The 57,671-nt window shown below is 38.0% G+C and carries 48 protein-coding genes, 14 tRNA genes and 1 pseudogene (1 of these 63 running past the window's edge); 39 read left to right on the forward strand and 24 right to left on the reverse strand.

The features are described from left to right. Positions 1 to 383 precede the first annotated feature (383 nt). The 4 genes from ACFSTH_RS01250 to ACFSTH_RS01265 all read left to right on the forward strand — a co-directional run bounded on the left by ACFSTH_RS01250 (position 384) and on the right by ACFSTH_RS01265 (position 5,788). Positions 384 to 1,286 carry an ABC transporter permease gene (locus ACFSTH_RS01250; protein ID WP_377775521.1) on the forward strand — a complete coding sequence of 301 codons (903 nt, stop codon included), beginning with the start codon at positions 384 to 386 and terminating at the stop codon, positions 1,284 to 1,286. A 56-nt stretch (positions 1,287 to 1,342) separates the two neighbouring features. Continuing rightward, positions 1,343 to 2,899, forward strand: a complete 1,557-nt coding sequence (locus ACFSTH_RS01255) for an extracellular solute-binding protein (RefSeq protein ID WP_377775523.1) — start codon at positions 1,343 to 1,345, stop codon at positions 2,897 to 2,899. An 88-nt stretch (positions 2,900 to 2,987) separates the two neighbouring features. Next, complete coding sequence (locus tag ACFSTH_RS01260; RefSeq protein WP_377775525.1) at positions 2,988 to 4,121, forward strand: glycoside hydrolase family 88/105 protein; 1,134 nt, start codon at positions 2,988 to 2,990, stop codon at positions 4,119 to 4,121. Beyond that, on the forward strand, positions 4,118 to 5,788 hold the full coding sequence (locus ACFSTH_RS01265; RefSeq protein WP_417629412.1) for a glycoside hydrolase family 43 protein: 1,671 nt from the start codon (positions 4,118 to 4,120) through the stop codon (positions 5,786 to 5,788). Before ACFSTH_RS01260 ends, ACFSTH_RS01265 begins: the two co-directional genes overlap by 4 nt. A 634-nt stretch (positions 5,789 to 6,422) precedes the next feature. Here ACFSTH_RS01265 and ACFSTH_RS01270 read toward each other — a convergent pair. Beyond that, positions 6,423 to 6,545: a hypothetical protein gene (locus tag ACFSTH_RS01270; protein ID WP_377775527.1), complete on the reverse strand. Its 123-nt coding sequence runs from the start codon at positions 6,543 to 6,545 to the stop codon at positions 6,423 to 6,425. A 195-nt stretch (positions 6,546 to 6,740) separates the two neighbouring features. Between ACFSTH_RS01270 and ACFSTH_RS01275 the strand changes: the two genes are divergently transcribed. Both ACFSTH_RS01275 and ACFSTH_RS01280 read left to right on the forward strand, forming a co-directional pair. Beyond that, a complete protein-coding gene (locus tag ACFSTH_RS01275) occupies positions 6,741 to 7,433 on the forward strand; it encodes a response regulator transcription factor (protein WP_377775530.1) in 693 nt (230 codons plus the stop codon). Next, positions 7,411 to 9,660, forward strand: a complete 2,250-nt coding sequence (locus ACFSTH_RS01280) for a HAMP domain-containing sensor histidine kinase (RefSeq protein WP_377775532.1) — start codon at positions 7,411 to 7,413, stop codon at positions 9,658 to 9,660. The genes ACFSTH_RS01275 and ACFSTH_RS01280 overlap by 23 nt, the downstream gene beginning before the upstream one ends. Positions 9,661 to 9,671: 11 nt before the next feature. On the opposite strand, the gene ACFSTH_RS01285 is transcribed toward ACFSTH_RS01280, so the two are convergent. From ACFSTH_RS01285 to ACFSTH_RS01295, 3 genes are all read right to left on the reverse strand, one after another. Then, complete coding sequence (locus ACFSTH_RS01285) at positions 9,672 to 10,766, reverse strand: GerAB/ArcD/ProY family transporter (protein WP_377775534.1); 1,095 nt, start codon at positions 10,764 to 10,766, stop codon at positions 9,672 to 9,674. Positions 10,767 to 11,038: 272 nt separating this feature from the next. Continuing rightward, positions 11,039 to 12,268: a Ger(x)C family spore germination protein gene (locus ACFSTH_RS01290; RefSeq protein WP_377775536.1), complete on the reverse strand. Its 1,230-nt coding sequence runs from the start codon at positions 12,266 to 12,268 to the stop codon at positions 11,039 to 11,041. Continuing rightward, on the reverse strand, positions 12,265 to 13,716 hold the full coding sequence (locus tag ACFSTH_RS01295) for a spore germination protein (RefSeq protein ID WP_377775538.1): 1,452 nt from the start codon (positions 13,714 to 13,716) through the stop codon (positions 12,265 to 12,267). The genes ACFSTH_RS01290 and ACFSTH_RS01295 overlap by 4 nt, the downstream gene beginning before the upstream one ends. Before the next feature lie 376 nt (positions 13,717 to 14,092). Here ACFSTH_RS01295 and ACFSTH_RS01300 point away from each other — a divergent pair, with 376 nt between their 5' ends. Both ACFSTH_RS01300 and ACFSTH_RS01305 read left to right on the forward strand, forming a co-directional pair. Then, positions 14,093 to 15,343 (forward strand): anaerobic sulfatase maturase, encoded by a 1,251-nt coding sequence (locus ACFSTH_RS01300; protein WP_377775540.1) that lies wholly within the window; start codon positions 14,093 to 14,095, stop codon positions 15,341 to 15,343. A gap of 146 nt (positions 15,344 to 15,489) precedes the next feature. Further along, on the forward strand, positions 15,490 to 16,524 hold the full coding sequence (locus tag ACFSTH_RS01305; protein ID WP_377775542.1) for a PTS transporter subunit IIC: 1,035 nt from the start codon (positions 15,490 to 15,492) through the stop codon (positions 16,522 to 16,524). A gap of 217 nt (positions 16,525 to 16,741) precedes the next feature. Here ACFSTH_RS01305 and ant(6) read toward each other — a convergent pair whose 3' ends face one another. After that, a complete protein-coding gene (ant(6), locus tag ACFSTH_RS01310) occupies positions 16,742 to 17,602 on the reverse strand; it encodes an aminoglycoside 6-adenylyltransferase (RefSeq protein ID WP_377775544.1) in 861 nt (286 codons plus the stop codon). A 110-nt stretch (positions 17,603 to 17,712) separates the two neighbouring features. Here ant(6) and gshAB point away from each other — a divergent pair, with 110 nt between their 5' ends. Then, positions 17,713 to 20,097: a bifunctional glutamate--cysteine ligase GshA/glutathione synthetase GshB gene (gene gshAB, locus ACFSTH_RS01315; protein ID WP_377775546.1), complete on the forward strand. Its 2,385-nt coding sequence runs from the start codon at positions 17,713 to 17,715 to the stop codon at positions 20,095 to 20,097. 47 nt (positions 20,098 to 20,144) lie between these two features. After that, positions 20,145 to 20,570, forward strand: a complete 426-nt coding sequence (locus tag ACFSTH_RS01320) for a DUF1801 domain-containing protein (protein ID WP_377775548.1) — start codon at positions 20,145 to 20,147, stop codon at positions 20,568 to 20,570. An 83-nt stretch (positions 20,571 to 20,653) separates the two neighbouring features. On the opposite strand, the gene ACFSTH_RS01325 is transcribed toward ACFSTH_RS01320, so the two are convergent. Then, positions 20,654 to 21,340, reverse strand: coding sequence for an HAD family hydrolase (locus ACFSTH_RS01325; RefSeq protein WP_377775550.1), 687 nt, complete (start codon positions 21,338 to 21,340; stop codon positions 20,654 to 20,656). 1 nt (position 21,341) lies between these two features. Then, positions 21,342 to 22,241 (reverse strand): helix-turn-helix domain-containing protein, encoded by a 900-nt coding sequence (locus ACFSTH_RS01330; RefSeq protein ID WP_377775552.1) that lies wholly within the window; start codon positions 22,239 to 22,241, stop codon positions 21,342 to 21,344. A gap of 229 nt (positions 22,242 to 22,470) precedes the next feature. Between ACFSTH_RS01330 and ACFSTH_RS01335 the strand changes: the two genes are divergently transcribed. From ACFSTH_RS01335 to ACFSTH_RS01415, 17 genes are all read left to right on the forward strand, one after another. After that, entirely contained in the window at positions 22,471 to 23,244 is a 774-nt protein-coding gene (locus ACFSTH_RS01335) for a phytanoyl-CoA dioxygenase family protein (protein WP_377775554.1), read from the forward strand. A gap of 174 nt (positions 23,245 to 23,418) precedes the next feature. Continuing rightward, positions 23,419 to 24,063 (forward strand): stalk domain-containing protein, encoded by a 645-nt coding sequence (locus ACFSTH_RS01340; RefSeq protein ID WP_377775556.1) that lies wholly within the window; start codon positions 23,419 to 23,421, stop codon positions 24,061 to 24,063. 288 nt (positions 24,064 to 24,351) lie between these two features. Further along, positions 24,352 to 24,427, forward strand: a tRNA-Val gene (locus ACFSTH_RS01345). A 32-nt stretch (positions 24,428 to 24,459) separates the two neighbouring features. Then, positions 24,460 to 24,536 (forward strand) — tRNA-Met (locus tag ACFSTH_RS01350). 45 nt (positions 24,537 to 24,581) lie between these two features. Next, a tRNA-Met gene (locus ACFSTH_RS01355) sits at positions 24,582 to 24,658 on the forward strand. 34 nt (positions 24,659 to 24,692) lie between these two features. Beyond that, positions 24,693 to 24,769, forward strand: a tRNA-Asp gene (locus ACFSTH_RS01360). 30 nt (positions 24,770 to 24,799) lie between these two features. Next, a tRNA-Phe gene (locus ACFSTH_RS01365) sits at positions 24,800 to 24,875 on the forward strand. A gap of 44 nt (positions 24,876 to 24,919) precedes the next feature. Next, positions 24,920 to 24,995 (forward strand) — tRNA-Thr (locus tag ACFSTH_RS01370). Between the two features lie 5 nt (positions 24,996 to 25,000). Further along, positions 25,001 to 25,084: transfer RNA gene (locus ACFSTH_RS01375), tRNA-Tyr, on the forward strand. Between the two features lie 8 nt (positions 25,085 to 25,092). Next, positions 25,093 to 25,166: transfer RNA gene (locus ACFSTH_RS01380), tRNA-Trp, on the forward strand. A gap of 48 nt (positions 25,167 to 25,214) precedes the next feature. Further along, positions 25,215 to 25,290, forward strand: a tRNA-His gene (locus ACFSTH_RS01385). Between the two features lie 68 nt (positions 25,291 to 25,358). Next, positions 25,359 to 25,433 (forward strand) — tRNA-Gln (locus ACFSTH_RS01390). Between the two features lie 3 nt (positions 25,434 to 25,436). Next, positions 25,437 to 25,511, forward strand: a tRNA-Gly gene (locus ACFSTH_RS01395). Between the two features lie 5 nt (positions 25,512 to 25,516). Beyond that, a tRNA-Cys gene (locus tag ACFSTH_RS01400) sits at positions 25,517 to 25,591 on the forward strand. Positions 25,592 to 25,607: 16 nt separating this feature from the next. Continuing rightward, positions 25,608 to 25,684: transfer RNA gene (locus ACFSTH_RS01405), tRNA-Arg, on the forward strand. Positions 25,685 to 25,731: 47 nt separating this feature from the next. Then, positions 25,732 to 25,813 (forward strand) — tRNA-Leu (locus ACFSTH_RS01410). A 476-nt stretch (positions 25,814 to 26,289) separates the two neighbouring features. Next, positions 26,290 to 26,652 (forward strand): hypothetical protein, encoded by a 363-nt coding sequence (locus ACFSTH_RS01415; protein WP_377775558.1) that lies wholly within the window; start codon positions 26,290 to 26,292, stop codon positions 26,650 to 26,652. A gap of 551 nt (positions 26,653 to 27,203) precedes the next feature. Here ACFSTH_RS01415 and ACFSTH_RS01420 read toward each other — a convergent pair. From ACFSTH_RS01420 to ACFSTH_RS01430, 3 genes are all read right to left on the reverse strand, one after another. Next, positions 27,204 to 27,890, reverse strand: a complete 687-nt coding sequence (locus ACFSTH_RS01420; RefSeq protein WP_377793575.1) for a fumarylacetoacetate hydrolase family protein — start codon at positions 27,888 to 27,890, stop codon at positions 27,204 to 27,206. Between the two features lie 618 nt (positions 27,891 to 28,508). Next, positions 28,509 to 29,246, reverse strand: coding sequence for an aspartate/glutamate racemase family protein (locus ACFSTH_RS01425; RefSeq protein WP_377775562.1), 738 nt, complete (start codon positions 29,244 to 29,246; stop codon positions 28,509 to 28,511). Further along, positions 29,243 to 31,672: a YheC/YheD family protein gene (locus ACFSTH_RS01430; RefSeq protein ID WP_377775564.1), complete on the reverse strand. Its 2,430-nt coding sequence runs from the start codon at positions 31,670 to 31,672 to the stop codon at positions 29,243 to 29,245. Before ACFSTH_RS01430 ends, ACFSTH_RS01425 begins: the two co-directional genes overlap by 4 nt. Positions 31,673 to 31,941: 269 nt before the next feature. Here ACFSTH_RS01430 and ACFSTH_RS01435 point away from each other — a divergent pair, with 269 nt between their 5' ends. Beyond that, positions 31,942 to 32,100 carry a VanZ family protein gene (locus ACFSTH_RS01435; protein WP_377775566.1) on the forward strand — a complete coding sequence of 53 codons (159 nt, stop codon included), beginning with the start codon at positions 31,942 to 31,944 and terminating at the stop codon, positions 32,098 to 32,100. A gap of 320 nt (positions 32,101 to 32,420) precedes the next feature. Here the strand turns inward: ACFSTH_RS01435 and ACFSTH_RS01440 are convergent, their stop codons facing one another. After that, entirely contained in the window at positions 32,421 to 33,092 is a 672-nt protein-coding gene (locus ACFSTH_RS01440; RefSeq protein WP_377775568.1) for an HAD family hydrolase, read from the reverse strand. Positions 33,093 to 33,267: 175 nt separating this feature from the next. On the opposite strand from ACFSTH_RS01440, the gene ACFSTH_RS01445 reads away from it, so the two are divergent. The 7 genes from ACFSTH_RS01445 (at position 33,268) to ACFSTH_RS01475 (ending at position 38,779) form a co-directional block, all read left to right on the forward strand. Further along, positions 33,268 to 33,465 carry a hypothetical protein gene (locus ACFSTH_RS01445; protein WP_377775570.1) on the forward strand — a complete coding sequence of 66 codons (198 nt, stop codon included), beginning with the start codon at positions 33,268 to 33,270 and terminating at the stop codon, positions 33,463 to 33,465. Continuing rightward, complete coding sequence (locus ACFSTH_RS01450) at positions 33,462 to 33,587, forward strand: hypothetical protein (protein WP_377775572.1); 126 nt, start codon at positions 33,462 to 33,464, stop codon at positions 33,585 to 33,587. The genes ACFSTH_RS01445 and ACFSTH_RS01450 overlap by 4 nt, the downstream gene beginning before the upstream one ends. A gap of 236 nt (positions 33,588 to 33,823) precedes the next feature. Beyond that, positions 33,824 to 34,360 (forward strand): RNA polymerase sigma factor, encoded by a 537-nt coding sequence (locus ACFSTH_RS01455; RefSeq protein WP_377775574.1) that lies wholly within the window; start codon positions 33,824 to 33,826, stop codon positions 34,358 to 34,360. Beyond that, positions 34,347 to 35,783, forward strand: coding sequence for a hypothetical protein (locus ACFSTH_RS01460; RefSeq protein ID WP_377775576.1), 1,437 nt, complete (start codon positions 34,347 to 34,349; stop codon positions 35,781 to 35,783). The genes ACFSTH_RS01455 and ACFSTH_RS01460 overlap by 14 nt, the downstream gene beginning before the upstream one ends. Before the next feature lie 272 nt (positions 35,784 to 36,055). Further along, the gene (locus ACFSTH_RS01465) at positions 36,056 to 36,931 is read left to right on the forward strand and encodes a M15 family metallopeptidase (RefSeq protein WP_377775578.1); all 876 of its coding nucleotides are present in this window, start codon (positions 36,056 to 36,058) and stop codon (positions 36,929 to 36,931) included. Positions 36,932 to 37,005: 74 nt separating this feature from the next. Then, positions 37,006 to 37,701 carry a response regulator transcription factor gene (locus tag ACFSTH_RS01470; RefSeq protein ID WP_377775759.1) on the forward strand — a complete coding sequence of 232 codons (696 nt, stop codon included), beginning with the start codon at positions 37,006 to 37,008 and terminating at the stop codon, positions 37,699 to 37,701. Beyond that, on the forward strand, positions 37,694 to 38,779 hold the full coding sequence (locus ACFSTH_RS01475) for a sensor histidine kinase (RefSeq protein WP_377775580.1): 1,086 nt from the start codon (positions 37,694 to 37,696) through the stop codon (positions 38,777 to 38,779). The genes ACFSTH_RS01470 and ACFSTH_RS01475 overlap by 8 nt, the downstream gene beginning before the upstream one ends. 77 nt (positions 38,780 to 38,856) lie before the next feature. On the opposite strand, the gene ACFSTH_RS01480 is transcribed toward ACFSTH_RS01475, so the two are convergent. The 3 genes from ACFSTH_RS01480 to ACFSTH_RS01490 are packed head-to-tail and all read right to left on the reverse strand — an operon-like array spanning position 38,857 to position 42,532. Continuing rightward, positions 38,857 to 39,993, reverse strand: a complete 1,137-nt coding sequence (locus ACFSTH_RS01480) for a Ger(x)C family spore germination protein (RefSeq protein ID WP_377775582.1) — start codon at positions 39,991 to 39,993, stop codon at positions 38,857 to 38,859. Next, positions 39,990 to 41,432, reverse strand: a complete 1,443-nt coding sequence (locus ACFSTH_RS01485; protein WP_377775584.1) for a spore germination protein — start codon at positions 41,430 to 41,432, stop codon at positions 39,990 to 39,992. The genes ACFSTH_RS01480 and ACFSTH_RS01485 overlap by 4 nt, the downstream gene beginning before the upstream one ends. Then, positions 41,429 to 42,532, reverse strand: coding sequence for a GerAB/ArcD/ProY family transporter (locus ACFSTH_RS01490; protein ID WP_377775586.1), 1,104 nt, complete (start codon positions 42,530 to 42,532; stop codon positions 41,429 to 41,431). Before ACFSTH_RS01490 ends, ACFSTH_RS01485 begins: the two co-directional genes overlap by 4 nt. A 111-nt stretch (positions 42,533 to 42,643) precedes the next feature. Here ACFSTH_RS01490 and ACFSTH_RS01495 point away from each other — a divergent pair, with 111 nt between their 5' ends. Then, positions 42,644 to 42,850, forward strand: coding sequence for a hypothetical protein (locus ACFSTH_RS01495; RefSeq protein WP_377775588.1), 207 nt, complete (start codon positions 42,644 to 42,646; stop codon positions 42,848 to 42,850). 130 nt (positions 42,851 to 42,980) lie between these two features. Here ACFSTH_RS01495 and ACFSTH_RS01500 read toward each other — a convergent pair whose 3' ends face one another. The 7 genes from ACFSTH_RS01500 to ACFSTH_RS01530 form a co-directional block, all read right to left on the reverse strand. Then, entirely contained in the window at positions 42,981 to 44,120 is a 1,140-nt protein-coding gene (locus ACFSTH_RS01500) for a toxic anion resistance protein (RefSeq protein WP_377775590.1), read from the reverse strand. A 24-nt stretch (positions 44,121 to 44,144) separates the two neighbouring features. After that, positions 44,145 to 45,833 carry a vWA domain-containing protein gene (locus ACFSTH_RS01505; protein WP_377775592.1) on the reverse strand — a complete coding sequence of 563 codons (1,689 nt, stop codon included), beginning with the start codon at positions 45,831 to 45,833 and terminating at the stop codon, positions 44,145 to 44,147. Between the two features lie 12 nt (positions 45,834 to 45,845). Then, complete coding sequence (locus ACFSTH_RS01510; RefSeq protein WP_377775594.1) at positions 45,846 to 46,583, reverse strand: hypothetical protein; 738 nt, start codon at positions 46,581 to 46,583, stop codon at positions 45,846 to 45,848. A gap of 379 nt (positions 46,584 to 46,962) precedes the next feature. Then, complete coding sequence (locus tag ACFSTH_RS01515) at positions 46,963 to 47,736, reverse strand: ABC transporter permease (protein ID WP_377775596.1); 774 nt, start codon at positions 47,734 to 47,736, stop codon at positions 46,963 to 46,965. After that, positions 47,726 to 48,598, reverse strand: coding sequence for an ATP-binding cassette domain-containing protein (locus ACFSTH_RS01520; RefSeq protein ID WP_377775598.1), 873 nt, complete (start codon positions 48,596 to 48,598; stop codon positions 47,726 to 47,728). The genes ACFSTH_RS01515 and ACFSTH_RS01520 overlap by 11 nt, the downstream gene beginning before the upstream one ends. 78 nt (positions 48,599 to 48,676) lie before the next feature. Continuing rightward, a complete protein-coding gene (locus ACFSTH_RS01525) occupies positions 48,677 to 50,287 on the reverse strand; it encodes a sensor histidine kinase (protein WP_377775600.1) in 1,611 nt (536 codons plus the stop codon). Positions 50,288 to 50,367: 80 nt separating this feature from the next. After that, the gene (locus ACFSTH_RS01530; protein WP_377775602.1) at positions 50,368 to 51,033 is read right to left on the reverse strand and encodes a response regulator transcription factor; all 666 of its coding nucleotides are present in this window, start codon (positions 51,031 to 51,033) and stop codon (positions 50,368 to 50,370) included. A 235-nt stretch (positions 51,034 to 51,268) separates the two neighbouring features. Here ACFSTH_RS01530 and ACFSTH_RS01535 point away from each other — a divergent pair, with 235 nt between their 5' ends. Further along, positions 51,269 to 51,829 carry a hypothetical protein gene (locus tag ACFSTH_RS01535; protein WP_377775604.1) on the forward strand — a complete coding sequence of 187 codons (561 nt, stop codon included), beginning with the start codon at positions 51,269 to 51,271 and terminating at the stop codon, positions 51,827 to 51,829. Positions 51,830 to 52,538: 709 nt separating this feature from the next. On the opposite strand, the gene ACFSTH_RS01540 is transcribed toward ACFSTH_RS01535, so the two are convergent. Next, complete coding sequence (locus ACFSTH_RS01540) at positions 52,539 to 53,855, reverse strand: stalk domain-containing protein (protein WP_377775606.1); 1,317 nt, start codon at positions 53,853 to 53,855, stop codon at positions 52,539 to 52,541. A gap of 179 nt (positions 53,856 to 54,034) precedes the next feature. Between ACFSTH_RS01540 and ACFSTH_RS01545 the strand changes: the two are divergent. Then, positions 54,035 to 54,166, forward strand: a pseudogene (locus ACFSTH_RS01545) (SDR family oxidoreductase); the annotation flags it as partial. A 17-nt stretch (positions 54,167 to 54,183) separates the two neighbouring features. Further along, positions 54,184 to 55,104 (forward strand): fumarylacetoacetate hydrolase family protein, encoded by a 921-nt coding sequence (locus ACFSTH_RS01550; RefSeq protein WP_377775608.1) that lies wholly within the window; start codon positions 54,184 to 54,186, stop codon positions 55,102 to 55,104. A 173-nt stretch (positions 55,105 to 55,277) separates the two neighbouring features. Here ACFSTH_RS01550 and brnQ read toward each other — a convergent pair whose 3' ends face one another. Both brnQ and ACFSTH_RS01560 read right to left on the reverse strand, forming a co-directional pair. Next, positions 55,278 to 56,606 carry a branched-chain amino acid transport system II carrier protein gene (gene brnQ / locus ACFSTH_RS01555; RefSeq protein ID WP_377775610.1) on the reverse strand — a complete coding sequence of 443 codons (1,329 nt, stop codon included), beginning with the start codon at positions 56,604 to 56,606 and terminating at the stop codon, positions 55,278 to 55,280. A 218-nt stretch (positions 56,607 to 56,824) separates the two neighbouring features. Continuing rightward, positions 56,825 to 57,671 carry the 3' portion of a hypothetical protein gene (locus ACFSTH_RS01560; protein WP_377775612.1) on the reverse strand. 1,970 nt of this gene lie beyond the right edge of the window, so the window shows 847 of its 2,817 coding nt (coding positions 1,971-2,817); its start codon lies beyond the right edge, outside the window; its stop codon occupies positions 56,825 to 56,827.

Here is a 57,671-nt window from a genome sequence, read left to right on the forward strand (position 1 = left end):
TTTGAATATATACCAGTAATTTACATTTACTTGCTGGTCTATTTTCCTGTTGCCTTTTTAAAGAAAATTGATCCTTGATAATTAAATTTCTAACTGTTTTTCACTTGACATATTACCGCAGGTCTCTTTCCTTTGTCTGTTCTTCTAACATAGCAAAGCAATCTCATTTCGCATATAATCACTAAACACTATCTTTGAATAGGTATGTTATTCGTAAATAAATGACTAATAATCTTTAGCTACAAAAATAATCACTAGCAATGAAAAGCGAGCAAACACAAGCTGTTTTGCTATTTAATAGGTAATGATTATATACGTTATGTTGTGCCACGTCGTATGCTAAGTGACAGATACACCCCAACTACAATAAGGAGGAAGCCTGTATGGAACAACTTAAAAGTGTGTCGCGGAATAAATTATTATATCTAATGATTCTTCCTGGATTTATTTATTTTGTTTTATTTAAATATTTCCCAATGGGCGGTTTAATTATTTCATTCCAAGAATACCAGCCCTTTTTAGGAATTGCAGATAGTCCGTGGGTTGGCTTGAAACATTTTATTCGTTTATTTAATGAACCTACTTTCGGTATGCTATTGCGAAATACGTTAGTGCTATTCGGATTGGAGCTAGTGTTCTTTTTCCCGATTCCGATTATATTGGCATTAATGTTAAATGAAGTTCGCCATCGATTATTTCGAAATACGATACAAACGATGATCTATATTCCCCATTTTATGTCATGGGTTATTATTGTATCAATTTCATATGTATTTTTAACAGTTGATGGTGGTGTTTTAAATGAGATGTTAGCATGGTCAGGCTTTGAAAAAATTAGCTTTTTAACTTCAGCAGAATGGCTACGACCATTATATGTCGCTCAAATTATTTGGAAAGAAGCAGGCTGGTCGACCATTATCTATTTGGCAGCTATTACAGTAGTTGATATGCAGTTATATGAAGCAGCAGAGATTGATGGCGCTAATCGCTTTCGGAAAATATGGCACGTCACGTTACCAGCCATTCGTCCTGTTATCATCACCTTGCTTATATTAAAAATAGGTAATACGTTAGAACTTGGTTTTGAACATATGTACTTACTACTAAACTCACTAAACCGTGAGATAGGAGAAATATTTGATACGTATATATTTACAGCAGGTTTGCAAAATGGCCAGCTTAGCTTCAGTACAACAGTTGGTATGTTTAAAGGACTGGTCGGTTTAGTTTTAGTTATGATTACAAATAAAATAGCTAAAAAACTTGGAGAGGATGGTGTTTACTAAATACTGTTAATTTTTAGTTAATTAGTTTATAATACAATAAGAGGGGGAAATGAATAATGAAAAAGAAATTAATAGGTTCGTTATTTATTATGATGTGTTTCATTGCTGTTTTGGGAGCTTGCAGTAGCAATAAGCCTGTGGAGCAGACGCCAACAAATGTAGAGAAAAATGGAGCAGGGGAAGAACAAGCTACAACAGATCCTACAGAGCTTTCTAAGGAAAAGATTAGTATAAAATGGCTGAATTTACTTCACACCGCTACTCCTCCAACGAATACACTATTAGATAAAATAGAAGAATTTACGAATGTAGATCTGGAGTTTTCTTGGATTCCAGCAGCTTCTCAAGTAGAACGGCTAAATACAGCACTCGCTTCCAACTCTCTTGCTGATTTGGTAACGATTACAATATTAGATAATGCTTCTGTCAGAAATGCGCTAAAAGCGGGAATGTTCTGGGAAGTTAGTAGTTACTTAGATGAATTTCCAAACTTGAAAGCGATTTCTGATGATTTTCGGACTTCCGCTTCAATAGAAGGAAAATTGTACGGTATTCCGTTTCAACAGCCAGTAGCAAGAAATGGCGTTATTATTCGAAAAGATTGGCTAGATAAATTAGACTTGCCTATACCTAAAACGACTGATGAATTGTTTAAAGTGGCAGAAGCTTTTACAAAGCGGGACCCAGATGGTAACAACGTGGATGATACGACTGGTTTCGTCGATAGAAGTGATTTGCATTATGGTGCATTCAAGACATTAGCTTCTTACTTCGGCGCTCCTAGTGTATGGAGTGTTAGCGAAGCGGGAGAAGTCATTCCAGAATTCGAACATCAAGGTTATATCGATGCGATGGATTACATGAAGAAACTATATGAGTCAGGTTATATTAATAAAGATTTTGCCGTGACAACTAAAAATGATCAACAACAAAGCTTTGCACAAGGGAAGTCTGGTATCTATGTCGGGATGCTACTAGATGGTAAAAACCTATCCAATTTGGCAGAAGGATTGCAAGATGATATGGAGCTAGTTTTACTTAATGATATAACATCGACGGGTAATCCAGCAGATCGAGCAATATGGTCAACGTCTAATGGAGTTGGTGGTTTAATTGCATTCCCAAAATCGGAAGTAAAAGATGAAGCAGAATTACGGAGAGTTTTAAAGTTCGTAGATGATTTGATGTCAGAAGAAATGTTTACATTGATGAGTTATGGTGTGGAAGGTGTCCATTTTGAAATGGATGAAAATAAAACAGCGACTATAACGAATACAGATTTATGGATGCAAGAAGTACAGCCGTTAAGTAGTACTAGACCAAGACAATTTGGTTATGGCATTTATGAATCAGATGTATTGCGAGCAGAAGGAGAGCGGCTAATAGCCGAAAATACGGAGTTTGCTGTACTGAATCCAATGTATTCTCTCGAATCGGCAACGCATTCATCTCAAGGTTCTGAATTGATCAAAACTGTTCATGATGCTACTTACAAATATATATTAGGTCAAATTACGATTGAAGATTTCCATCAAGCGGTTGCGAAATGGAGAAAGTCCGGCGGAGATAAAATTATAGCCGAATACGAAGCAGCATATAAAGCAATTAAATAACTCTAATAAATATAAATAGGTAATGCGCCGTAACGCTTGCTAAATTGTAGCAAGCGTTACGATAATATTATGCGGGAGGAATGATAGAATGAAGATGCAATGGGCAGAGAAAACAGCACAAACCATGATGGAGCGAACACCTTTATTACACGTGGGAAAAGCGTATAACGGCAATTGGTCTTACGATTACGGTGTTGTATTAAAAGGATTTGAGCAGTTGTGGTTAACTACAGGGGAACAGCATTACTTGCAATATATAAAGGACAATCTAGATGCTTTCGTTATGGACGATGGTACAATACGGACTTATCACCAAGCAGATTACAATATCGATCATCTAAATACGGGAAAACTGCTATTTCTTTTGTACGATGTGACCGGAGACGAAAAGTATAAACAGGCTGCAACGCAGCTACGTAAACAGTTGCATGAACATCCGCGCACTAGCGAAGGAGCATTTTGGCATAAAAAAAGATATCCCTATCAAATATGGTTGGATGGGCTTTATATGGGGGCACCATTTTATTTGCAATACTTGATAACGTTTGAACCGGAAAATAATTTGGAAGATGTCACGAAACAATTTATTATTTGTGAACGTCATTTGAAAGATGAGAAAACAGGTTTATTGTATCATGCGTGGGATGAAAAACGAGTGCAGCCATGGTGTGATCCGCAAACGGGACATTCTCCCCACTTTTGGGCACGAGCATTAGGTTGGTTTGTGATGGCGGTAGTCGATGTATTGGCTTTGCTGCCAAAGGATCATATGCACTATCCAGAATTACAACGTATTCTCGTTGACACATTAACTGTTTTGAGAAACTATCAAGATGAAAAGTCCGGCGTTTGGTATCAGATCGTTGATGCTGCTGAGCGAAAAGGCAACTACTTAGAAGCATCTGCTTCTAGTATGATTACTTATGCCATTGCTAGAGGATTGCAGCTTGGTTTGTTACCGGCTGATTGGTCGGAGACGTTAAATAAAGCATACACTGGCATAATAGAAGAGTTTATCCTTCTTACTAATAATGGCTGGGTAAACGTAAATAAAACATGTCAAGTAGCGGGATTAGGTGGTCCATCGCAAAGAGATGGGTCCTATGCCTATTATTTAAGTGAACCTATTATTACGAACGATCAAAAAGGAGTGGGTGCTTTTTTACTAGCATCTACAGCATATGAACAAGTACAAAAGGTAGGGGGAGTAGCGTCCAAGTGAAGAACACGTTAACGAATAATAGGATGAGTACGATGCCTGTGATGAATATGATGTCTGCCGATCAAGGGGATGGCACATATAGCAATCCTATACTGCACGCAGATTATTCTGATCTTGACGTTATACAAGTCGGTGATAATTTCTATATGACGGCATCTAGCTTTAGTCATGTGCCGGGGTTGCCGATTCTTCATTCGACAGATCTTGTTAATTGGCAGCTTATTCAGCATGCTATTCCTCGCTTCGACTTTGAAGAATATAACAGACCACAGCATGGAAAAGGAGTCTGGGCACCAGCTATTCGCTTTCACCAGCAGCAATATTGGATATTCTATGGTGACCCGGACAAAGGGATTTTTATGACGACAGCAACAGATCCCGCAGGAGAATGGTCGTCCCTTCATTTAGTGAAAGCTGGTCTAGGGTTAATTGATCCTTGTCCGTTTTGGGATGATGATGGGCAAGCTTATATCGTACACGCTTATGCGCATAGTCGTTGTGGTATTCAGCATCAATTAAATATATGCCGTATGTCACCGGATGGTCGAGAGTTGTTGGATGAAGGGCAAATCGTGTTTGACGGTACGTTGGATCATCCAACGCTAGAAGGACCAAAACTGTATAAACGAAATGGTTATTATTACATATTTGCTCCTGCTGGTGGTGTAGCGACCGGTTGGCAAACGGTGTTGCGTTCTACTTCTATATACGGACCATATGAAGATAAAATAGTATTGCAGCAAGGAGATACAGCGATTAATGGTCCACATCAAGGAGCTTGGGTAGAGCTGGCGAGTGGGGAATCGTGGTTTATGCATTTTCAAGATAAAGGAGTGTATGGACGAATCGTTCATTTGCAGCCGATGACTTGGAAAAACGATTGGCCTGTGATCGGAATTGATTCCAACGAGGATGGTATAGGTGAACCAGTATTACATTACCGAAAGCCTAACGTTAATCGGGAGAGCAAGATGATGGGGCTAGCAACGACGGATGAATTCGATCACTTGCAGTTAGGCTTACAATGGCAATGGCAAGCAAATCCTAGCAAAGCTTGGTTTGATTTTCAAAGAGAAAGCCATTTGCGATTATACTGTTTGACTAATGACGAAGTGACTAATACCGCCATATATACGGCACCAAATTTGTTAATGCAAAAATTTCCTGCCAGTACTTTTACAGCAAGTGTAAAAATGGATGTAACTATGTTGCAATCAGCGGACAAAGTAGGACTCATTGTGTTTGGTCAACAATACTGTTATTTGGCAGTCAGTCGTACCGAACATACAAAAGAACTAGCTATTACACTAGTCGTAGGTGATGACGTAGTAGAAACAACACATTACTCGGTAGTTGATTCTGTTAATGAAGTACTAGAGAAAACACATTATTCGGCAGTTAATTCGACTGATGAAGTACTAGGGACCAGACATTACTTGGTAGTTGATTCTACTGAAGAAATAATATTACAAGTAGCAGTGAGTGAAGGTGGGCTGTGCCGCTTTTCCTATGAATTAGTAGAGGGTGTAGTTCAACACTGCGAATACGCATTTCAAGCGAAGCCGGGACACTGGGTAGGAGCAAAAATCGGGATGTTTGCCCATGCAGAAAGTAATCATAGTAATGTTGGGTTTGTCGATGTCGATTGGTTTCGTGTAACTGTGTAACTATTTTATTATATAATTATGTAGCTATGGAACTATGCAATAAAGTAATTACGTAATTACGTAATCAAGGGTTGCCTACATCTAGTCTATTGTGTCTACATATATCTAGCATTAGCTACATGACACCTAGTGGTAAATGGTTATGAGATAACAATTGATAACATAACATAACGCAACGGGAAGAGGTTTATACGAAATATCGTATGAAAGGTCTTGGAGTGACTGCTGGAGTGGAGGCTTTATATGAAAAAACGTATAAACAGGGCATCTACAGTCGGTTGTAATGAACGGATTGTACGAAAAAACGTATAAAAGGGCAGAAATAGACGTTTTTAGCGAATGCTTTGTATGATAAAACGTACAAAAAGTCGTGCGCAGGTGGTTGGAGCGGGTCAAGTTGGCTAAGTCCGAAATGGCGTTGTAAAAAAGATATCGTTGTGTAGAATATCGTGAAAGTTGGATGGGAAAACATTATGTTTTTCCAGCCAACTTTTTATTTTAGGGACGAATTGAATAACGCCTTAAGGAAATCAAGTGTGAAAGGCTGCAAGTATAAGAGGGAGTAATATAACCTGTTAAATAGAGAACAATGAGATACTTTTGAAAAAAATCATTGCCCAGAAACATATCTTTTTTATCCATTTTCCCAAAACACATCAAGTTCATGAGAAAATAGTATGGATAGACCTTGTACTGTACCGCCAGAAAGGTAAATATTATCATCTGAATTGATTATAAAACTAATTTCTGACTGCACAAAGATTCCTCCGTTTATTTTTTATTCGTTGTATAGATTATAGAATAGTGTAGCTTACTTCGAAATGTTTTGCGAGATTGACTATAATGCATAGTACATCAAAAATTAAGAACTTCTTCATAATTTTACTAGGCAGTTATTCAAATTTATGTCTTATGATAGGAAAGTAAAGGAAGTAGAGGGGCAGGGAAAGCAGTGAGTAATTACAATGTATTAGTGGTGGATGATGAGAAGGAGATTAGGGATGCGATTGAAATCTATTTGAAAAATGAAGGGGTGAACGTATTTAAAGCGGAGGATGGGCAGGAAGCGTTAGAAATTATGGACGAGCACGCGATTCACCTTGTTATTTTAGATGTTATGATGCCTAGATTAGACGGGATAGCGACTACACATAGAATACGTGAAAAAAAGAACATACCTATTATAATATTAAGTGCCAAAAGTGAAGATAGTGATAAAATATTAGGCTTACATATGGGAGCAGATGATTATGTGACCAAACCATTTAACCCGATGGAATTAGTTGCTAGAGTAAAATCGCAGTTACGGCGCTATGTGACACTCGGTACATATGAAGGTGTTTCAAAAGTTATTGATTTGAACGGTTTAACATTGGATAGTTTGGCGAAAGAAGTAACCGTCTACAGGGAACAAGTGAGACTCACTCCAATTGAATATCGAATAGTGGAGCTGCTTATGACCAACGCTGGGCGAGTATTTTCGATTAGTGAAATTTATGAACTAGTGTGGAAAGAACCAAGTTTTAATGCGGAAAACACAGTTGCAGTCCATATTCGAAAGATTCGTGAAAAAATAGAAATCGATCCGAAAAATCCAAAATTTTTAAAGGTGGTGTGGGGCATTGGGTACAAAATGGAAAGGTAGCCTTACGATTATTGCTATAGCTTTATTACTAGCTTACGGTTTAGGTGGTTTATTCACTGTATTTACAACAGCAAGTGGCTTTACGCAAAAAAGCTACTTTCAAACGAATGATTTTCAAAACAAATTGTCACATTATGCGGATCGACTTTATCGCTATGTGTTACAGAATATTTCGGAAGAGGAAGCGATTGGGCTAATCAAAGTTACAGATAATGAAGTTGAAGAGCTACAAAGAAAATATGAGGATACAATGTATTCTTTATTAAGTGAAGAAGAACATATGAAATTACAAATTGCAGCTCAAAATATTAGTGAGGTGGATCACCAAAGGTATTTAGCGGAATTAGAAACAGCTAAAGCAATAGTTCATGAGGAAGAAACGGCAAGGAAAGAAGTTAAAAATAATAAAATAAAGAAAGTTAAAGGATTCTATGAACATAGATACAATAGTGATCGTCAAGCATTTTTGAAGCAAGAAGCGGTATTGGATTATTATTTTACTAACGTGAAAACCAATAAGGTTTATACAAACATGGATATTACGGGGAAAGAACGTAATGATTTGGAAACCTACTTTTATTCGAGTCATCGTTTGTTTTCCACAGAATATATGATGCCTCATCAAATAGATATTACTTATAATATGTCTGATTATATGGTTGAATTAGTAGAAGTCAATGGTGCTGAAGGTGAAATATTCAAAGGATGGTTTGCTGTTCCTGAAACGAATTATCCCTCTAATGAATTTTTGCGAAATTACAAACTGTATAATCAAAAGCAGCTGTTTCTATTCATTTATGTGGGACTGAGTATAGTTGCTATTGGATTAGCGATTTATTTATATAGAAAGCAGTTTAAAAAGGCAATGATAGCTTTGGGAGAGATATCTTTTTTTGGGAAAATACCGCTGGATCTCCGATTGTTACTCATGGTTATTAGTTGTGTGATCATTTTTATACTTGGCCTACTCAATATTAATTCATTTGAACAGTTTTTTTATGATAAGCGTCTTCTGATGTACATTCGGGTTTTAGTGCAGTTAACAGGCTTTGCAGCAGCAGTTATGATTTTTTTATATTTGATAGTGCGCTCGCTAATTATGTCTAATCGGACGAAAAGTGATTTCCTTGAACAATGGCAGCGAAGCATTATGTACTGGCTGATAAGTCGAGCGAAGGATCAATTGCATATGATCAAAAATGCTTTTTATAGTCGTAGTGCAGCTGTTCAATTAATGTTACTTCTGCTTATATTTTTTGCGCTTGGACTGATTTTTATTGCAATAATAGCGGGCTATGATGGTGATATGGCTGTGTTTTATTTTGTATGTTATATGGCGTTAACCGTGTTGGTAGGATTACCTATCACTATTGCAATGTTTAAGCAATTAGCTTATTTAAGTAAACTGGTGCAAGTGACGCAAGCATGGACGGATGGCAATTGGAATGAGGAACTTCCCGAAAAAGGAAGATCCGTTTTGAAAAAGCTAGCGACTTCGATTAATACGTTAAAAAGCGGTGTAAAATCGTTACAATTTGAGCAAGTGAAAAGTGAACGCTTAAAGACGGAGCTAATAACGAATGTTAGTCACGATTTGCGGACTCCACTAACTTCGATTATTACGTATACAGAATTGTTAAAAAGAGATAATTTGTCGGAGCAAGAACAAGCAGATTATGTGGAAATTATTGATCGTAAGTCAAAACGGTTGAAGGTGTTAATTGATGATTTGTTCGAAGTATCTAAAATGGCTAGTGGTAATGTTGAACTGCACCTAGAGAAAGTCGATGTTGTTCAATTATTGCAGCAGGCATTAGCGGAGCATAATGAAATTATTCAAGAAGCTGGATTGCAAATGCGGCTATCTATTAATGAAAAGCCATTGTATTCGATTGTGGATGGCAAAAAAATGTGGCGAGTGTTTGATAATTTAATAGAAAATATGGTCAAGTATAGCTTGGAAAAAACGCGAGCCTATATTTCGATAACAAGTGTTGGTGATAGTATTAGTATTGTTTTTAAAAATATATCAAAGTATGAGTTAAATGATAGCGCTGAGGAGTTATTCGAACGATTCAAACGAGGAGATGATTCTCGGCAAACAGATGGATCGGGTCTGGGACTGGCTATTGCCCAATCCATCGTTGATCTTCATGAAGGAAGCCTAGAGCTTGATGTAGATGGAGATTTATTTAAAGTAACGATAGTATTACGGCTGCATTCGTAGATTGTAATGTATTATTTTGGTAAGGGAGATTGTTGTTTGCGAAAATGAAGTAACCACAATAGAAAAAGAAACGATAATCCCAATAGTAACGCATAATACACCCATGATGTTCGTAAAAAAAGAAACATAAATGTCGTTGAGGGTGCAATTGCATCAGCTAAAGCTATTGCTATGAGCGATAACGGAAGCAATAATGGTTTAGGGCTGGTTAAGTTAAGAGTAGAAGCTAGCCCTTCAGCAGTAATGAATAGAAGTAAAGACATTTTGAAGAAAATGGTAGTGTACAGTATGATTGTAAACAATCCATCGAATCTTTCATAAAAATCGCTGATGCTAATAGTACGTACGGCAAAGTAACTAGCAAAATTAACATTTGCAATAACTGTAGGGCTTAATACAGCTATGATTAGGAAAGTTACTAGTAAAAAAATGATTCCAGTTAAAGCAGATGCTTTGATAATCGCTTTTTTCCACACTTGATTGTCTTTAACGTGTGGCAATAAAAATAGAAACAACACACTGTCTATATATGGAAAGCTAAGTAGCGGAAATGATGCTGTAACGATGGGTTTAAAGCCATATTCTAATACTGGTAATACATTTGAAAAACTTGCAATAGGTAATAAAGAGACCATCAAAAAAGTAAAAAAGACAAGTATGATGAAAAAAAGAATTTCTGCCGTTCGTCCAATAACATTTAAGGTGTAATGTAATACGTAAATAATTGGTATTAATATTAGTGCATATAATGCTGTGGACGGTGTTGCAGGCATAATAGAGGTTGTTATAAAATTTCCAAGAAAATACAGACTGATCAAAAAATTTAAATAGGGAAAAACAATAACAAAAATAGCTAATAGAATTTTACCTGCCCATTTGCCTAGTTTGCTTTGTAAGTAGTCGCCAAGTGGTTGCTTTTGTAAATATTTGCTTACTAAAAATAATAAAGGTAACGTCAAAAAGTGCAAGCACATTCCAAGGATAACGGATAGCCAAGCATCTTGCTTGGCTATCGATACTAAGGAATTAGGTAGTACCGATGTGGCTGTACCAAGATAATAAAAAGAGAACAACATCATTGCTTGTCTTCCAGTTAGTTTACTCATATCCATTCATCTCCCGTTATTGGATCGCTATTTTTAGTTTAAAATAGTTGAGAAAAGTAGTTTTGAATAGGTGATAGTAATGTTTCGATCATAACAAGGGGGCTGAACATCTTCACTCCTAACCATTTTAAGAAACAGAGTATGAACCCCAGAACAAAGAGAAGTAAACTAATTGTAAAGTCCCGCCATTTTTTTTTATGAAACAGTTGTTTCCATTGATATAGTGCAGCAATAGTTGCAATAAGAAGCAGGAATAGTATCATCGCTAGTATTTACCTTTCTTTGTCTGGTTCTTTATCGATCGGATTGATGATTTTACCAACTTTATTTAGTTTATAATCTAAATCGATTTGCACGGGTAGTTGTTTAAATACATCATCCCATTGTTCTTTCCAAATATTCCATTGTTTCGGGTGGTTTCTGTGGAAAGCTTCACCAAATCCGAATATATCGACTCCGAATTTGCGTTGTACTGTTTTAATTCCTTTCTCGATCATTGTTTGAAATGTTTCTCTAGCTGTCTGTTCCATTTGTTCATATTCATTTGGATCTTGCATATTAATCGTACATTGTACTTCATTAATCGTTCCTTCAATTAGCATTTTTAAAGTTATGCTAGGTTTATTATTTTCTACATTAGTGATTATTTTAGTGTTAGCCTCCGTTACTTCAATAGCGATAAACCCACCAGAATTTGGACATTTGCTTACTCCTACTGTACTTGTAACCTTATTTACAATATAGGTATAAGCTTTACTGTCTGATTCATTCAACCAACCTAACAATTTTTCTTCTTTAAAAACACCTAATCCCTCATATTTGTACTCTCCGTAAGCAAGAGGATTTTGAACGTTTTGCATCGTCTTGCTTTTTTCCAAATTTCCAATAATACTTACACCCGTAAGAACAGGTTCTTTACCATCTTGCATTAACGTCTGTAGTAAAGTGATGACATTAATCGCTGCTGTCGGAGCCCACGTTTTTTCCGAAACAATTAATGATTTATCAATATCCATAGCAGGCAGCACTTCTGTTGGTGTCACTATTGCCAAAATGTCTCTTGCTGTATTTTTTTTAGCAACAGCAATATAAAAATCGGGACGTACTTCATGATCGCGAAACATTAAGTCCATTGCATTTTTGATACCTTCTTTAGCCGTTTTTTCATCGAAAACAAGGAGACGTAAATGTGAAAAATAAAGCCTGCGTGATGTTTTGGTTGTTAATTTGCGAACAGCTTCAAAGACAGTTGATGCTCGCTCAGAGATGGTAACCGCTGGTGAACGGTTCGCTGTTCGATTTCTTGACATTTGGGATGGATCAACAAATTGGACAGAAACTTGATATTGATCCTCCACTTTATCAATCCCCATAGCTAGTACTACAGATATTTCACTCAATTCCATTCTGTTCCAACAGCCTGTTGTTATAGTAAGCAAGAGAATTAATAAGCAAGCAAGTGCGCCAAAACGAATAGAGAATATGCTCGTCCGATTCATCATTTAGGCTCCTTCTTCGTCTTGTTATGATAGGGTAACCGAAGTAAGGCATCGCTTTGTTGTCGCTTCAAATAAGGAGCTACTGGTGCTGTATAAGGAAAACCAAATGTTTGTAAACTGGTCAAATGGATAATAAGGATTAACATACCGATCGTTAAACCATAAAATCCGAACATGGCAGCTAAACCCATAAAACCAAAACGCACTAATCGTAGTGCCAATGATAAAGTGTAAGAAGGAATAACGAAGCTAGAAATAGCTGTAATGGCAACAACAATAACCATAACTGCCGATACCATACCTGCTTCAACAGCCGCTTGCCCGATTACTATCGTACCAACGATGGAAACTGCTTGCCCGATGGTTCGAGGCATTCGAATACCAGCTTCTCGCAATATTTCAAACGCAACTTCCATAAGTAATGCTTCTAAAAAAGCTGGAAAGGGTACTCCTTCTCGTTGAGCAGCTAAACTTAATAACAATTGCGTGGGCAACATATCTTGATGAAATGTAGTGAGTGATATGTAAATGGATGGTGCTAAAATACAAATAATCATTGCCAAATATCGTAATAAACGAATCGCATTACTATAAATGAATGGCTGGTAATTATCTTCTGCGGCATGCAAAAAATCAGTGAAAAAAGCAGGAGCTAATAACACAAACGGCGTGCCATCAATGAAAATAGCTACTTTACCATCCAAAATGCCAGCGGCGATTGTATCAGGACGATCGGAATTATAACAAGTTGGAAAAAAAGTCCATTGTTTTTTTTGTGTTAACAACTCTTCGATGTATTGTCCTTCTAAAACACGATCAATAGTAAGTTGTTGCAATTGTTCCGTTAATTGCTGAACAAGCTTTTCGTCTGCCAAATGTTGTATGTACATGAGCGATACATCTGTTTTGGTTAATTTTCCAACTTTGATTGTATTTACTCTGAGCCTAGTATCTTTTGTAATTCGTCTCACTAATGTGCGATTAATTGCAATCGATTCTGTAAATGCGTTTTGCGGGCCACGCACAGCTGATTGTGTTTGTGAATCGGTTACACTGCGATCTTCCCAACCAGGCAGAGGAATTAATATACCTTCGCTTATATCATCTATGACCAGCAGAGCTGACCCCGTAATAATGTGATCCATAGATTGCATAATTGATGATTCATAGACTACTTCGGTTACATTAAGAATTGAATGCTTGATGCTAGCGCTAGTAATCTTTGTTTCATCGGACTGCTCCAAAAGTGGCGTAATAACATATTGTTGCAAATCTTGTTTATTAATCATCCCATCCAAATAATAAAGGATAGCTTGTGATTGTTTTGGCAATTGTAATTCCCGCATACAAAAATCAGAACTGGGTCCCATAAAATATTGGATCATATCTTTGTTTTCACGTAGAGAAGTAGAGAATGAGACATCGAGAACGTGATCGTTTGAATTATTCATGGAAGTTCCTCCTTTCAAAAATATTGTTCCCAATATTCGCTAAATCATGTGAAAGAAAGAATTTTTGTTTGTTATATCTTTGATTCGTCGTTATTCTGGGAAGCTACAAGCCACTTGTTTTTAAAATGCTGTGCTAAAATAATGTCTTGATAAATAAGGAAGGCTCCAGCTTACGTTTTCGGCAATAATCGAAATAGGCTCATTGGTGAATTCCAGCAATTCTTTTACATGCAATAAACGGATGTGTTGATGTATTGAATCGGAGTCATACCCGTATGCTGATGAAAGAGTGAAATAATATAATGCGGATGAACTTTCTCACTGCCTCAGACTGTGAAGCGTAGTACGCTTTTGGAGAGGGGAAGGGTGAGGAAGGATGGCAACTAGCGTAGCAAGAAAGCAAGAACATATTAGTGTCATGTGGAAAACGGTTTCGGAAGCATGTAATTTGGCATGCGATTATTGTTACTATAGTACTTGTGGTGGTAAGCCAGGGAAACAGATCGAAAAAATTGCCGATCACGTGCTTGAAAAATTTATAAAAGAGTATATGTCGCTAACGAATGGAATCGCTTCCTTTGCATGGCAAGGAGGCGAACCGTTACTTGCCGGGTATGAATTCTTTACTAAAGTGGTGGAATTGCAACAAAAGTATGCTCCTAAAAATACAATGATCAGTAATGCGTTGCAAACGAATGGCACACTTATTACCGAGCGCTGGGCTAAATTTTTTAAACAATATCATTTTTTGATCGGTGTAAGTATTGATGGACCAGAAGCAATCCATGATAGCCGCCGCGTCGATGCAGTGCAGCAAGGTAGCTTTGAACGAGTGATGAAAGGAATCAACCATTTGCGCAAGCAGCAAGTGGAATTTAATATATTGACCGTTATCCATAAAGATAATGTGCATCGTGTAAAGGAATTGTTTGATTTTTATAAGGAACAGCAAATTGTCTATATACAATTTATTCCGTGTATGTCGTTTCAGTCGCAGCAAATAGATCAACCGGGCTCTTATGAAATTACGCCAGAAGAGTATGGCAATTTTTTATGTGAAGCATTTGATCATTGGTACAACGATGGACAGCCTGTTCATTCGGAGCGAATGTTCGATCATTTGCTGAGTGTATATGCTCATCGAGAAGGTGGGCTTTGTGTACAGAGTAAATCCTGTCCGAAAACGATTATTTTGGAACAAAATGGCGATGCTTACCCCTGTGATTTTTTTATTCACGATGATTGGAAAATCGGGAATGTCGGCGAAGATGCATTGGTAGACATATTGAACGATCCACTATATGCAACTTTTCTACAGCAAAAGCCAACATTGCCAGAAGCGTGCCAGACATGCCCGTGGTTATCACTTTGTTATGGTGGTTGCCCACGTAATCGTAACTGGGATCAGGCGAGTGGCAATAATACAACGGATTATTTTTGTACTAGCTATCAGCAATTGTTTGGTTACGCACATGAGCGATTACAAAAATTGGGAGATGGCGTTCGACAGCAGTTGTATCAACAAGGAATTCGGCACTATTATAAAGGAAAAGCACCTGGTCGTAATGATCTTTGTGCATGTGGTAGCGGTCGGAAATATAAAGTATGTTGTCTTCCTGTAGAATAATAGAGACGGAGAATAAATGAATTTATCGATTAGCATAGTAATACTGGCAAAACATCGTATAATATAACTGTCATTATGAAAATTCGTGCGTGGAGGCACTACAATATAATGATAGTTATTTTTTTTATGATGGGGGTATAAAAGAGATGCGGGCATTTCTAGACCGAAAAGGAGTTAAGCCATCAGCTAAAGCTTATTTAATTGATGCGATGAGCTATATGGCGTTGGGATTATTTTCTTCTTTAATTATCGGCTTAATTATTCGCACCGTTGGCGAGCAAATGGGTTGGTCTGTCTTTGTCGAGATAGGTCAATTGGCGATAGAATTGATGGGGCCAGCGATTGGAGTGGCAATTGCATATGGGTTAGGTGCGCCACCGCTCGTTATATTTGCAGCGATAGCTACGGGAGCAGCGGGAGCTTTGTTCGGTGGACCAGCGGGTAGTTACATAGCGGCACTTATATCCGTTGAAGTAGGCAAGTTAGTTAGTAAAGAAACGAAAGTAGATATTATAGTTACGCCGTTTACGACGATTATTAGTGGTTTTTTCATTGCGAAGTTTGTGGGACCCGGTATATCGAAAATGATGACTACCTTAGGTAGTTGGATTGTGTGGGCAACTGATCAAAAACCGATATTGATGGGCATTATTGTGGCAACTTTAATGGGATTAGCTTTGACGGCACCTATTTCTAGCGCAGCAATCGCGTTAATGCTTGATTTGAGCGGACTTGCCGCTGGTGCAGCAGCGATTGGTTGTAGTGCGCAAATGATTGGTTTTGCGGTGAGCAGTTATCGCGATAACAAGATAGGTGGTTTATTAGCCATCGGCATAGGTACATCGATGCTACAAGTTCCGAACATTATTCGCAATCCGTTAATTTTAATACCGCCGACGATAGCTGGAGCTATAATCGCACCAATCGGAGTGACTGTCTGGCAAATGACGAACAATGCGGCTGGAGCTGGTATGGGGACGAGTGGTTTTGTCGGACAAATTATGACGTTTACAACGATGGGTTTTTCCGTATCCGTCCTGATCAAAGTTTTGGTATTACATATTGTGGCACCTGCATTACTGAGCATTATCATCTCTGAATGGATGCGTCATCGTGGTTGGATTAAGCCAGGGCAAATGAAAATCTTCACTGGTGAAACGAAGTTAGCTGGATCAAAGTAAGTTGGAAATTGAAAAATGGCTTAAATTTTATTGTAATAATTGTAATGTATATGACTACTCGTATGTATTTTTGCTTTGATCGTGTATCCCCTTTGCTCAGTCGGAATAAATAATGGAAAATAATCTATTAATACCTAATTTTGCTTACTGAGCCAAAGGGATACGCTTATAAAGACATAAAACGAAGAGTATAAGCAGCGTATAGATCGAGCAGTTATTATGAAATCGAGTCAGAAAAATAAATTCGCTTGGTGTAAGCAGTAATTTTTGAATCATAATTTGGATACGGATAGTTAAAATCAGTTGCTACAACTAAAGAATATTGACGAAATAATTCATAACAAGTAAATAAGGATTGCCATACCTGTTCTATCGTACCATTCTCATAAGTCGTTAATAATAAGTTCCAATCTTCTTTCTGCATAAATTGATCTATAAACTTGTAATTTTTACCTATGCTAAATGTGAATCCTCGTTCGCAGCCGATATGCCAACCGATCATTCGTAACAAGTTAGGGCGAGCTATTTCGTGCAAATGGTCTATAGCGAATAATAATTCACCCCGAGCAAGCCCTTTGACGACATAGGTGGAAACGAACCAAAATTCATTACAACAATCATCGAATTGTCTAGCAGTGGGCGGTTTGATCCAATATTGTTGATCGGTCGCTACTATAGGCTGACGTATAAGATTATCTTTATCGAGTAACACCTCCACTAATCCGTCACTTTCGGCAAAGTATCGGTCTACTTCATCTAGTGGAATTAACGTCAAATCGAGTTTAACGCCATCGGCAAATATAATGAGATACGAGAACCAATTCCCTAGCTCTGGTAGGAACAACTCCATATCTTCAGGTTTTTGCATCATCAATCGTTCACCAAATGGATGAAGCCAATCGTCATCTTGTTGGAAGCTAACAAGATCGGTAACAAAAAAGCTAACATCATAATCTTGCCAGCCATCTTTTGTAATTTGTTTATTCGTACGTGATCCTTCCAAAGTAACTAGTCTAATCCGTTGCTCTGACTGAGCAAACTGTAGTAGCATCTGCATTATTTCTTGTTCGCTTCGCAAGATCATTCACTCCTTGTCTATACTGTAATCATAGCTCTTTTCGGATAGTGGTGGTATGATAAATGATGTAGTTATCATACTTTATTATACAAGAAAAGGAAGCCTCGAAAATGAGTTTATTGCATAAAACCAATCTTCAATTACTATTGGATTTATCTTTGAATAAAGCAGTTTTTGATGGAGAATTTGGATTGGAAAAAGAAAACGTGCGTGTCGATCGGCATGGGAGACTTGCACTTACCCCTCATCCGTCCGCTTTTGGCGAGAAATTAAACAATCCATATATACAAACTGATTTTTCGGAAAGCCAAGTGGAGATGATTACGCCGGTATTTACTTCGATCACCGAAACACATCAATTTATGGAATCCATTCATGATATTGTAACGTTAGAATTGGAAGAACAGCAAGAGTTGCTGTGGCCAAGTAGTAATCCGCCGATGTTGCCACAGGAACAAGATATTCCGATTGCACAAATGAATAACGCTGTAGCGGATGAATATCGTCATGAACTAGCTAATAAGTATGGGCGAAAACGACAGTTATTAAGCGGTATCCATTACAACTTCTCCTTTACTGATACTTTTCTAAACCAATTATATAAACTAAATCAGCAAACAGATGATGGACAGCGATTTGAGCTGAGTAGTTCTTCGGAATCATTTGCTACATTCAAAGATTTTAAAGATGCTGTTTATTTCAAAGTAGCCCGTAATTTATTGAAGTGGCGCTGGATACTAATTTATTTGACAGGGGCAAGCCCTATATTTGATAAAAGTTATATGAAGCACTGTGTGGAAAAAGGAATGTCTATCGATCATAAAAGTTATTTTTTCCCCAATATGAGCTCTTTGCGCAATAGTACGTGTGGTTATCGCAATCAAAGTAACTTTCAGGTTTCCTATCAATCTGTTCAGCAGTATGTGCAAGATTTGCAGCAGTTGATAGATGAACGAGAGCTGATGAATGCGATGGAGTTTTATTCACCAGTACGTATGAAAACAGCAGATGGAAGTGATCCGCTTCAAGCACTATTAAACGATGGGGTAGCTTATTTAGAATTACGGTTTATCGATCTTAACCCACTAGAAAAAATCGGAATTAGTGAAGAAACGATGCATTTCATTCATTTATTTTTGATCTATATGTTACTGAAACAAGATGAACCTTTTGGTGTGAGAGAACAACGATTGGCAGATTTGAATCATGATCGGATGAATTCAGAAGGGTTAGACGGATTACTACATACGACTAGCCAAGAGCAGATCACATTACGAGAAGCAGCACTAGTTTTTATGGACGAAATAACAACGATGGTTGAATTACTTGCTCCGGATAAAGAGCGGTACATTTCCATTATTGCGAACGAGCGACAGAAGATGGCACAACCAGAATTAGTAATCGCAGAATTAGTGAAGGATGGCGTTCATCGTTCAGATTATATTAGTTACCATTTGGCGAAAGCAGAAAAATATGCACAGCAAAGCATTGCTACCGGTTATCGGTTCCAAGGTTATGAAGACTTAGAGCTATCAACTCAGCTATTATTAAAAGCGGCTGTTAAACGGGGCATCCGATTCGAATTATTAGATCGCAAAGATAACTTTGTCCGTTTGATGAAGGACGAACAGGTCGAATATGTGAAGCAAGCGACGAAAACATCGTTAGATACATATAGTACGGTGCTGATGATGGAAAATAAAATAGTGACGAAAATTGTTCTTGCTGAACATGGTATTCGTGTACCGATTGGGGAAGATTATACGAGTTTAGCTACGACGAAAGAAGCGTATAACAAATATCGAGAGCAGCAAATAGTAATAAAACCGAAATTGACAAACTTTGGTTTAGGTATTACCATTTTGAATTATAATTATAGTGAAGCGGAACTAAATCGAGCTTTTGAAATTGCATTTGAGCATGATGATACTGTATTGTTAGAACCGTTTATGACAGGCAAAGAATATCGTTTTCTCGTGATGGGCGATGAAGTTGTTGGTATATTACACAGGGTTCCGGCGAACGTAGTAGGCGATGGGAAACTGACGATTACACAATTAGTACAGGAAAAAAACAAAGATCCGCTCCGAGGACAAGGCTATGTAACACCGTTAGAACAGATTAAACTGGGTGAAGCAGAAGTTACCGTACTCGCTAGTCAACAAAAAAGTATTGATTATATACCGAATGCTGGTGAAATTATTTATTTGCGAGAAAACTCCAACATTAGTACCGGCGGAGATAGTATCGATTATACAGACGATATACCGGATAGCTACAAACAGATTGCAATTCGAGCCGCTCACGCGGTAGATGCTACATTTTGTGGAGTAGACATGATGATTGACGATATTGGGGTAGTGGCAAACGATCATAATTATAGTATTATTGAAATTAATTTTAACCCTGCCATTCATATTCATTGTTATCCTTATCAAGGGAAAAATAGAAAAGCAAATGAGAAAATATTAGATCTGTTATTTGATGAAAAATAGATGTTACTATTTGGTATAATGATAGAAACTTGAAGTGGGGGATTGCGATGGCCTATGAAGCAAAAATGCAAGAAAATGATAACAGTGTCATTGAGTTTATCGAAGCGATTGAACATCCGAGAAAACGAGCGGATGCTTATAAGTTGCTAGATATATTTACAGAAACGACAGGCTACCCAGCAAAAATGTGGGGACCTAGCATTATTGGCTTCGGTTCTTATCATTATAAGTATGCTACAGGGCATGAAGGCGATGCACCACTCGCTGGATTTTCACCACGCAAAGCTAAAATTAGTTTATATTTTGACAGTGGAGAAGCAGATCGTGCAAATCTATTATCAAAATTAGGCAAACATACCGCAGCCAAAGCCTGTGTATATGTAAATAAGTTAGATGATATTGATCTTGAAGTATTACAACAAATGATCGTTCAATCGATTACTGTTTTGCGTGAAACGTATCCTGAAGTGTAAAAAAAATTATAAAACGGGGAAATCTTCGGATTTCTCCGTTTTTTTGTCGTGGTTTGATGGTCAGATTGTATTTTATATTGTTGTTAGCGACCATGAACTGTTCTATTAGATAACACAAAAGGAATAATTTCTTCTAAATCATCGATGATTGCATCAGCTTCCACGTTTGTAACAGTTGCGACATGTGGGCTTCTTTTCCAAATAGCTTGCATTCCGACTGCTTGACTGGCACGTATATCATTAATAGGGTGATCTCCAACAAATATAGCTTGCTCCGGTGATGATTTCAGTTTAGATAATGCCCGAATAAAAATTGCTGGATCTGGTTTTCGTAATCCTACCCAGTCTGAAATGAGTATTTCATCGAATAAATGTTCAATCTGCAACCCTTTTAAATTGTTAAATTGAAATTGTCCCCAACCATTGGATACAAGTGCTAACTTCATACGATGTTTTTTTAATTGCATCAGCGTACTTAATAAGTTTGGAAATCCGATACAATATTTTTGAAAGTTATCTATGTAATCATTTAATAATAGTGACCAATCTATATGTTTAATCGAAAAATCATGTATCATTTGTTGATATACTTTATCTTTCCATACATAGCCGTTATCATCTAACGTAATAAATCGCTGAATGAATAAGTCTTTTTCAATCGCATGAAAAACAGAGAATCGTTCGTACTGATCACTAAGAAATGTTAGTAATGAAGCTTCACGATCAAGCAATGTTCCATCCAAATCAAAAAGAACAGCTTTAATAGTCAAATTAATCGGTCCTCTCCTTATATTCCCTGCGATATTTTCCTGGTGGCATACCATAGTGGTTAGCAAAAACTTTAGTCAAATAGTGTACTGATTCAAAACCTGTTTGCACTGCAATTTCTTTAATAGAAAGATCGCTCTGCAATAGCAGCTGCTCTGCTTTATGTAGTCGAACAGTAGTGACATATTGTCGGAATGTTAAGTTGCTCTTTTCAGAAAAGATTCTGGACAAAGTTCGTTCGGATAGATGTAAATATTGTGCGATTTTTGAAAAGGTTAGAGGTTGAGACAGGTTGTCGTTAATAAATGTTTTCGCTTGTTGAAGTAGTCGATCAGCATCGGTGTTAACGGTAATAGCACGTTCATTTGTTTCCACAGATGGAAGAAAGCTTTTAATTAGTGTCGTCAAAAATATAGTTGCCAGCGGTTGCAAAACAGTTGTTAGACCATTTAGTTGATCTGCTTGGTGTAGTAATGTTTGCCACATTAAAGCGGTTGGGGTATGAGATGCATCTGCTATATAAATCAGATCTGTTTTACATAATTGATCGTATTGTTGTATAGCTGCTGGAGACGAACGATCTTTATTCATTTCGAAACAAACCCAAGCTAACTGCAAGTCTTTTCCATCACGTATTCTGTGCCACACATGTGGTCTCGAGCAAAATAATACTCCCGATTTTAGCGGATATTGCTTATGTTCGTCCTCATATATACCTTCCCCACTAAATACATAACACACCTCAAAAAAAGAATGTTTATGTGTCTGATTATCGTGATGATTAACTTGCGCATACCAACTGTGAACATGATAAAAATGGTCTTCGGTTTGTGATGTCGTAATCTGATTCAAATAGTGTAGGGCAGCTGCAATATGATGCAGTTGTAAGAGGATAACGGTCACCTACTTTTAGGAAATGTATACTCCCAATATAACATATCGTAGTTTGAAATAATAAAAGAAAATTGAAGTTTGGCGTAAAAGTACAAAGACTTGGCGCACAAACATAAATACGTTTTTCGGAAAACAAACTATATTTAGTAATAAGATTCACTGTTAGATCATTATAATAACGAGTTATAAAACGAGCATTATGGGATGTCATTAATGAGTATGTAAGGAGTGGGTGGGTATGATAAATCATGTAGATGCGGAATTTTACAAAGAAAATGGTTATTTGTTAGTAAAGAATGTGTTCTCGCCAGTTGAAGTGGAAGAAATGAAAGAAGCGGTGGAACGGATTATTCATAAAGCAGCCAAAAGTAAGTTTGATAGTAATTCTGCATGGGGAGGAGATTATTTGCCGCCAGAAGAATTGAAAAAACTAGTGTTAAAAGGATTTCATGATGTTCATTATCATGAGGCAGCTTTTACAAGAGCAATCGTGCATCCGAATATGGTGGAAATCTTAAGTCAATTAATCGGTCCTAACGTACAAGTGCATCATAGTAAAATGTTAGTAAAGCCACCGGAAAGAGGAGCTGCATTTCCAATGCATCAAGATTATCCTTACTTTCCACATGAACAACACTCGATGCTGGCAGCTAGCATTCATATAGATAACGCTACGTTAGAAAATGGTTGTATCCAAGTCGTACCTGGTTCTCATAAAGAAGGAACACTACCGCATGTTGGCTCTTATTACTTAGATCATCGTGAATATCCGATTAGTATGGGAACACCTTGCGAAGCGGAAGCGGGAGATGTATTATTTTTCAATTATTTGACGATTCACGGTTCAGACCGTAACGAAAGTGATCGCCCACGTCGTAACGTACTAGTTCAATATCGTGATCCAAGCGATCCACCAACGAAAAATGTCCACGTCAACTGGGGGCAGGGGCTGATGGTTTGTGGAGAAAATCCAGTTTACAAACCTTACTTACCGGATCAAATGATTAACTAGTGTTATGAGTATAAATGAATACGACAAGGTACGGTTTGAAATAACGAGCGGGTCGAAAGACTCGCTTTTTTGTATCGTTCAATATCATTGTAAAAACTGTAAATATATGATAGATTATTGACGTATGGTAGATAGATTAGAAAAATATTAGTGTGAACAGAAGGAGAGAGAAGCGTGAAGCAAAGCTACAAAGTATTAACCATTATTATTACGTGTTTATTACTGATTTCATCGACTGCATCAGCACACTCAGGAAGATTAGACGCTAATGGCGGGCATAATTGCTCCGAGAAATCAAAGCAAAAAGGGTTATGTACAGGCTATCATTATCATCGAGGAGAAAAGGCACAACCAAAAGCTACAAAACCAAGTAAGAAAAGTAATCAATCGAACAAGTCAAAGCAACAGTCAAGTAGCAGTAAGAGTAAAAAGTCCTCGCAGCAAACTGCCACAAGTAAACAAACGAAATCAGCTAAGCAAACGAAGCAAACAAAACCAATCTACCAGACTAGTAAGTTGAAATTATTTTATAATGGAAAGGTGCAGAAACTACAATCGCCAGCAGTGGACTTGAAAGGTATTACTTATTATCCGATTCGAGAAATATCTGAAATCATAGGTGCAACACTAACTGTAGACAAAAGCAATAGCAAATTAAGTGTAAACAAAGAGCAACTAACTGTTGTATTAGATGATAAGAAAAGCAATATTATTGTAGTCGATGGGAAAAAGTATGCACCAATTAGAACAATTGTAGAAAAGTTGGGAATCACAGTAAGTTACAAAAAAGAAACAGCAACAATTCATTTAAACGACTAATATATAGAGAGAAACATCGTCGTAACAGATAAGTATCGTTTCCACGGTGTTTCTATTTTTGTCTCAATAAAGTTATATATATAAAAATTCACTAAAAAATGATTGAAAATAGTTAAATATGAATTCACCTGTTGAAAAGAGTTGGAAAATGTTATAAGCTATTTATACACTGTTTTTTAGCACTTTTTATATAGAACTATTGTTTTTAGATTTTTTTTAAAAAAAGGTCGCTAATAAGTGTTGCAAATTAGTTGGAGTGTGTGTTATATTATAAGAGTTGCTTAACACGGAGGCTTAGCTCAGCTGGGAGAGCATCTGCCTTACAAGCAGAGGGTCAGCGGTTCGATCCCGTTAGCCTCCACCATAATTATTATATAATAGTATTCCTTTTAATGTCGCGGGGTGGAGCAGCACGGTAGCTCGTCGGGCTCATAACCCGAAGGCCACAGGTTCAAATCCTGTCCCCGCAACCAATAAAATATGTTTTATCTGATGGAATGTTTAGACCCTTTTAATGTCGCGGGGTGGAGCAGCACGGTAGCTCGTCGGGCTCATAATCCGAAGGTCACAGGTTCAAATCCTGTCCCCGCAACCAATAAAATCAGTATTAACTTGAGTAATACATATGTGGAGCTGTGGTGTAGAGGCCTAACATGCCTGCCTGTCACGCAGGAGACCGCGGGTTCGAATCCCGTCAGCTCCGCCATTATTTAAACAAAAAACTCAGTATAACTGAGGCTCGATAGCTCAGTCGGTAGAGCAGAGGACTGAAAATCCTCGTGTCGGCGGTTCGATTCCGTCTCGAGCCACCACTTCGGGAAAGACAGCTTGAAGGAACAGTAAGTATGGATGATATGCCGTTGTAGCTCAACTGGTAGAGCAACTGACTTGTAATCAGTAGGTTGGGGGTTCAAGTCCTCTCGACGGCACCAGATGTGGAGGATTAGCGAAGTGGCCAAACGCGGGAGACTGTAAATCTCTTCCTAACGGTTCGGTGGTTCGAATCCATCATCCTCCACCACTATCTTTAGGGGCATAGTTTAAAGGTAGAACAAAGGTCTCCAAAACCTTTGGTGTGGGTTCGATTCCTGCTGCCCCTGCCAGTATAGTAAGTGGTATGGTAACAATTAAGTATTGAAGTGTATTTTATGGCGATCGTGGCGAAGGGGTTAACGCACCGGTTTGTGGATCCGGCATTCGGGGGTTCAAGTCCCCTCGGTCGCCCCATATAAACAAATGAGCATCATCACATATAGCATTATAGAACAAGGATAATCATCCTGCATATATTATAATGGGGATTAGCCAAGCGGTAAGGCAACGGACTTTGACTCCGTCATTCTCAGGTTCGATCCCTGAATCCCCAGCCATTTGCGGAAGTGGCTCAGCGGTAGAGCATCGCCTTGCCAAGGCGAGGGTCGCGGGTTCGATCCCCGTCTTCCGCTCCATATACGGCGCCATAGCCAAGTGGTAAGGCAAAGCTCTGCAAAAGCTTTATTCCCCAGTTCAAATCTGGGTGGCGCCTCCATTAGATTACTTTATATGCGCCCTTAGCTCAGCTGGATAGAGCGTTTGACTACGAATCAAAAGGTCGGGAGTTCGAATCTCTTAGGGCGTGCCATTTTACTTTTGCAAATCTGTAAGAAAAGTTGTATAATCTAATATTATGCCGGTGTGGCGGAATGGCAGACGCGTTCGACTCAAAATCGAATGGGAAACCGTGGAGGTTCGAGTCCTCTCACCGGTACCACTTAAAATCAATGGTTCATCAGATAATTTATCTGATGGGCTTTTTTTATTTTATAGCCAAAATCCCACTCATCGTCTGTGCTGAAGACACTTTGGAACTGTACTCCAAATGAGAATACTCGCACTCCTATAGCATCAACATAGATATAACCAAGATAATCCTTACAATATGATTCCTTGCCTCTTTGACGGTCTGCTTCCTGTTGCTGCTTCATTTGTAACAGAAGGTCATAAAAGCCGTCCACAAGAGGCAGAGTTCGAAGACTTGCCTTATTCTTTGTTCGATCTTTTTCAATCGTGATAAGCTTCCCATTCAGTGAGCCAGAAGTGACGGTATATGACTTCGATATATCAGTTCCCGATGTAAGGATTAGTTATCCTTACATCGGGATTACAGTAGCTTTTATTGATACCTACTGTTGCATTTCATTTTCCATCGATGGTAACCTTGTTCTGGTTATATTAAGGAGGGGTATTTTGATATCTTTAAGGAAATTTCTAGGATTTATTTTTACTACTTCGTTAATTGGAATATTTCTTACTGTTTTTTTTGCGATAACAGAAGGCTCAAGTTTCTTAGCTATTGGAGTTCTTTTTACAGGTGCTTTTCCATTTGTACTTCTAATTGGGGTACCTGTATCTTTCTTATCTGATTATCTATCAAAAAATCTAAAAGGAATACAAAGAAATATAGTGGCATTACTTATTCATAGTATATTTGGTTTAATAGCCGGATTAGTGATTTCTAACTTATTTGAGAGTTTATTTCTTGTTGGAGTAGCAATAATAGCCGCACTTATATTCTGGTTAGTTGACGAAATTTTGAGGAAGAAAATTTAATGACCTGTTCTTCAACTATTGGGTATTTTAGATCAACAAAACAGCGACAGTCTAAGACTTTATTTTCTCGTTCAGAGCTCCTACCTGTGGAAACATGGGTGTCAGTCTAAAACTCTCTAGCAAACAGTTCATGTAAAGAAAGTTATAGAACTTTGTTAGATAACCTAATTTTTTCTTGGACCAATCTCTTGCGATGGTCTTCTCTTCAGACAGGTGATTAAGAAACGAGCTACCCTGTTCTATGGTTAAGCCATATTGCTCCTTTTTTTCAATCTCCGTAAAACCATCATCTTCTTGTTCTATTCTTTCTCTTATGTAATTTAAGAACTGTACTGAAATGTCAATACAGTCTTAAACAATTATTATAAGGGATGTAATTTAGTATGAGGCCTTGTTGTTTCAAAACTCTATTTGTGGGCATTAGCTCAATCATATCTATTTTCGTCCCATGATCAGCTCTGCTTGCTTTAATATATCGTTCTCCATAAGCAAACGTTTATTTTCCTTACGCAATCGAGCTAATTCGTTTTTTTCTTCTGAACCAAGACCATTTAGGCGTTCATTTTAATTTGCAGCGGACCGAAGCTGATTTCATCATTTTCCTCTGCGGACATTCGCATTTCCAAACGATCGCCATCCTGTACCGCTCCAACGCCGGCCGGCGTTCCAGTGTAAATGATGTCGCCCTTATCAAGGCCAAACTGCTCGCCAATATAGGCTATCAGCCGCCTAAGCGGAAAAATCATCTGTTGCGGGCTGCCGGACTGAACAACTTCTCCATTTTTGAGCAGGCTGAACCGGAGCTTTTCAAAGCTGGTCTCACTGCCGAATGACTGGAATGCGCCTAACACGGCTGAGTGTTTGAAACCTTTGGACAGCAGCCAGGGATGCCGCTTTTCTTTTAAATCCGATTGCACATCCCGGGCTGTCCAGTCAATCCCGAGAGTGACAGCGTCGATCATCCGGTCGAGCGGCTTGCCTCGCTCATAGGATGATGCTATATGTACAACCAGTTCAAGCTCATAATGCATTTCGCCGATGTTTCCTGGCAGGTGTAATGTACCGGCAGCCGGATGCAGGGCGTGGGTCGGTTTGGAAAAAATGATGGGGGTCTCTGGAATATCGTTGCCGAGTTCTTTGGCATGCTGCGCATAATTGCGCCCGACACAATAAATATTTTTAATCGTATCAAATGATGGCAAACAGATCATCTCCTTTCGGTTCTTTCGGTTCTTCATTAAGTATACTCGTTTTGCGGGATGGACAAAATAACGACTTTTTACTGCGGCCAGCTTTGTCCATTGAAAAGGTAAAATCGCCATGTTAATATGCCTGAATATTATGACGGGCTGTTGGTTTGAAATCGATTAGCTGAGCGGGATTCAATGAATCAACACATTAAGGTCAGTCGTCGATTCTGACGCACCGAAGGCTATCTTCACTCGCCAAGAACAAAAGCACTGGTACAATTGGAGATTGTCTCCGGTGGAAGTATGTATCAATTATTTTAAATTTATGAGAATAAAGAAACTTATTTAAAAGCAGTCATTAAGGCACGGTGACTAATCACGGACAATAGCAATTAATTTGGATAACATAAAAAAACTCCTATCCCCAAGCTACCATTGTTAGAACATGCTACCGCAATGTTTCTAAAAAAACAATCATTTGAGGCAGAACTGAGGAAGGAGGATTCATCAATACCAAATGCTTATTCATTAGGAGAGCATACCTTTCATATGAAATGATCAGGAATAATTCATTTGCCTAAAATTGGATTAAAATGATCAAGTTTTTGGTGTTAAAAGTACTACGCAGTCAACAGAATATTAACAACACATCTAGATATGTGAAAATTAAGTTGACAAGGAGAGTTCGACAGCTTTCCTGGCTAAAAGCAATGAAGGATCGATGAACTCAAAATCATGATCTAAGTGAGTGAGAATTAACGGGATCTCGGTGCAACCTGCTATTGCTGTATGGACACTTTTCTTCTTATACTCGTTTAACATATCTCTTAGGTCAATTATCCCGTTATAGAGTGAATTTGAATTGGTTTTGATCATATGAATAATGTGTTGTATTAGTACCTGCTCGTTCGGAGCAGGTAGTAGAAGCTGAACAGGCAGTTTACTGAAAGCTTGCTGATAAAGTCCGCTACGAAGTGTTGTTTCCGTGGCAATTAATAAAATTTTTTCTAGATCATGACGAAGCTGTATATTCTCAATAGTACATGCAACGATGCTATAGATGGGAATCGATATAGATTGCTGAAGTTCATCAAGCCAATAATGGGCTGAATGACACGGTATCATAATGTAATCAGCGCCTCCCTGTTCAAGCGTAACAGCAGTGCGAATTAACTCAGGTAGAGGACTGGGATTTTCAGGTTTGAAAGCATCTATCCTTGAAGGAATTTTAGGATTATTATAAACGAGCATACGAAGATGATCTTGTTCAGTTATTACCCGAGTTTGCTCAATAATCTTGGACATAAAATCCACTGTGGCCTTAGGACCCATCCCCCCCAGTATACCAACCACTTTATCCATTTTTTGAATGTTTTGTTGTGAACCATGCATGATTTGATTCATAGCTCAGACTCACCACCATACGGTGTGAAACCAGCAAGGTACTTGGCATATTCCCATGGTGTTGCAACGATATACGGCAATACTTCTCTTTCATCATCCGTTCGCAATTGTTTGATTTCAGTAGCATAGTTCAATTGAGGTTCCAATATTCGAATGTTTAGACTTTTATCAACAATTAAATCAATCGCCGCATCACCGAGTAATTTGTGTGTTGGCTCTAATGCATGCAGCAATCGTATTCCTGACGAAGTCATTTCGTTAATGATAGTTGCTATTTGCTCATCATTGAGTAGGTAGAGCTCCTTCAAAACCGCTTTTCCGGGCATTATCTTCTGTCTGTATTTTGAATTGGCAATAATACTTCCTTTGATTCCTATCTTGCTTTCCAAACCTGAAAACTTCCATTTACCAGTTCGATCCTTCTGAATATATATCCGAAAATCCACTTTACCAATATCAAATTCCGAAGAAATACCTTCTTGGATGATATACGTTCTTTTACTCAATAATTGATTTTTAACCAAGGTACTCAACTTATTTGTTGAGTCCACTGTCCATTCTTTCCCATATTCATTCTTCAACCTGTAACCACCATCAACTACCCATATAGTAAATATTCCAGCCCCACCGGCTAGAGTAATAGGTTTCAAATATACCCACTTGTATTGATCCAGCATTTTGAACAAAGTTGACATTCCTGAATATTTCACTGTTGCTGGCAAATACTTTTTAATTTCTGGAATTTTTGAGCAGGTGTTCCAAAGTTCCCACTTATCTGTGTTACTATACGGATTATTAAATATTTTATTTCCCAAGCGGTGCATTAAACGTTTGCTCGTGCCTGGTAATAATGGAACCCGATTGAACATGGCCGTTGGATAAGGAAAGATCCCTTCCACAAAAACATGTTTTTGTGGATCATAATATTTCCCTATTACTGTATTTGATTGAGATTTGTTTTGACTGGCTCTGAACATAAACAAGAGACCTTTTATTTTGTCATAGTTTTCCATACGCAAAAGTTGCAGATTGGGCTCTTTATAGTATTTTTCCAATACGTTAATACCAATTACTGGTCCAAGATGCAAGTGGTCTTCCATGAAATAATGATCATATGGTAAATCAGGGATTGTGAAATCATTCCAGCATGTTCTTGGAATAAACAATACATCCTCAGGAATCTCTTCATCCTTTCTCAATCGCAACTTTGCCATATGTTGTCCGAAGTGCAAGGTCAAACCGGAATGAATATTGTCCAAACGTTCAAACGTTCGTGGGTGGATTAGCACCTCGTCATGCTCCAGGTGATCGGCTAGATGGACAAAGCAACGAAACCAACTTTTAATAAAGTCGATCGTGAGACTCATTTTCATTGATGCAGATCCTTTAACCAAAATGACGCTGTTATCAGCTATTTCATTTAACAATACTTCGTGCAGCAAATCACGGTTCTCGAAATAATGAATCCTGTCAGCAGAAAAACCTGATGCAATTGCTCCTTCTTTTATCCAGCTAGTTTCAACTCCATAAGTGTATATATCGGAAATTTGTTTTTCTGTTATATACTTACCAATTTCTAAATGGGCATCTTTCGTATATTCACCTAACTCCAACATGCTTCCCAAGACAACAACTTTCTTTTTATTCTTTCCAAATCGTACCAGAACATCTATAGCAGATTTGACTGACTCAGGATTAGCATTTACAGTATCATCAATTAACAATATTTCTGATCTAAGTTTTATTATGTTGAGACGTTTGATGGGAGGTTCAAAATTCTTCAGCCCCTGTGTTATTTCTGGAATAGTAAAACCGAGTTGGTGCGCAATCGTTATTGCAAACAAGGCATTATATACATTATGAAGTCCGTAGGTTGGTATATTAAATATTACCTTTGAATTGTCCAGATTCATTGTGAATTCGATACCATCCTCTACATCTCGAATTTCAGTCGCTGTATAATCCGCTGATTTATGGATTCCGATTTTTAACACTTTCCCAAGATGCTTAGAAGTATCAATCCATTCTGAATTATTATCATCACTGTTTATAAGAACAAGACCATCTTTTTTCATATATTGCAACAGGATAGATTTACTTTCTGCAATGGAGCGAGCACTATTACCCAGATTGCCAATGTGTGCCGAACCAATATTGGTAAAAACAACGATGTCTGGCTGAATGTATCGACCATGTCGATGCCCGGCTCCTGGTCTACCCATGCCCAGTTCCAGTAATATAGCTTGATGCTTAGATTTTCGTTGCTGCAATGTAGATTTGATATGAAGCGGTAAATTTTTATTTCCGGTTGTTTGTAAAATGTTCCACCTTGTTTCTAATATAGACGCCAGCATGTTCTTCACTGTTGTTTTTCCATTGCTTCCAGTAATAACAATTTCCGGGGTATTTCTATTGATGTCTAACATCTCACATATCCCTTCAATCTATTGTATTTTGCTATTATCATATGGAAGGTAGTTGAAATGTTCCTCTGGTTTTCGCCTAAAATTATTGCCTAATTAGGAGCGGTAGCGAGTTCAAAAATTAAAAGTTGTCTGAAAGTATCAAGAAGGGGGAGGATGGCGTATGAAACTTAAGAAAATGTTGAAAGACATTAAAATCCTAGTATTGTTTACCCTATATATCTATGCGTTAGTTAAGATTATTTTCACTTTCATTAGGTTTAAGTCTAAGCTTGGAAAGCGCGCAGGCGTTATTCTCTATTGGAAGTTTTGATGTCGATGATCTCATATTAAATTCAAGTGGGGGCTTGATTGGTTTTGTTATTTTAAAAATATTTGCTAAATTAAGTCCTAAATCAAATGTAATCCAAGCAAGAGGGAAGCCCATCTGATGGGTAGGAAGCTAGCGGACATTGCGGATGTATATTTGGAAGTGATGGAAACGGGTAAAACTCGGTATACGCTAAGTTCCGAACGGTATGCTTGGTAGTGTGGGAGGGCGGCGGAACAAATAATGTTCAGCCGCCTACCCGATTTGTGCTCTAGTATTATTGTCTAAAAATCAACCGATTAGTCGAACTGAGATGGCAGTTATAATCAGCAGAACATTGAAGCTGACCAATGAACAGAATACAGCTTGGTATGGTCTATTAGTTTTTCAAACAAACAGCATATGTTTTTTCTGAGCAGACTTTGTTGACTTGTATTAAGCTTAAGCGTTCGAGCGTGAAACATGAGTGATAACATCTTCTAAAGACATCTCTTCCATCGAAGTTAACCGCAGTAGATGAGGTCCAAAAGTAAGATGCTCAGTCATAGCATTCGGCACAATGACAGTGTGTAGTCCAGCTGCATGAGCTGCCTTAGCGCCATTAGCTGAGTCTTCAAAGGCAATTGTCTCATTCGGCGAAAGATCAAGTTGTTCTAAAGCTAACAGATATAAAGCTGGATCAGGCTTAACCTTTTCTACAAAGTCAGCTGTACATACACAGGAGAAGTACTTAGCAATTTGATGCTCATTGAGGAATCTAGTAACCCATTCAAGATGAGAACTGGATGCGATACCAAGCTTCAAACCCATTTTAGTTGCTGTATCCAAATAGGAGAGAACACCTGGACGAAGTGTCCGATCTTGCATGATCCGAGCATGTTGTTCGGCAGATTGGCGCTTAATCTCTTCGACATCCAAGTTTTGATCGGTAATCTCCAGCAAATAGTGATACGGATTAAACCCCCTGTCCAAACTAGTGCCAATGCATTGCGAATAAAGATCAAACGGCAGCTCCGCATTATGTTTTTCATAAACATGGCAAAGAGACTCATACCAAACACTTTCCGTATCAATCACAAGACCATCAAAATCAAAAATGAGTCCTTTAATCATAAGCTCACCTCTAAGTCGTATTTGTCAGTCAACTAGTATTCTATCATATTGTTTATAAAAATTTTAAAAGCACCCTACTTTTTATTTAACTAGTTTCCTTTATTCTCAGTATGTGTAAGGAAAAGGAGGGCGCTAGATGAAGAACTATTTTATTTGATTATCAGGAGAAATGATTATGAGTATAATTAATGAAAAAAGATATGGTGGTTTTGATGGATTCAGATTGATTGCCGCTATTCTCGTAATTGCTAATCATACATCACCGATTTGGTCTTATGATGTGCTGGGTGATTTTATTCTGACAAGATTTATTTCTAGGGTGACGGTTCCGTTTTTCTTTAACGTATATGGAGAGGGGATAGCAATAAGATGAAGGATGCAAAGACAGTATTAGCAGTTAAAAATTTGACGAAAATATACGAGCAAGATGCTAATAAAGTGGTAGTACTAGATCATGTTAATAAATCTAAAGGTGATTTGAATGGCTGGGTGTAGCTAATAATGAGCAGTTGCGCTCACTTCATAGTTTGGTTAGAGAATAGCATGAAATAGATATGTACGTTAGTAGTAACGAGTAACCTGAAAGACAAGCATTTCACAAGATGCTTGTTCTTCGGGTTTTTTTGATCTATGCTGCTAGATAAACAATATAACAAAATAAATGTCACAAAACCGTACGTGGACTTGTTATAAGGGGACAGTCGACTGATAAACAATAGTGGGGTGAGCTTATGGATCAAACAAACCTTGGCCAAAGGTTTGTTAATGGCGGAGAAGAAGAGCTGGAGGAAGTAATTCAGTTCTATGGTGAAAAACTTCTTCGCTATGCAACAGCAATAATATGTGATTATCATGAAGCAGAAAACATAGTTCAAGAGGTCTTTTTTGCCGCTTATCAAAATCGAGCAACCTTTGATGGCAGTAATCTATCTGCTTGGTTGTACAAAATAACATATCATCGTAGTTTAAACCAACAAAAAAAACGAAAGATTTTATTTTATGAAGCAATTCATCGTGTAGAAGATTCACAACAGTCTGATCAAGGACTAAGTGACGAGACGCTTCGTGCTTTGCAGAAACTTAAACCAAAGGAAAGAGCCATATTATATGGTCGGGTGATCGAGGAGAACAGCTACGAAGAATTAGCATTACTGACAGGAAGTTCTCCGGCTACTTTAAGGAAGCGATACGAGCGAGCGAAACATAAATTAGCGAAATACTTACATGTGGAACATAGTAGGAGGGAGTCTAGCTATGGAGGAGTTTGATCATGAAAAACAACAAATTTATAATATGCTTTCTCATATTACAGTAGATTCGAGTAAACTGACAGATCAGGTGAAAAGTAGATTACGTGAGGAAGGTGTGCAAAGAACTGCTTTGCATCGCAGACGTTGGACTAAACCAGCGATTGCAGCTGTTATGTTGGCAGTTGTATTAGTGATGGGTACAGCGGCTGTAGCATTAGGAAATTTCGATTGGTTTTTGGAACGGTTTAAGCCTTCTTTTGGAGAGATCATAGCCCCGGTTCAAGTATCAAGTGAAAATCAGGGAATTGAAATGGAAGTAATCGGAGCGCGGAAATATGATAATAAGGCAATCGTATACTTATCTTTGCAGGACATTACTGGTCAAAAGCGGCTGACGGAACAAACGGATTTTCGAGACGGTTTCAGTGTGAAAGTAGGTCAGCCAACCAAGAATGCTAGTACAGTGGGGAATGAGACTGGAACATCAAGCATATCTTGGCAAAAAAAAGTGCTTTATTTTAATGAAGAAACAAATAAAATTTATTATGAGTTTCAAATAACGTCAGCGTCTAATAGCCCGCTCCAAGATCCATTAGAGTTAGGCAGCTTCCTTATCTATTTCGATCAAACAGACTATATAGATGAACCGATAGATCTGTCGCTTGCTGCAATTGGAAAAACGGAAAGTACACCGATAGAAGAAAAGCATATTAGAGGTGGAATGAACATGCCAGACGATCGATCATCGATAAAAGAGGCGCTTACGCCTGGGAATTATGTTGCCATGCCACATGGGGCAAAGGAGCAATGGGTTTCCAATATCGGTATAATAGATGGAAAACTGCATGTCCAAATAGGTACGATTTTTAATAAGGAGTTCGGGCCTAGTGATGCTGCGCTTATGCTGAAAAGCTCTGACGGTAGTACAATAGATCCTGATTATAGTTTGGTATTATATAGTGATGAAAAAAACAATCTACTTGATTTTGAAAAGAATGACTATACTGATGTCGTGTATAAGTACGAAGAATTTATATTTACAATAAATAGAGAGGATCTTAACAAATATACTCTATCGTATACTGGTTCTGTTTATGCTGGAGCGGAAGGAAGCTGGCAAGTGGCGTCTAGTGTAAGTGATACGGACAACTTAGTTACGTTAGAAAATGATATTGCCATTGAAGGTTATCTCTTCGAATATATAACATTGAGTCCGCTAGGGGTACAAGTCATTGGTAGTTATGAACGAGCAGATGATAGCGTCTTCGATATGATTCTTGCAGTTGAAACGAAGAATGGTCTGATTGAATTAGAAGATGCTGGGGGAAGCCAAAACTCTGAAAACCAGACATTTGAAGCGAATTGGAATACGAAACAACCTCTCGTTGTCGGCGAAGCAACAGCGCTCATTGTAAATGGCACCCGGATAGTAGTTGAGTAACAAGAAAATATTTTAGTTGATTATAGGAAGAGCAGTTTGATCTGAATGGTGGATCAAACTGCTTTTTTAAGTTTCATTAAAAATAAAAATTCCACTTCATTATCTAAGCAGCTCAAGTTGGTTGGGTCATTCGTCACTTTTGCAAGTGACAGTTTGGGCAAGAAAAGCTGCATTCCGTCAGCTATTTAAGAAAAGTTTTATATTTGACCTACTTTTTATTTAAACAGTTTTCTCTACACTGAGTATGCGAAGTACAAAGGAGGAAACGGTATATGAAAAAGAGGTTTTTTTTGCTTATCATCCTTTTGCTGTGCGGTTATTTCGTTGTTCAGGAGATAACTCAGGATCCCCTGAAGAAGTTAGATATCCGAGAAGGACTAGCAGATGAAAAAGCACTAGAAGGGGAGTATCGAACTATAGTAATTTCAAAGGATCAGGTCTATAAAGGTGATCTGTTACTGGTGAACAGAGAGTATCCTGTTCAGCAAGAAGCCATCAAATCCGATGTCGTTTCACTGTATCAGAATGAAGATTTGGTACAGGGATACCGGTTGCAGGATGACACTATTCAGGTGTCGGAGAGCATGGGACGGGTATTTGTAGAAATGGTTCAAGCTGCGCAAAAAGATAATATTAACAACTTTATTATCAACAGCGGATTTCGAAGTATGGAAGAACAGGAGCGACTCTTTAGTGAAATGACTCCGGGGATTGCCATGGCAGCGGGCTTTAGCGAACATAATCTAGGTCTAGCTCTCGATATAGGGTCCACCACAATGAAGATAGAACATGCACCCGAAGGTAAATGGCTGGAGAAAAATTCTTGGAAGTATGGATTTATTTTGCGCTATCCGAAGGACAAGACAGAAATTACGGGCACCATGTTTGAACCGTGGCATTACCGATACGTAGGATTGCCGCATAGTGCGATAAGTAAGAAGAAGAACTTTTCCCTAGAAGAATATCTCGCTTACCTGAGAGAGCAAAAGAAGCTTGTTGTTCCTTTTGATGGGGAAACATATGAGATATACTATTATCCCATTTCCGAAGTGATAACTATTGATGTGCCAATTAATAAAAACTATCAGATTTCAGGAGACAATATGGGTGGAGTGATTGTGACCATTTCTTCTGACAAGCTAGTGTAGGAGTATAAGTGATGTGAGGTATATCTGCTATACTGGTGGAAATGCTAAATATATAATTTGCGATGGAGGAAATGATGAACCAAATAACGATATTGATTGCGGACGACGAGGCGGAGATTGCTGAATTGATTGCGTTACATGTAAAAAAAGAAGGTTACAACTATATCATCGCATCCAATGGAAAGGCAGCCCTCCAGGCGGTTCAGACGCATTCGATTGATTTGGCTGTACTAGATATTATGATGCCCGAACTCAACGGATATGAAGTGACTCAGTTAATTCGCGAGCAGTACAACATGCCAATCATCTTTTTGAGTGCCAAGACTTCTGATCTCAATAAGATCTCCGGGCTTGTCATGGGTGCAGATGATTATATAACAAAGCCGTTCAATCCGATGGAATTGATGGCGCGTATAAATGCTCAACTGCGACGATACAAGCAACTGAATCAATCGGTAGAAACAGACAAAAAGGTAATTGAAGCTGGGGCGCTGATTATTTATCCAGATCAACGTAGGGTTAGCCTGTACGAGGAAACGATCGAACTTACGCCTAAGGAATTTGATATTTTATACCTATTGGCCAGTTATCCCAAAAAGGTGTTTAGTGCTGAGGCAATTTTTCGGAATGTCTGGGGCGAGGCGTATTATGATGGCTCTAATACGGTCATGGTGCATATTAGAACCTTGCGAAAAAAACTTGGTGAAGAAAAAGCGAAGAACAAACTGATCAAAACTGTTTGGGGGGTGGGATATTCATTCCATGGCTAAAATGATTCGAAGCTTTCGAAGTAAAATGATTTTATTATTCGGTTTAAGCATGCTATTTTCTGGTACCATTACTTATTCCATTTATAAAATTCTTCAACTCTATTACTATACGACCAAATACGAAAATCCATTGACTCAAATGCGATATTTCATGAGAGAAGTAGGGGATATTAATTTCTTTTTGCTTATTTTTATTCCTCTCTCCATTTTGTTTTTCTTCCTTCTCACCAAAAGATACTCCACTTATTTTCATGAAATTTCCAATGGAATCAATCAGCTTGCCAATGGTAATTTTAACAGCCATGTAGCTATTCCATCGAAAGATGAGTTCGGAGATATTGCAAGAGATATTAATTTGGCGAGTGAGAAATTGCAGGAAGCATTGGAAAGGGGTGACTTTGCAGAAAGTAGTAAGGACCAGTTGATTTTAAATCTGGCGCATGATTTACGCACACCACTTACTTCCGTTTTGGGTTATTTGGATTTTATTTTGAAGGATAAACAATTGACACCAGATCAAATCAATCAATATGCTACTATTGCTTTTGACAAGTCTCAACGATTGGAAAAGTTGATTGACGAGCTATTTGAATTTGCTAGAATGAACTACGGCAGGCTTGTCCTTGAAAAAAAACCAATTGATCTAAGCGAGCTTCTCATTCAATTAACCGAGGAGTTTTATCCTGTTTTTGAGAAAAATCATGTAATAATGCGCATGGATGTTCAGCCAGGTATCCTAATTTTAGGAGATGGAGATTTGTTGGCGCGCGTCTTTGGGAATCTGCTGACGAATGCCGTTAACTATGGTAAAAAAGGCAGATTTATTGATATTCATTGCTATCCGAATGGAGAGAATGTGGTGGTTAAGGTCATCAATTATGGAGAACCGATCCCCTCGGAAGAGCAGCCGCATCTATTCGATATGTTCTATACTGGTGATCAAGCACGAACGTATCATGAGGGCAGCACTGGTCTTGGCTTGTTTATTGCCAAAAATATTGTTGAACAGCATCAAGGCTCCATCACAGCTCAAAGCAGTTTAAGCAGTACCTGCTTCGAAGTTTATTTCCCGCAATAATTCGTCTGAATACCTTGATGCTATTTGTATGGGGTGTCCATTTCTACTTTTCCGGTTAGTACAGTAGATACTCATTTTTATTTAATAAAATTGGAGTGATCAATTCGAGTGTAAACATTGATTTTCCATTCGACTGTTTGGTATAAATCGTGCCAACTTTGTTGCATTTCTCTCCATTGTTTTGGATATTTACGATGAATCCGTTCTCCGATGCCGAGAATGTCTGCATGGTGGCGGTTGGAGAAAGCAATCATTTGACGCAGCTCCGTTTCAATTGTTTCATTGAGTTTTTTTTCCCATTTATGAATCGATTCAGGTGTTACAATCATTTCGCTGCACCCAAGACTTGAAATATTTAAGTCAGCATATATTTTCATTAGAACGGTTGGATGGAGCTGATTGTCGACTTTTACTGTTACACGGCTGCGATTATTAATGTTTTCAAAAGTTATAATGGAGTTTTCATCGCAAGTGATATTCTCAACTGTCCCGGACATACGATTATTGGCACGTAGCAGACCTTTTGTTTCTATATTGTTTAATAATCCAGTTAATCGGTCTCCATGAAAAGCATACAGTCCGGATGCTTGCAATCGTAACTTGTCGCTTCGTAGCATATCTTTTTCAATATTAATTGCAGGTATCGTAATGTCTTTGAATTCGTTAATTAAATTGCTATACACATCAATAAGTAGAGTCTTATCTGTCAAAGCGGTATTGGTACCGCCCTCTGAAAGACCGCGAATCATTTGGGACGCAATGGATTCACTAGGTGATTTTAGTTGCAATATGTCAGAAGCTCTTCTTTCTGTTACAAATAAAAATGTTCCGTTACGTATTTGGCGCATTCTGCGAATAGCGTCAATTTGACTGCGAATACCTTCTTTGGCAATCTGCTTGCTGAATATGATTATAGTCGTATGACCCCAAAGCAGCGAACGTTCTGTTTGTTGTTGCATCAATCTAGCAGCATCAAATACGGATTTACCTTCCGATGTAAGTAGGTAAGTATTGTTCTGCATACCTTTTGGTTGTTGCCCACTTGCCGTTAGCTGGGCAATTTCTGCTGTTAGCCGAATGGGCTGTTTTTCTCCTTTATCAATTCCAACCGAGTGAATAATATGAATTTCATTTAATTCTGAACTTCCTTTACAGCCGGATATGGACAACGATAGAGTGATTGTTAGTAGGATCAAAATTATTTTTTTTATCATTTTTGCAACTTTCTCCGATATCGCTCGCGATTGGTAACTCCGAATAAGCTAGGTCGCTTGCGGTTCAAAATATGTGGTCTACGCACGATGACATCCGTTAATTCTGCCAGATTTATCGGTGCGGCTGGTGCAAGATAAGGAACGCCGAACGAGCGTAAGGAAGCCAGATAGGTCATGAGTAAAACGAGTCCCATCATGATACCTACATATCCTAGCAAAGCAGCAAGGAATGTCATGACAAACTGAAGAATTCGGATGACATAATTTATAGATGTTGGGGGTAGCGTAAAGGTGCAAATGCCAGTTAAAGCAGCTACTATGACCATAATAGGTGAAACAATCCCGGCTTGTACTGCTGCCTGACCTAGAATAAGTGCTCCAACAATGCTGACCGCCTGTCCGACTTGCTTGGGCATGCGAACCCCTGCTTCACGCATAATTTCAAAGGCAATCATCATAGCAAAACTTTCGATGACTGCTGGAAAAGGAACCGGCTCTTTAGCTGCGGCGATGCTTTGCAGAAGTGGTGTTGGTACTAATTCGGGATGATAGGTTATGGTGGCTACATAAAAAGCAGGTAGCAACATGCCGATTAACCCGCAAAATAGTCGCAGCAAACGCATGCTGGAAGCGATATAAAAGTTCCATGCATAGTCTTCACTTACTTGGAATGCTTGTAAAAATACAAAGGGGAGCAGCAAAACGAAAGGCGAGCCCTGTATGAGAACGGCTATCCGACCATCTAACAAACCGCCAATAACACGGTCAGGACGTTCTGTTGATTCGAGTAAAGGAAAGAGTGACCAGTGATTATCCGTGAGCCATTCTTCTATATAATTGCTTTCCAGAACAGCGTCTATAGGGATTTCACGCAATCTGTTATGAACCTCGCGAACAAGATCAGGATTAGCAACACCGCCTATGGAAAGGATCGCCACACTCAGCTTACTTAGCTGCCCAATGGTTTCATACGCAACCTTTAAATCAACAGAAGGGAAATGAAACCGAATTAATGCAATATTATTTTGCAAAGATTCGTTAAATCCGCTTCGTGGGCCTTTAACCGTTGACTCACTTATTGGCTCTTCCACATTGCGAAACTTGATGCCTTGCGTGTCCACAGCGATGCCATAACCTGATTCGGTAAACAGAAACACAGTTTCTCCCAAAATAATATGCTCAGCTGCCTCCTCTATGGTGTGAAAAGTTTCATTTTTTTGATGAGGACGAAGCAGTTCCTTGCTTTGCCTACTAAGCTCCAGCATTTTCTCCAGCTTCTTGTGATCAATCATGCTGTCAACATAGCAAATGGTGGCTTGCTCATTGCCTGCAATGATGACATCAACTGTAACCAGATCACCGGATTGCTGCATCATCTCGAATAGCTGATTTTTATTAGCAGTAGTATCAATGGAAATGGCTGATTTATTCGGTTTCATAGCGCTCCTCCTTCATTATTTAATTTTTTTTTAACAAGAGCTACAAGTAAAAAAACGCAAGGAATAAAAAACTGAAATAGTACAAAAAACCATGACTGTTTATCATAAATAGCTGATAATTCGATTAGACCCCATACTTTATATTTTGAAACGATGATTAAAGCTGCTGACATAGGGATTATCCATAGTCTGATTCGTTGAATGTTAAAAAGTTCTTTTAAACCTTGAAGTGCTGACCAGAAATAAACGGTAATTTTTATGAATGAACTCATTACCCATATGACAACAAGAGCCGCATCAAATCGTTCAATATTGCGAAAAAGCTGCAAGTTTTGAATGAGGCTTATATTTGGATAGATAAAGGAAGCTGTAGCCTTGCCGCCGAACACCATCGTACATACGGCTGCGCCCATTATTAATATAAAAAAGGTAATACCGATGGCGCCTAAAAGGTAATGAACTGTTTTTTTAGTCCGTTTTACATATTTTAAAATCATAGATACGAACATCACGTCACCAAACCAACTTATCATTAGCATGGTTCCTCTAAGCGGTTGGATTACTCCATTTTCCATTACCGGTAGCAAATATTCAGGATGGTACTGATTGATTAAGAGTAAATAGATAAGTAGAAAGGTTCCTATTGATGCAGGTAGTACAAGTACAGACACCCGCGAGAATGTTTCTAATCCATGATAAACGGCAAAAGCAGCCATAATGGCACCGACGATCAAATACCAAGTTTGCGGTATAATTGGATTTAATGTGATGATGAAAAATTGAGAGAACTCGCGTAATGACCAAGTTGTTATATCTAGAAAGTAAAAAATAAATACTAATGCCAGCAACCGTCCAAACCATTTTCCAAATAGCAGTGTACAGAGTGAGATCAGATCTTTGTCTGGATGCAGCTTAAATAACCAAAAGAAAACAAGAGCATTTAGTACGCCAATCATGCCACCTATTATTACTACAAACCAGGAGTCGCGATCCGCATAACTGGCCAAAATTTGGGGGGCGTATAGGCTAGAGGTACCGAAAGTGGAAAGTGCAACTAGAGCTAACATTTGTATATTGCTTATTTGTAGGCGCTGCTCCATACAGACTCCCCCCCCTTAATAGTTTCCATTAGTATGAGCAATTGGAAGGGATTTATACTTTGCATAATAGTAGCCTTTCATGCAAATAGTAGTATAGGAGGTGAGGACCACATGAAGACAGTTATTATTTCTTATCTGTTGGCTGGCATTTGGCTTGGCACTTTGATATATTTTTTGCCACATAGCAATTGGTATATTAGTTCTGCTCATAATACGTGGAACTTTCTCATCATTAATACGTTAATATTTGTTCCCATTGTTTTGGTGATGTTTATCGCTGATCGGGTATTTGCTTCAACCAAGCAAAAAAAACGCTAAGTTCATTGTTTATATAAATTTTAGCCAATAAAAATCGTAAAAAGCACAAGTACAGGGGAATAAATATTCCTGAAGCTTGTGCTTTTTTATTAAAATTTTAGCAAATTGGAAAATAATGTCGTATTGCAATTTACAGCCCCAGCTGATGTCCCTTTTCTAAGCGAACAATTTGCTTCTCTCCATTGTCTGCCATTTCCCGAAATTGATCAATGGTTTGGCGCATTCTAGGTAATGCTTCTTGTTTGTAATTGCTTATGGAGTCGAGGGCTTCCATCACATCGGAAAAAGCTTGCTTTAGCGTATCCGCCGAGATATTTGTTTCCAGCGATTTTTTATGAATGTCAGCACCTTGCTGCTTCAACATTTTGGAAGTACCGGCAATTAGATCGTTCGTAGTTTGATTTAACAGCTCAATCTTTTTCAATACAATTCGTTGGTTATAAAGAGCGCTGGCGACGGTGACAGAAATTTTAAGTGCTGATATTGTAACATTTTTAGCTCTGTTGACGCCTCGAATTAGTTCTTTGTTATTTCGAATAACGACTTCGATTGCCATGATGCCTTGTTGGTTGACGACTAACATTTGTTGAAGATCCATTACCCGTTGACGTAGCGGAAACAGTACTTCCTCAGTAATAAACCGAATTTTTTCTGGGTCTTTATTTTGTGCTTTGGCTACTTCGATCTGTGCTTCAATCGATTCATCCATCATCGCTCCCAGTTGAATTTCCTTTTGAATTTTTTTGGTTAAATCGCGAAGTGACTGCTGCTCGATATCCAACGTAGTGTTGTCGTTTGTGAGTGTTGCTTTTCCTTTGTCCAAAGAAACTACTATATCTGCAATGACTTCATCAGCTTTTTGATATTTAAGGAAATAAGCACGTAGCGGATTGAACAATTTGCCGAGAAACCCCGTCTTGGCAAAATCGATCAAGCTGGGGTCCAAATCTTTCAACTGAATGTGCAGTTCAGCTAATCCTTTTGCCACTTGACCGCCTTCATCGCCTGTCTTCGATAGATTTCCAACCGATACTTGAAGCAATGCATTTTTATTGGCAGATGATCTCATTGTATTCAAACCAAAGGATTCAATGGATTGTAGCATATCTCTTCGCTTATCACCTGACTCCAAATCAAGCTCCATTATCGCCGCTACATTAGATTCAGCTACTTCTCTAAGTCTAGCTTCTTCTTCCGGAACAGGCTTTACCTCTTGCTCAATTACTGCTTTAATTTCTTCTGGGCTTGCAACATCCATAGTAAATGACAATATAATTCCTCCTTCGCATCTATCTTACATTTGAACATTAAATAAGTTTCCTATTTTGTAGACTACATCATCTGTATCCGCATCAATGCTTGCCGCTTCATTAATACTAGAGATGCTTTGAAGCGCCTTAATATTGGCATTATAGCCAATTGTATAAATAGGAATTTGGAAATTTTCGATTAATCCTTTAATATCCTTGAGTGAATGGCCTTCGTTCGTCTCGCCATCACTTAGAACAAATAAAATTGGCTTCTGATTGGGATTAACAGCCAATTCCTCTTGTAGCAACTTCATGCCCACAATAATTCCATCAAAGGTAGCTGTGCCGCCACTTGCTTGCAAACTGTTTACTGCACCGACAAACATGGATTGCTGATTCGTATCATATTTGGCAATTGGCAAATTGATGGAGACTGCGCTTGAATAAGAAACAAGACCAATACTATTGTCTTTTCCTAAAAATTTCTGCCCCTTCAGCAAAGACTCCTTTAAGCGATTCAACGGCTCGCCTGCCATACTACCGGAAACATCAGTTACAAACACAGCCACAATAGGTTTATTGCCGTTTTTCTTTTCTTTCCACAACTTCTGAGCAGCAATCAGTAAGCTGCCATCGACTTCGGGTAGCTCAGATTTGTAGTCTTCAAGATTATTAAAGCCTTTATCTTTTCCTGTTTTTTGATACTTTTCTTGTGCAACAAACTCTGCAAACTTTTTAATAATATCCAGCTTATCCTTTGGAACATCTCCTAGAGCATACAAGGGACTATCATGTCTAGCACCAAATGGAGTGAACGTATAGCCGCCCTTTAAGTCCGCTGTATTGAGATAGGTTTGGTATTCCAAAACAAATCCATCTAGCATGCCAGACTTAGCTGCATCGCGCATTTGCATCGTAGTAGACGCAATGAAAGGGACATTAGCTTGGAATTTTTCAAAGCCCTGCACTGCTTTATCACCTAAAATATTCGAGCTATCAAACGTATTAAGTGCTGTTAAAAGGAAGTTTAAACCTGTAGAACTGGCAAAAGGGTCAGTATAGCCCATAGAAAACTCATTATTTGCTATCGCTTCTGTGATCGTTTTGACATTCACTGAACCGTACGTGTCTACTAATTCATCATATTTGTCTTTGGCTATAACAATGCCCGTGACGTTACCTACCAGTCTACTCGATATAAGCTGTGTCTTAACGCCGTCCGCTTTTATCATTTCGCCCCAAAGCTCGTTGGATGGTGTGAAGGCATCTGGTACGTATTTTCCAGTTTTAATGTAGTCTATAGCTGTGCCAGAAGCGATATTACGAATTTTGACCGAAACGGGTTTTCCATCAATTTTAATATTTGCTTTATTGAACTCAGCACCAACATCAGCCAGCCAACTGTCCATTCCTGTGCCCGATTTTTCCGGAGAAGAAAAAATCTCTACAAAATTGTTTGTAGTATTCTTCACTGTAATTGGAAACTTCGAAATTTCTGGCAAAGATGCTGCGACATCAATTGGATCGAGGTCAATTTGTCCCTTAATCGGTTGCTCAGATGACACGGAAATATTAGAATAAAGCTTATTTAATTTTTTAGTTGCATCTTCAGTTGTGACCTGAACGGTAGTTTTTCCAAAGTTAGATGTTATCTTAACTCCTACAAAGACAAGAATAAAAACAATAATCAAAATAATAGCCGATACAAATAAAAATTTATTTTTTTTAGCCAAGCTTAGCACCTCTCACTGTCTATAATATTTTGTTTGTTTAATTAGGGAATCAATTTCCTGCATGCAAGCCATGTTCTCGATATCTCCAGCTTCAAAGCTATCCAAACGTGATATCTCCAGTAGCAGCTTGTCGAGTTTCAATAAGATTTCTTCATTATTACTTAATGAATCCTTCATAAATGTTAGAAACTCATTGTATAGATTCGTTTTCTCTTGCTGGATCTGTTGAGAAAATCTCGTTGTTTTTTGAAGCATGACACTTTTGAATTCAGCCTCATCAAAAACGCTTAATCTATTCAAAATACTTCTGACGTTGAGATAGAATAGTTTCTCTACCTCTTTAATGACAGAAGCAAATTTTTTATAGCTTAATTCCGTTGAATCAAATCGCTGATGGAGTACATGAAATAAAGTGTCATACTTTTTCCTCAGTCGATCCAACTGTTCCAGTGCAAGATTGATATCTCCTTCTAGTACAGTAACTTGTTTAAATCGAAGCAAAGCATCCACGTAATCTTCATGTGTATTGATTTTCTTAACAGGAAGCACTACCGGTTGCTTAAACAGCCAAATATAGCTTCCATAAATGAGTGCAAGAGCACTGGCGAGTAATAACGTTACACCAAATGCTGTTGCGAACGCACTACTACCAATCTCAAGCCCTAACAATCCAGGCGATAACACAATAATATTTAAAGTAACTATTCCTAGAGCAAGCCCTAATAGTTTTATGTATTTTAGACCAGTCAACCTTCACACCTCCTTTACTTCTACAATGAAATACGTCCGAATTTTGAAAAAGTGACATTTTTCCAAAAATTTTGTGAACGAACAAGCAAAATCAGTACTCCCATAGTCTTTATGTCATGCTGAGCACATAGCAAACTACTTTCTTTTATATGCACAACATCATTGATAATTGTTATGCACTTAGGACATTCGACATAATTCCTCATTTTCCTTTTTATAACTCTATATTATTAAACAGTTGTAAATTTACATTTTTTAAAGGGTCGATTTGATAATGCAAAACTAATAAGCGAACATGATCCAATGACATGTCCGCTTATTAAGGAATATGTGATTATATTACAAGGAATGTTGGAAATACGAAGCGTTTGTAAAATTTTTAATGTAGACGACGTCTTCTTTTTTGCCAACTAATAAGATATACAATAGCAACGATAGCTGTCATGAAGATGAACGACTGAATAATTGGCATGAAATTATAGCCAGTAAAACCACTGCCCCAATAGGTATGAAAATCACTCGACATATGTGCGAGAGGGAGACTATAAGCAATTTTTTGTCCCCAGCTTGGTAGTTCGTCGGGTTGAATACCCATCATTCCTGAGAAAATCATAATAGCAAAATAGAGTGTCATCACGATAGCAAATGTAATTCCAAATTTCTTTACTAGCATCGTGACAGCATATGAAAAAATGAATAATAGTGTAGCGATAGCATAATAGCAAACGAGATAAATAAGTAGTGCACTCCAGTGTGGCGTTATAATGTTATGCAAGCTGATCATCACTGTGGAGAATAGAATTAAGGCACAAGTTACTATCGTGTAATGAACGATAATTTTTGCGATAATGATTTCTTTTTCCTTGAATCCAAATAGTTCCATTCTTGTTATAACACCTTGTTCTGTTTCTTGAGCAAATAAAGCTGGAAAACTAATTAGCATAATGGCGAGCGGTATAATAAGTGCCACCATTAGCGCAATACTCGTTTCAACTTGGGCCTGTTGGGCTACTGGGACACCACTGGAAATCGTGCTTGTTAAAAAAGAACCCATCAAAATCGGGAAAACAATACCAAAGAAAGGAGTAAAGAAATTTGCCATCGTATTTTTAAATTCGTATTTAAGCAAGTGTGCAAGTTTTTTATTTTTCATCGACAAACCCCTCCTGTGCTTTAGCATTCAGCGTCATAATTTCGATATCATTGTTACGTCTTTTATAATTAATATTGGATTTTATACAGTGTGATACAATCTCCAACTCTTCTGCTTCATCATTACAAGCAATAGCAAGTACGAGCGAAGGAGCTGCAAGTTTACGATGCGTACTAAAATGATTTCGTGTTTGTTCATTATCTTCAACCGTTATAACGGAATAACCACAGTATTTTTCAAATAAAGCTTCTTTCGTTCCAAAACAAACGACTTCCCCTTGATGCAGTAACAATAGTTTATTCGTTAGTTTCTCCAGCTCATCATAATAGTGTGATACGACGCAAAGCGTCTTACTTTTGTCTGCAAACCAATCCGTCAATTTGGTCATCAACGTTTGTCGCGTTTCGAAGTCAAGCCCAGATGATACTTCATCTAAAAAAGTAAGCTCCGCTTGTTGCATCAGGACGATAATTAAAGTGAGCCGCTGTTTTTGTCCGCCAGATAATTTGGAGAAACGTTTTTTTAAACTGCTATCGAAATCAAAATAAGTAATTAACTGTTGCAGCTCTTGACTGTCTGACACTTTCAGCCCGAGCATTGTTTCCATGATCGTTTTTACGGATACGTTAGAAGAATAATTGTTTTCTTGCAAGTGAACCGCCATTTGCTGCGGTGTTATCGTACTTTCTATTTTTCCCTCAAAAGGTACCATACCTAATAAAGTTTTGATCAACGTCGACTTCCCAGCACCATTAGAGCCAATAATACCAATCCGGTCATTTTTTTCGAATGTAATTTCTTGATTAATGTGTAAAGCACGGTGTGAACCAAAAGTAACGTCTAAATTATTAATTGTTAACATCACGTATCTCCTCCCTCTCAACTAACTTTATTATCGCATTCCAGTATGAATTCGAGATGAAGTTCATGTGAATGATGACTACTCCTTATTTAGTAATAAAGTAGCAATAACGCTGTTGTTTTCTTTATTATTAACAATCCGAATCTCCATAGCTAATAGTGCGGCATATTGTGCCACAATGTATAACCCGAGACCATGCCCGGCTCTCGCTTGAGCAGGTCTGACGAACGGTTCGAAGATTTTCTCGGCATAGGCTTCGTCTAGCTGCGTACCTGTATTTTCAATTTGCAGCTGATTTTCAGAAGAGGTAATCAAAATTCGTTCCATGTTCGGCGTGTAATGAATCGCATTGATGATCAAATTATCGAGCACTTTCTCAAAATAAAGGACATCCGTCACGATCGATTTGTATTCCTCTACATCCATTTCTATTTTCAATTGTTTTTCTTCTATTAATATGTGATGCCGGTCGAGTAAGCTGTTAATAATTGTAGCGACACGAACTGTTTGTAATTCAATGTCTCCCGATGTTTGTTGATTAAGTAATAATAGCTGGTTAATAATTAGTTGCATATCGAGCATTTTCGCTTTCACTACAGGTAAATATTTATGTGTATCTTTATATTTTCCAATTTCTTCAATCATGCCATCTAGCAGTAATAAAGAAGCGGTGACAGGTGTTTTCAATTGATGAGAAGAAGCTGCTAAAAAGGTTTTTTGACGGCTATTCTGCTCCTGCAAATAATTTTTTTGGCGATCCAATTCACGATACAAAGCATGTAAATCGACTTCCAGTTGGTCATATTCATCTAGTTTTTGTTTTAGTTGTGCTTGTTTTTTCGAAGATATAGCATCAAATTCATAATTTCCGGTTTTCATCAAGCTCATTTTGCGCGAGATCATTTGAATTGGGCGTACTAATACTTTGGTAAAAATAATAGTCGCTAACAAAATGACGATAATTAAGGTGGAAAGTAACATTGGTAAACTTTGCGTAATAACGGAACTTAAAGCGGTTAGTTTAGGCGTAAGGACTGCTGCAAGAACGAGGTAGTACTTGTCATCAGTAGTGGCGATTCCCATATAGGTTGTATAGAGGTTCGTTTTGTCGCCAGCTTTTACTGCCATAATAAACTGCTTATCGCCATTTCTATAAAATTTAGGTTGATCTGCTGTTGAAAACAGTTTGGATATATCGATAGGTTCGCTCAATTCTTTAAATGTAAATAAATCGCTAGGAAAATCTTGCTGCACACCTTTGGTGTCTATTAAATGCTCCAACCGTTTTCCTATTGTTTGAAATTCGTTATCTACTTCTTTTTGTTTAAGCTTATCTAAATTTTTCATCAGCGCCACAATATCTTTATACCACTGCCTTAAGTCTTGATCGACAATCGTTATTTCGAAATTATTATAAAAGGTGTGGACATTAATGGTAGCATTTTGTTTTGGAAGTTCCATAGAAATAATACTATTCGGTGTTTCAAATGCGTGCAACGCATCATTAATTTGGGTATCAATTTCCGTTAATTGAGCAGATTGCAGCTTTTTTATGGAGGTAATTCGTTGCTGTTCTACTTCACGAGCGTATAATGGCGATAGCATCCAAGTGAAATAGAGAAGGATGAATAATGCTACGATACTAACGATACCTAGACTATACAAAAATATTCGTTTACTAATTGACATGTACTCACCTACCTTTTGAATTGAAAATTCTCTATTTAATGTAACAATAACGTATGAAACCGATATGAATTTCGTGTGAATTATAGGGAAGAGAGATTGATCTGGTAACCGAGACCGATGACGGTTTTAATGATGGGCGTTGGTAGTTTTTTGCGAATATTTTTTATATGCGCATCAATAATTCGGTCGTTCGGGTAATAATCATCGGCAAAAACAATCGTTAACAGTTGCTCTCTCGTAAAAACTTGCTGTGGATAGTTGTAAAGTGTTTGAAATAATAGAAATTCAGTAACCGTAAACTGCAACGACACACCGTTGTACCATACTTCGTAAGCATCGGCACGCAGTTCTAACCCTTTTTGTTCTATCTGTGGTTGTGGCTTATGTCTTCTAAGCACTGCTTCGATACGTTTTAATAATAAAATCGGGGAAAATGGTTTCGTAATGTAATCATCGGCAAATAAATTGAAGGCATTAATCTGGGTTAATTCATCCTCCAAAGCGGATAGCATAATGACCGGAAGGGAGGGATAGTGTTCATGTATATGCGCTAAAACCTCTAAACCAGACTTTTCTGGAACCATAATATCAAGAATTGCCAAATCAAACACGTTCGCTTGTAGCTGCTCGATTGCCGTAAGCCCATCCGCTACATGCACTACGGTATAGTCCTTCATTTTCATATATTCACTCGTTACTTCTACTATCGTTAGCTCATCTTCTAAATATAATATCGTTATGCTCACGTACACTCCGCCTTTTTTATGTGGTTGAAATATTACGTATGTATTTCATTATTATGATGACTTCATTATAACTCAATTATAACAACAACGGGATTTACAGTAACTGATTGATACGATAGTAGACAGTAGAGGGTCATTATTAAAGGAAGGAATCCGTTTTTTGAAAAGGAGTATGTTAATAAAGCAACAAATAGTAGTAGCCGCACGTCTGAAATGAAAAGGGGGAGGCGCATTGATGAAAAAAAATATGGTTAGCGTATTATTACTATGTATTGTTCTGATAGGGACATTATTTTATGCTCCTCAAGTATCCGCTTTAAGTTGTGCTGAATTCACCAAGATTGAAGAAGCATATGATCGATATGAAGCGATTATCGTTGGTACAGTCAAAAAAGTAGATCGCAAAAAAACCTACAATAGTGTGACGATTGATATTGAGCGAAGTTTCAAATCGTTAACGGAGAGACAAATACAAGTTAGAGAAGATATTAAGTGGGGCTCTGTTAAGATTGGTCCAAGTCAAGTAGGAGAAAGTTATCTTTATTTTTTAAATGATCAGGGTGGTTACTGGGAAAACTCAGTATGTTCTCATTCCCAAAAATTAGCTGATGTTTCAAGTAGCGAGTTGCAATATTTAGACGAGAAGGAAATTCCCTTATTTTCGTTACCAAACGAAGAGTTTCAGCTAGAAGTTTCCTCTACCGGGGAGACTATAACATGGACAGTTGCCACGATAATGGTAATACTGCTGTTACTTGTGATTATATTATGGCGTTGGAAAAGTAAACGTAAGTAGATGGATGTTATGTAGAGTAGAGTAGAGTAGGAATGCCAATATGGCGGAGTATTTGAACGTGGAGTGTATTATATCAAATAGCCCTAATATAGAAAGTTAGCTAGTAATGTAGATTTTGTATGATAAAACGTATAAATGGTCATGTGAAGGGGCTAGTAACATAGGTTTTGTATGATAAAACGTATAAACGGTCATGTGAAGGGGCTAGTAACGTAGGTTTTGTATGATAAAACGTATAAATGGTCATGTGAAGGGGCTAGTAACGTAGGTTTTGTATGATAAAACGTATAAATGGTCATGCGATGGAGCTAGAAAGGTTGATTTTGTACGATAAAACGTATAAATTTGGTTTTTTGAAGATTATATCAAGCTAGCAATAAATAAATATAGCAAACTTTTACAATAGGATGGTTTTTATGTGCAACGTGCAATCTAATGACCACTAGGGAACATTATGCCATACAATCGCCGCTTGATCTGGTGGGAACTTGAAGCAAGGGTGAAAGAGAGGCTTCAGCATATTCACACGATTACACTGGATGGAATTAAAAATACATTTTTTCCATCCAGCTTCTTTTCGTTTAGGACTGATTAGACAACCCCATCGGATCTAACTTAGCTTATATTGTGTGTACTTCACTTGCAGTAAAATAGCACGTAGTGGGCTGATTGAATTTAGCAGATACGGAACCAATCCCTCGTATATCGCTTATTCATAAGTGAAGAATAAATTATACACTAAATCGTCATCGTTGAAATCTAGCAAGATAGAAATATTGTAGTCACCTGTATTAGTATGACTAAACAATTGTAAATCCTTTAACTGTATGGCTGTTTCGTATCGTTCGTAACCATCGTCGTACATATCTTCATAGACTGATTTAGCTGAGTCAGAGCTGTAAATCTCACTGTAGGTAAATTTTATTCCATAAGTTTTATTTAATCTTTTTAATTGAGCAATAAATTCATTCAGAGCGCTGGTTGCATCCCTATAATCAAAGTTTGCTGAATAAGCGACTTTGGTTAGTTTTCCGTTACTAAAGTGGTAATAGACATACCCCATTTGACCATTAATAAATTTTTTATTGTATACTAATGCATTTGATTTTTCGATCAGTATTTTACTTTTCATTTTTGACTTTACAGTGGTTTTATTACTACCAAGCGGTATATTTAAATAGCTGTCATTAACTTTCTTTTTCTTAGCTAGTTTAGTGCTGCCGTTCTTTAAGTAGTTAGATAAGCGAGTTTGAGCTAGTTTTAAGTCAGCAGTGCTTGCATCTGTAACGAAGTTTTTTGTCGCGCCATATTCTAGTAATCTGGCTACCATCACATCATTTTGATGATAGGCTGCCCATAATAAAGGTGTCCAATTGGTTGATGATTTTACATCGGGATTGGCATCTTTCCTCACTAATAAAGTAACAGCATCTCCCGAATTTCCCATCGTAGCATACAATAAAGGAGTTAACCCGTTATTCGTATCTTCAACTGCATAGCCATGTTCAAGCCAATATTTTAATGTGGAAGTATCATTGTGATAAGCTGCTTTAAAAATCTTTAGATTTTCTTGGAAAACAATATCGATATGTTGTTTTTTTCCATCCCAGTAGACTAGGCTGCCACTTGTTTCCGCAACAAAACGTAAGGGGACCATCGTTGCTCCTTTTGTTATGACGGGAGCTTGTACTAAGACTACTTTTTTTTCATTGACATAGGCATTTTTAGAATTTAACGTCAACGTAATATTTAATTTATCGGATGTTCCTGTTATTTGCTGTTTTTCTTTATTCCATCCTACTTTCATTTGTAGCGCTTCAAATATAGAACGAAAAGGTACCATTGTCGTACCTTCTGTTTGATAAGGTGGTGTGGTAAATGTAATCATCTTATCATTGATCGCTGCAGTAATCTTTTTACTCTTCGCTTCCACGATATGTGAACCATTCCACCCTAATAATACAAAAAGTAGGGCAGTAGTAAGGATGGCTTTCCAACTATACCGGAGCATGTTCATCTCTCTCATATTATCTTTCCTCTCGCAATTGTTATAAATGTATAATATTAGTTGACGTATGGAATGTCTAACCAATTAATGGTGCTTTATTGTTTTAAATCCCGAAAGTGCTAAGGGGTGACATTAATGTGAATGGTGTTTTCTTACCTAGCAAGTATGTCGTACAATATATGATGAAGCAAAGATAGTTAAGTAATGAACTTAGTCATCCTGAAGATGTGGCGAAGGCAGCGTTGTTTTTAGCATCCGATGAATCGTCATTTATGATGGGAGCGCCACTGTATATTGATGGCGGCGTTGTATTTGGAAAAAATGCTTAACACGAGGAGAGACGTTGATGAAAACAATTACATTTATGAAAGCAGATGTGCCAGCACTTGGTTTGCTAGTTGATGATCTCATATTAGACGTAGCAGCTGCAGCGCAGCATTATAATTCGACGGTTGCCCAACATGATATGCAATTAATAGCTGGAGGAGCTAGTGCGATTGGACAATTAGAAGCATTGGCATTACAGGCGCAATCCAATCCCGAGTTATGGCTTCAAGAAGCAGACATAGTATGGGGACCAAGCGTTACTCGTCCGAACAAATTGATTTGCGTTGGCTTAAACTATCGTAAACATGCGGATGAAACGAATGCTGCTTATCCTGAATATCCGATTCTATTTAACAAATTCAACAATACATTGACTGGTCATAAGCACGATATAGCGATTCCTAGTGTCACTAGTCAATTGGACTATGAAGTGGAACTAGCGATCGTTATTGGTAAAGAAGCGAAATATGTAGCTTATGCTGATGCGCTAGATTATGTGTATGGTTATACGATTGTCAATGATTTGTCAGCTAGAGATTTACAAATGCGAACACCACAATGGCTACTTGGCAAAACATGTGATGGTTTCAGTCCGTTAGGTCCATACCTTGTATCGGCGGATGAAGTCGGTGATCCGAATCAACTGAACGTTCGTACGATAGTAAATGGAGACGTAAGACAAGACTCAAATACATCGGACATGATTTTTAATTGTGCGGAGATTGTAAGTTATATTTCACAACATATGACGTTAACGCCGGGGGATGTTATTTTGACAGGTACACCTGAAGGGGTAGTGCTTGGTTTGCCAGAAGCGGAGCGTGTCTTTTTACAGCCAGGCGATGAAGTTGTTATCGAAATTGAAAAACTTGGACGATTGGAAAATCGTTTCGTTGCAGAGCCAGACAAGCCAGCTAATTGGAAAAGAATCGGTTCCTAGTATGATGGAGTTTGACATATTAGTTGCTCAATTTGCTTAAAGAAGAGTAAGGTAACGGTGCAAATGAAAGAACTGGCTAGAAAGCTAAAGTAGTGGCAATGAGATTTAAGAGACAGATACGTTACTTGGTTTGCGTATCTGTCTTTTTGCTTTTTATAAACATAAAATAATCTTTATATCGCTTCATTTCTTCTTTTGGAGACAGGCCAGATAAATCCCAAAATAGCTCCAATCAATGCAGGTATAATCCAGCCAAGACCAATATCAAATAAAGGTAAATAGTCACTATACAAATTGGTGAGAGATACGATCTTCAGTTTGGAGCTGGACAACCCTTCCACAATACTGACAAGGAAAGTAAATGTTAAACTAAACCAGTACACTTGTCGTTTACCTTTAAATAAAGGATGGAAGAAGGTTAACAGCATAAGTACGATAGCTAACGGATAAAGTATTTTCAGTACAGGCTCAGAAATTTGTATTAAATCATTCAAACCGGCATTAGCAAGCAAGGCACTAACAAGCGATAGCAATACAGCATAAGTTTTGTAAGAAATATGTGGTATCAAACTTTGTAAGTAGCTGCTACATGCCGTTGTAAGACCGATAGCTGTTGTCAAGCAAGCGAGTAATACGATAATGCCTAAAATAATACCGCCATATGTGCCGTAGTAGTGCTGCGATATTTGCGCCAATACTTCTCCGCCATTTGCCAAATAATTTAATTTCTCAACGCTGGAAGCTCCGATATAGGCTAGAACAAAATAAATAACAGCAAGAATGGCTGCTGCTAATATGGAAGATTTTATCCCGGTTTGTAGTAACAGTTTTGGCGAATGAGCGCCTTTATCTTTGATAGCGTTGATGACAATAATGCCAAAGACGAGTGCAGCGAGTGCATCCATCGTTAAATATCCTTCTTGAAATCCTTGAAAAAACGGATAAGACTCATATTTTACTTGTGGAGCCATAGGCTGACCAAGCGGATAGAGCAAAGTGGTTAATGCAAGTATTGCCATGAATGTTATAAGTAAAGGGGTTAACCATTTACCAACGATATCAATCATTTTAGAAGGGTTCAGCGATAGAAAACAACTTAATGCAAAAAATGAAATAGTAAATAAAAACAAGGGAATAGCATTGTCCTGTTCTGTAAGAAATGGTTTTATAGCAATTTCGTAAGATACACTACCTGTTCGAGGCATGGCAAATAAAGGACCGATCGTCAAATAAAGTGTCGTAGTAAAAATAAGTCCAAATATGGGATGCACACGATTAGTTAGAGAGAGAAGATCAGGCTGTCCTGATATGCTAAAAGCGATCACACCCAATAATGGTAAGCCAACACCAGTCAGTAAAAATCCTATTGCTGCTTCGCTAACCGCTGTGCCGGCTAATTGACCTAGCATAACGGGAAACACAAGATTACCAGCGCCAAAAAATAAAGCAAAAAGCATTAAGCCAATTACAATCATATCTTTAGTAGAAATCGTTTTCGTCATATCCTTCTCCTGAGGTAGCATTATACAATATAAAATAGATACGTTTCATTATATCAAAATTTACTGTAAGTTGTAGCTCGAATTGTTCAATAGAAAAAAAACGAGCAACAAACTTTGGAGAGTGTAACCACTCATCCTAAAAATTTGTTGCTCTTCGTATGGGGGAAAATATAATACTTAGTTATAATCTAGTTATAATGATTTTATTTCATTCACTTTTAATAGGAAACATTCTCTTCAATTAACTCTACCCAGAAAGTTATTCGAGCACCAGAATTTGAAGCGAATAAAGTAAGACGGTGCAGACTCCATAATTCCGTATCTGGATCTTGCTGACGTATTAATGTTGTATTGATTTCAGAACTGTTCGTATAGATTGTTCCATCTGGATTCCAGTTCACGAAAGAGGTACCATTATTCTTGGATATTTGTCCAGTACTGTCAATTAATATATCATTTTGAACCTCTCCTTGAAAGCCAACTTCGTCATAGTTTGTTAATCTTTTATAATCCATTCGGACAGTTGGACCAATACTTTTTATCTCCACTCTAAGTTGATTTACGGCAGGGGAAGCTGTTCCGTGATAATATCTCAACGAAATATTTTTAATTATAACTTCGAAACTATCATTTGGTTGAGAAATGTTAGCTGGATATACGGTTAAACTACCTGGACCACCTGATCCAGCTGGACCTGTAGGTCCTACTGGTCCAGTAGGTCCCGTTACTCCACTGAGTACTTCATTGTAATCTGGTGAAGTACCAGGAGTTCCGTTAGGCGGAGAATTGACGACCACATATAGTTTTCCATTATAGGAAACGACTTGCCCCTCAACTAGGTTACCTGCTGTGCCCGGATCCCACGTGTTAATGCCATCAAGCCCAATACCAGTAGCTCCAGTAGCTCCAGTAGCGCCAGCATTTCCAGTACTTCCTGTTGCTCCAGTCGGTCCCGTCACCCCGCTGAGTACTTCATTGTAATCTGGCGAAGTCCCAGGTGTTCCGCTAGGAGGAGAATTGACGACCACATACAGTTTTCCATTGTAGGAAATAACTTGCCCATCG

This window comes from Paenibacillus yanchengensis (genome assembly GCF_042684845.1).
Classification (GTDB): Bacteria; Bacillota; Bacilli; order Paenibacillales; family Paenibacillaceae; genus Pristimantibacillus; species Pristimantibacillus yanchengensis.

What these genes read in the sequence shown, in the direction of transcription:
- ACFSTH_RS01250 (WP_377775521.1), top strand. Translation starts at nt 384, where the DNA reads ATGGAACAACTTAAAAGTGTGTCGCGGAATAAATTATTATATCTAATG.
- ACFSTH_RS01255 (WP_377775523.1), top strand. Translation starts at nt 1,343, where the DNA reads ATGAAAAAGAAATTAATAGGTTCGTTATTTATTATGATGTGTTTCATT.
- ACFSTH_RS01260 (WP_377775525.1), top strand. Translation starts at nt 2,988, where the DNA reads ATGAAGATGCAATGGGCAGAGAAAACAGCACAAACCATGATGGAGCGA.
- ACFSTH_RS01285 (WP_377775534.1), bottom strand. Translation starts at nt 10,766, where the DNA reads ATGAGTAAACTAACTGGAAGACAAGCAATGATGTTGTTCTCTTTTTAT.
- ACFSTH_RS01290 (WP_377775536.1), bottom strand. Translation starts at nt 12,268, where the DNA reads ATGATGAATCGGACGAGCATATTCTCTATTCGTTTTGGCGCACTTGCT.
- ACFSTH_RS01295 (WP_377775538.1), bottom strand. Translation starts at nt 13,716, where the DNA reads ATGAATAATTCAAACGATCACGTTCTCGATGTCTCATTCTCTACTTCT.
- ACFSTH_RS01300 (WP_377775540.1), top strand. Translation starts at nt 14,093, where the DNA reads ATGGCAACTAGCGTAGCAAGAAAGCAAGAACATATTAGTGTCATGTGG.
- ACFSTH_RS01305 (WP_377775542.1), top strand. Translation starts at nt 15,490, where the DNA reads ATGCGGGCATTTCTAGACCGAAAAGGAGTTAAGCCATCAGCTAAAGCT.
- gshAB (WP_377775546.1), top strand. Translation starts at nt 17,713, where the DNA reads ATGAGTTTATTGCATAAAACCAATCTTCAATTACTATTGGATTTATCT.
- ACFSTH_RS01320 (WP_377775548.1), top strand. Translation starts at nt 20,145, where the DNA reads ATGGCCTATGAAGCAAAAATGCAAGAAAATGATAACAGTGTCATTGAG.
- ACFSTH_RS01335 (WP_377775554.1), top strand. Translation starts at nt 22,471, where the DNA reads ATGATAAATCATGTAGATGCGGAATTTTACAAAGAAAATGGTTATTTG.
- ACFSTH_RS01420 (WP_377793575.1), bottom strand. Translation starts at nt 27,890, where the DNA reads ATGAAGAACCGAAAGAACCGAAAGGAGATGATCTGTTTGCCATCATTT.
- ACFSTH_RS01425 (WP_377775562.1), bottom strand. Translation starts at nt 29,246, where the DNA reads ATGAATCAAATCATGCATGGTTCACAACAAAACATTCAAAAAATGGAT.
- ACFSTH_RS01430 (WP_377775564.1), bottom strand. Translation starts at nt 31,672, where the DNA reads ATGTTAGACATCAATAGAAATACCCCGGAAATTGTTATTACTGGAAGC.
- ACFSTH_RS01440 (WP_377775568.1), bottom strand. Translation starts at nt 33,092, where the DNA reads ATGATTAAAGGACTCATTTTTGATTTTGATGGTCTTGTGATTGATACG.
- ACFSTH_RS01445 (WP_377775570.1), top strand. Translation starts at nt 33,268, where the DNA reads ATGAGTATAATTAATGAAAAAAGATATGGTGGTTTTGATGGATTCAGA.
- ACFSTH_RS01450 (WP_377775572.1), top strand. Translation starts at nt 33,462, where the DNA reads ATGAAGGATGCAAAGACAGTATTAGCAGTTAAAAATTTGACGAAAATA.
- ACFSTH_RS01455 (WP_377775574.1), top strand. Translation starts at nt 33,824, where the DNA reads ATGGATCAAACAAACCTTGGCCAAAGGTTTGTTAATGGCGGAGAAGAA.
- ACFSTH_RS01460 (WP_377775576.1), top strand. Translation starts at nt 34,347, where the DNA reads ATGGAGGAGTTTGATCATGAAAAACAACAAATTTATAATATGCTTTCT.
- ACFSTH_RS01465 (WP_377775578.1), top strand. Translation starts at nt 36,056, where the DNA reads ATGAAAAAGAGGTTTTTTTTGCTTATCATCCTTTTGCTGTGCGGTTAT.
- ACFSTH_RS01470 (WP_377775759.1), top strand. Translation starts at nt 37,006, where the DNA reads ATGAACCAAATAACGATATTGATTGCGGACGACGAGGCGGAGATTGCT.
- ACFSTH_RS01475 (WP_377775580.1), top strand. Translation starts at nt 37,694, where the DNA reads ATGGCTAAAATGATTCGAAGCTTTCGAAGTAAAATGATTTTATTATTC.
- ACFSTH_RS01480 (WP_377775582.1), bottom strand. Translation starts at nt 39,993, where the DNA reads ATGATAAAAAAAATAATTTTGATCCTACTAACAATCACTCTATCGTTG.
- ACFSTH_RS01485 (WP_377775584.1), bottom strand. Translation starts at nt 41,432, where the DNA reads ATGAAACCGAATAAATCAGCCATTTCCATTGATACTACTGCTAATAAA.
- ACFSTH_RS01490 (WP_377775586.1), bottom strand. Translation starts at nt 42,532, where the DNA reads ATGGAGCAGCGCCTACAAATAAGCAATATACAAATGTTAGCTCTAGTT.
- ACFSTH_RS01495 (WP_377775588.1), top strand. Translation starts at nt 42,644, where the DNA reads ATGAAGACAGTTATTATTTCTTATCTGTTGGCTGGCATTTGGCTTGGC.
- ACFSTH_RS01515 (WP_377775596.1), bottom strand. Translation starts at nt 47,736, where the DNA reads ATGAAAAATAAAAAACTTGCACACTTGCTTAAATACGAATTTAAAAAT.
- ACFSTH_RS01520 (WP_377775598.1), bottom strand. Translation starts at nt 48,598, where the DNA reads ATGTTAACAATTAATAATTTAGACGTTACTTTTGGTTCACACCGTGCT.
- ACFSTH_RS01525 (WP_377775600.1), bottom strand. Translation starts at nt 50,287, where the DNA reads ATGTCAATTAGTAAACGAATATTTTTGTATAGTCTAGGTATCGTTAGT.
- ACFSTH_RS01535 (WP_377775604.1), top strand. Translation starts at nt 51,269, where the DNA reads ATGAAAAAAAATATGGTTAGCGTATTATTACTATGTATTGTTCTGATA.
- ACFSTH_RS01540 (WP_377775606.1), bottom strand. Translation starts at nt 53,855, where the DNA reads ATGAGAGAGATGAACATGCTCCGGTATAGTTGGAAAGCCATCCTTACT.
- ACFSTH_RS01550 (WP_377775608.1), top strand. Translation starts at nt 54,184, where the DNA reads ATGAAAACAATTACATTTATGAAAGCAGATGTGCCAGCACTTGGTTTG.
- brnQ (WP_377775610.1), bottom strand. Translation starts at nt 56,606, where the DNA reads ATGACGAAAACGATTTCTACTAAAGATATGATTGTAATTGGCTTAATG.